Source organism: Enterobacter sp. KB-221C9 (assembly GCF_041320715.1).
Taxonomy (GTDB): domain Bacteria; phylum Pseudomonadota; class Gammaproteobacteria; order Enterobacterales; family Enterobacteriaceae; genus Enterobacter; species Enterobacter asburiae_D.
Genome location: NZ_JBGIWG010000007.1, coordinates 226,915 through 284,035, shown reverse-complemented (window position 1 = coordinate 284,035; position 57,121 = coordinate 226,915). Strand labels below are relative to the sequence as shown.

53 protein-coding genes (1 of these 53 cut by a window edge) are annotated in these 57,121 nt (G+C 56.0%); 27 read left to right on the top strand and 26 right to left on the bottom strand.

All coding sequences use genetic code 11. From position 1 onward, the window contains the following. Window positions 1-264 carry the 5' portion of an MFS transporter gene (locus AB8846_RS13255; protein WP_370732892.1) on the bottom strand. Its footprint begins 939 nt before the window's first position, so the window shows 264 of its 1,203 coding nt (coding positions 1-264); it begins with the start codon at window positions 262-264; its stop codon lies off the left edge, out of view. 238 nt (window positions 265-502) lie between these two features. Then, entirely contained in the window at window positions 503-1,201 is a 699-nt protein-coding gene (locus tag AB8846_RS13250) for an autotransporter domain-containing protein (RefSeq protein WP_063145375.1), read from the bottom strand. A gap of 153 nt (window positions 1,202-1,354) precedes the next feature. On the opposite strand from AB8846_RS13250, the gene tag reads away from it, so the two are divergent. Beyond that, window positions 1,355-1,936, top strand: coding sequence for a DNA-3-methyladenine glycosylase I (tag, locus tag AB8846_RS13245; protein ID WP_331413804.1), 582 nt, complete (start codon window positions 1,355-1,357; stop codon window positions 1,934-1,936). Next, a complete protein-coding gene (locus AB8846_RS13240; protein WP_370732891.1) occupies window positions 1,914-2,360 on the top strand; it encodes an N-acetyltransferase in 447 nt (148 codons plus the stop codon). The genes tag and AB8846_RS13240 overlap by 23 nt, the downstream gene beginning before the upstream one ends. Here the strand turns inward: AB8846_RS13240 and AB8846_RS13235 are convergent. Further along, entirely contained in the window at window positions 2,323-4,602 is a 2,280-nt protein-coding gene (locus AB8846_RS13235) for a molybdopterin guanine dinucleotide-containing S/N-oxide reductase (RefSeq protein ID WP_370732897.1), read from the bottom strand. The genes AB8846_RS13240 and AB8846_RS13235 overlap by 38 nt on opposite strands. A 212-nt stretch (window positions 4,603-4,814) precedes the next feature. On the opposite strand from AB8846_RS13235, the gene AB8846_RS13230 reads away from it, so the two are divergent. The 6 genes from AB8846_RS13230 (at window position 4,815) to ghrB (ending at window position 10,919) form a co-directional block, all read left to right on the top strand. Beyond that, complete coding sequence (locus tag AB8846_RS13230; protein ID WP_063145372.1) at window positions 4,815-5,477, top strand: OmpA family lipoprotein; 663 nt, start codon at window positions 4,815-4,817, stop codon at window positions 5,475-5,477. A 179-nt stretch (window positions 5,478-5,656) separates the two neighbouring features. Further along, window positions 5,657-6,673, top strand: a complete 1,017-nt coding sequence (locus tag AB8846_RS13225; RefSeq protein ID WP_039261180.1) for a LacI family DNA-binding transcriptional regulator — start codon at window positions 5,657-5,659, stop codon at window positions 6,671-6,673. A 103-nt stretch (window positions 6,674-6,776) separates the two neighbouring features. Further along, complete coding sequence (locus AB8846_RS13220; protein WP_370732890.1) at window positions 6,777-7,526, top strand: sugar phosphate isomerase/epimerase family protein; 750 nt, start codon at window positions 6,777-6,779, stop codon at window positions 7,524-7,526. Between the two features lie 3 nt (window positions 7,527-7,529). Beyond that, window positions 7,530-8,468, top strand: a complete 939-nt coding sequence (locus tag AB8846_RS13215) for a sugar kinase (protein ID WP_370732889.1) — start codon at window positions 7,530-7,532, stop codon at window positions 8,466-8,468. Window positions 8,469-8,637: 169 nt separating this feature from the next. Continuing rightward, window positions 8,638-9,918, top strand: a complete 1,281-nt coding sequence (locus AB8846_RS13210; protein WP_023334085.1) for an MFS transporter — start codon at window positions 8,638-8,640, stop codon at window positions 9,916-9,918. Window positions 9,919-9,944: 26 nt separating this feature from the next. Beyond that, window positions 9,945-10,919: a glyoxylate/hydroxypyruvate reductase GhrB gene (gene ghrB, locus AB8846_RS13205; RefSeq protein ID WP_370732888.1), complete on the top strand. Its 975-nt coding sequence runs from the start codon at window positions 9,945-9,947 to the stop codon at window positions 10,917-10,919. A 58-nt stretch (window positions 10,920-10,977) separates the two neighbouring features. Here ghrB and cspA read toward each other — a convergent pair whose 3' ends face one another. Both cspA and AB8846_RS13195 read right to left on the bottom strand, forming a co-directional pair. After that, window positions 10,978-11,190 (bottom strand): RNA chaperone/antiterminator CspA, encoded by a 213-nt coding sequence (gene cspA / locus AB8846_RS13200; RefSeq protein WP_003860775.1) that lies wholly within the window; start codon window positions 11,188-11,190, stop codon window positions 10,978-10,980. A 247-nt stretch (window positions 11,191-11,437) separates the two neighbouring features. Beyond that, complete coding sequence (locus AB8846_RS13195) at window positions 11,438-12,148, bottom strand: DUF3053 domain-containing protein (RefSeq protein WP_023334083.1); 711 nt, start codon at window positions 12,146-12,148, stop codon at window positions 11,438-11,440. A 331-nt stretch (window positions 12,149-12,479) separates the two neighbouring features. Between AB8846_RS13195 and AB8846_RS13190 the strand changes: the two genes are divergently transcribed. Then, window positions 12,480-12,767, top strand: coding sequence for an HTH-type transcriptional regulator (locus AB8846_RS13190; protein ID WP_063145367.1), 288 nt, complete (start codon window positions 12,480-12,482; stop codon window positions 12,765-12,767). Window positions 12,768-12,806: 39 nt separating this feature from the next. On the opposite strand, the gene AB8846_RS13185 is transcribed toward AB8846_RS13190, so the two are convergent. Beyond that, entirely contained in the window at window positions 12,807-14,426 is a 1,620-nt protein-coding gene (locus tag AB8846_RS13185; protein ID WP_370732887.1) for an ABC-F family ATP-binding cassette domain-containing protein, read from the bottom strand. A gap of 909 nt (window positions 14,427-15,335) precedes the next feature. On the opposite strand from AB8846_RS13185, the gene AB8846_RS13180 reads away from it, so the two are divergent. Next, a complete protein-coding gene (locus AB8846_RS13180; protein WP_370732886.1) occupies window positions 15,336-15,773 on the top strand; it encodes a hypothetical protein in 438 nt (145 codons plus the stop codon). Between the two features lie 93 nt (window positions 15,774-15,866). Here AB8846_RS13180 and glyS read toward each other — a convergent pair whose 3' ends face one another. The 3 genes from glyS to AB8846_RS13165 form a co-directional block, all read right to left on the bottom strand. Continuing rightward, window positions 15,867-17,936: a glycine--tRNA ligase subunit beta gene (gene glyS / locus AB8846_RS13175; protein ID WP_370732885.1), complete on the bottom strand. Its 2,070-nt coding sequence runs from the start codon at window positions 17,934-17,936 to the stop codon at window positions 15,867-15,869. A 9-nt stretch (window positions 17,937-17,945) separates the two neighbouring features. Further along, a complete protein-coding gene (gene glyQ / locus AB8846_RS13170; RefSeq protein ID WP_003860141.1) occupies window positions 17,946-18,857 on the bottom strand; it encodes a glycine--tRNA ligase subunit alpha in 912 nt (303 codons plus the stop codon). 160 nt (window positions 18,858-19,017) lie between these two features. Next, window positions 19,018-19,323, bottom strand: coding sequence for a YsaB family lipoprotein (locus AB8846_RS13165; RefSeq protein ID WP_047646683.1), 306 nt, complete (start codon window positions 19,321-19,323; stop codon window positions 19,018-19,020). Between the two features lie 183 nt (window positions 19,324-19,506). Here AB8846_RS13165 and AB8846_RS13160 point away from each other — a divergent pair, with 183 nt between their 5' ends. After that, a complete protein-coding gene (locus AB8846_RS13160) occupies window positions 19,507-20,502 on the top strand; it encodes an acyltransferase (protein ID WP_331413817.1) in 996 nt (331 codons plus the stop codon). Here the strand turns inward: AB8846_RS13160 and AB8846_RS13155 are convergent. The 4 genes from AB8846_RS13155 to xylA all read right to left on the bottom strand — a co-directional run bounded on the left by AB8846_RS13155 (window position 20,495) and on the right by xylA (window position 24,895). Continuing rightward, the gene (locus tag AB8846_RS13155) at window positions 20,495-21,415 is read right to left on the bottom strand and encodes a GlxA family transcriptional regulator (RefSeq protein WP_370732884.1); all 921 of its coding nucleotides are present in this window, start codon (window positions 21,413-21,415) and stop codon (window positions 20,495-20,497) included. The genes AB8846_RS13160 and AB8846_RS13155 overlap by 8 nt on opposite strands. Next, the gene (locus tag AB8846_RS13150) at window positions 21,415-21,954 is read right to left on the bottom strand and encodes an isochorismatase family protein (protein WP_370732883.1); all 540 of its coding nucleotides are present in this window, start codon (window positions 21,952-21,954) and stop codon (window positions 21,415-21,417) included. The genes AB8846_RS13155 and AB8846_RS13150 overlap by 1 nt, the downstream gene beginning before the upstream one ends. A gap of 103 nt (window positions 21,955-22,057) precedes the next feature. After that, window positions 22,058-23,512: a xylulokinase gene (gene xylB / locus AB8846_RS13145; RefSeq protein ID WP_370732882.1), complete on the bottom strand. Its 1,455-nt coding sequence runs from the start codon at window positions 23,510-23,512 to the stop codon at window positions 22,058-22,060. Between the two features lie 60 nt (window positions 23,513-23,572). Further along, window positions 23,573-24,895, bottom strand: a complete 1,323-nt coding sequence (gene xylA / locus AB8846_RS13140; protein ID WP_121426086.1) for a xylose isomerase — start codon at window positions 24,893-24,895, stop codon at window positions 23,573-23,575. A gap of 371 nt (window positions 24,896-25,266) precedes the next feature. On the opposite strand from xylA, the gene xylF reads away from it, so the two are divergent. The 4 genes from xylF to xylR all read left to right on the top strand — a co-directional run bounded on the left by xylF (window position 25,267) and on the right by xylR (window position 30,244). Continuing rightward, window positions 25,267-26,259 carry a D-xylose ABC transporter substrate-binding protein gene (xylF, locus tag AB8846_RS13135; protein WP_032650791.1) on the top strand — a complete coding sequence of 331 codons (993 nt, stop codon included), beginning with the start codon at window positions 25,267-25,269 and terminating at the stop codon, window positions 26,257-26,259. Between the two features lie 72 nt (window positions 26,260-26,331). Next, a complete protein-coding gene (locus tag AB8846_RS13130; protein WP_331413822.1) occupies window positions 26,332-27,873 on the top strand; it encodes a xylose ABC transporter ATP-binding protein in 1,542 nt (513 codons plus the stop codon). Then, complete coding sequence (gene xylH, locus AB8846_RS13125; protein ID WP_370732881.1) at window positions 27,851-29,032, top strand: xylose ABC transporter permease XylH; 1,182 nt, start codon at window positions 27,851-27,853, stop codon at window positions 29,030-29,032. Before AB8846_RS13130 ends, xylH begins: the two co-directional genes overlap by 23 nt. Window positions 29,033-29,065: 33 nt before the next feature. Continuing rightward, the gene (gene xylR, locus AB8846_RS13120; RefSeq protein WP_063145356.1) at window positions 29,066-30,244 is read left to right on the top strand and encodes a D-xylose utilization transcriptional activator XylR; all 1,179 of its coding nucleotides are present in this window, start codon (window positions 29,066-29,068) and stop codon (window positions 30,242-30,244) included. Window positions 30,245-30,283: 39 nt separating this feature from the next. Here xylR and AB8846_RS13115 read toward each other — a convergent pair whose 3' ends face one another. Continuing rightward, the gene (locus AB8846_RS13115; protein ID WP_059347330.1) at window positions 30,284-31,108 is read right to left on the bottom strand and encodes a protein bax; all 825 of its coding nucleotides are present in this window, start codon (window positions 31,106-31,108) and stop codon (window positions 30,284-30,286) included. Between the two features lie 314 nt (window positions 31,109-31,422). Between AB8846_RS13115 and AB8846_RS13110 the strand changes: the two genes are divergently transcribed. Together AB8846_RS13110 and avtA are read left to right on the top strand one after the other, a co-directional pair. Further along, window positions 31,423-33,453, top strand: a complete 2,031-nt coding sequence (locus AB8846_RS13110; RefSeq protein WP_370732880.1) for an alpha-amylase — start codon at window positions 31,423-31,425, stop codon at window positions 33,451-33,453. Between the two features lie 190 nt (window positions 33,454-33,643). Continuing rightward, complete coding sequence (avtA, locus tag AB8846_RS13105) at window positions 33,644-34,900, top strand: valine--pyruvate transaminase (protein ID WP_032643757.1); 1,257 nt, start codon at window positions 33,644-33,646, stop codon at window positions 34,898-34,900. A gap of 4 nt (window positions 34,901-34,904) precedes the next feature. On the opposite strand, the gene AB8846_RS13100 is transcribed toward avtA, so the two are convergent. After that, a complete protein-coding gene (locus tag AB8846_RS13100) occupies window positions 34,905-35,360 on the bottom strand; it encodes a 4Fe-4S dicluster domain-containing protein (protein WP_370732879.1) in 456 nt (151 codons plus the stop codon). A gap of 3 nt (window positions 35,361-35,363) precedes the next feature. Continuing rightward, window positions 35,364-36,182, bottom strand: coding sequence for an IclR family transcriptional regulator YiaJ (yiaJ, locus tag AB8846_RS13095; protein WP_021242452.1), 819 nt, complete (start codon window positions 36,180-36,182; stop codon window positions 35,364-35,366). A gap of 225 nt (window positions 36,183-36,407) precedes the next feature. Between yiaJ and yiaK the strand changes: the two genes are divergently transcribed. The 9 genes from yiaK (at window position 36,408) to AB8846_RS13050 (ending at window position 45,430) form a co-directional block, all read left to right on the top strand. Beyond that, window positions 36,408-37,406 (top strand): 3-dehydro-L-gulonate 2-dehydrogenase, encoded by a 999-nt coding sequence (yiaK, locus tag AB8846_RS13090; RefSeq protein WP_063145350.1) that lies wholly within the window; start codon window positions 36,408-36,410, stop codon window positions 37,404-37,406. Window positions 37,407-37,416: 10 nt separating this feature from the next. Continuing rightward, the gene (locus tag AB8846_RS13085; RefSeq protein WP_063145349.1) at window positions 37,417-37,884 is read left to right on the top strand and encodes a YhcH/YjgK/YiaL family protein; all 468 of its coding nucleotides are present in this window, start codon (window positions 37,417-37,419) and stop codon (window positions 37,882-37,884) included. 26 nt (window positions 37,885-37,910) lie between these two features. Continuing rightward, window positions 37,911-38,837 carry a DUF4862 family protein gene (locus tag AB8846_RS13080; RefSeq protein ID WP_063145348.1) on the top strand — a complete coding sequence of 309 codons (927 nt, stop codon included), beginning with the start codon at window positions 37,911-37,913 and terminating at the stop codon, window positions 38,835-38,837. Window positions 38,838-38,881: 44 nt separating this feature from the next. Continuing rightward, on the top strand, window positions 38,882-40,201 hold the full coding sequence (locus tag AB8846_RS13075; RefSeq protein WP_370732878.1) for an MFS transporter: 1,320 nt from the start codon (window positions 38,882-38,884) through the stop codon (window positions 40,199-40,201). A 99-nt stretch (window positions 40,202-40,300) separates the two neighbouring features. Continuing rightward, window positions 40,301-41,806 carry an FGGY-family carbohydrate kinase gene (locus AB8846_RS13070; RefSeq protein WP_370732877.1) on the top strand — a complete coding sequence of 502 codons (1,506 nt, stop codon included), beginning with the start codon at window positions 40,301-40,303 and terminating at the stop codon, window positions 41,804-41,806. Then, window positions 41,803-42,456: a 3-keto-L-gulonate-6-phosphate decarboxylase UlaD gene (gene ulaD, locus AB8846_RS13065; protein WP_370732876.1), complete on the top strand. Its 654-nt coding sequence runs from the start codon at window positions 41,803-41,805 to the stop codon at window positions 42,454-42,456. Before AB8846_RS13070 ends, ulaD begins: the two co-directional genes overlap by 4 nt. Window positions 42,457-42,458: 2 nt before the next feature. Then, the gene (locus tag AB8846_RS13060; RefSeq protein ID WP_370732875.1) at window positions 42,459-43,319 is read left to right on the top strand and encodes an L-ribulose-5-phosphate 3-epimerase; all 861 of its coding nucleotides are present in this window, start codon (window positions 42,459-42,461) and stop codon (window positions 43,317-43,319) included. Then, window positions 43,313-44,008: an L-ribulose-5-phosphate 4-epimerase gene (gene araD, locus AB8846_RS13055; RefSeq protein ID WP_370732874.1), complete on the top strand. Its 696-nt coding sequence runs from the start codon at window positions 43,313-43,315 to the stop codon at window positions 44,006-44,008. Before AB8846_RS13060 ends, araD begins: the two co-directional genes overlap by 7 nt. A 345-nt stretch (window positions 44,009-44,353) precedes the next feature. Then, the gene (locus AB8846_RS13050; protein WP_370732873.1) at window positions 44,354-45,430 is read left to right on the top strand and encodes a type I restriction endonuclease; all 1,077 of its coding nucleotides are present in this window, start codon (window positions 44,354-44,356) and stop codon (window positions 45,428-45,430) included. Window positions 45,431-45,433: 3 nt separating this feature from the next. Here the strand turns inward: AB8846_RS13050 and AB8846_RS13045 are convergent, their stop codons facing one another. The 3 genes from AB8846_RS13045 to AB8846_RS13035 form a co-directional block, all read right to left on the bottom strand. Beyond that, complete coding sequence (locus AB8846_RS13045) at window positions 45,434-45,841, bottom strand: type II toxin-antitoxin system HicB family antitoxin (RefSeq protein ID WP_370732872.1); 408 nt, start codon at window positions 45,839-45,841, stop codon at window positions 45,434-45,436. Between the two features lie 14 nt (window positions 45,842-45,855). Continuing rightward, window positions 45,856-46,041, bottom strand: a complete 186-nt coding sequence (locus AB8846_RS13040) for a type II toxin-antitoxin system HicA family toxin (protein WP_071993467.1) — start codon at window positions 46,039-46,041, stop codon at window positions 45,856-45,858. 209 nt (window positions 46,042-46,250) lie between these two features. Next, the gene (locus AB8846_RS13035) at window positions 46,251-46,991 is read right to left on the bottom strand and encodes a MipA/OmpV family protein (protein ID WP_063145484.1); all 741 of its coding nucleotides are present in this window, start codon (window positions 46,989-46,991) and stop codon (window positions 46,251-46,253) included. 117 nt (window positions 46,992-47,108) lie between these two features. Here AB8846_RS13035 and AB8846_RS13030 point away from each other — a divergent pair, with 117 nt between their 5' ends. Further along, entirely contained in the window at window positions 47,109-48,074 is a 966-nt protein-coding gene (locus AB8846_RS13030; RefSeq protein ID WP_370732871.1) for a LysR substrate-binding domain-containing protein, read from the top strand. Here AB8846_RS13030 and aldB read toward each other — a convergent pair. From aldB to AB8846_RS12995, 7 genes are all read right to left on the bottom strand, one after another. Further along, window positions 48,071-49,609 carry an aldehyde dehydrogenase AldB gene (aldB, locus tag AB8846_RS13025; RefSeq protein ID WP_023309928.1) on the bottom strand — a complete coding sequence of 513 codons (1,539 nt, stop codon included), beginning with the start codon at window positions 49,607-49,609 and terminating at the stop codon, window positions 48,071-48,073. The two genes, AB8846_RS13030 and aldB, sit on opposite strands and share 4 nt — an antisense overlap. 86 nt (window positions 49,610-49,695) lie before the next feature. Then, entirely contained in the window at window positions 49,696-50,847 is a 1,152-nt protein-coding gene (gene yiaY / locus AB8846_RS13020; protein WP_370732870.1) for an L-threonine dehydrogenase, read from the bottom strand. A 156-nt stretch (window positions 50,848-51,003) separates the two neighbouring features. Next, window positions 51,004-52,869 (bottom strand): selenocysteine-specific translation elongation factor, encoded by a 1,866-nt coding sequence (gene selB / locus AB8846_RS13015; RefSeq protein ID WP_370732869.1) that lies wholly within the window; start codon window positions 52,867-52,869, stop codon window positions 51,004-51,006. Next, complete coding sequence (selA, locus tag AB8846_RS13010; protein WP_370732868.1) at window positions 52,866-54,251, bottom strand: L-seryl-tRNA(Sec) selenium transferase; 1,386 nt, start codon at window positions 54,249-54,251, stop codon at window positions 52,866-52,868. The genes selB and selA overlap by 4 nt, the downstream gene beginning before the upstream one ends. Window positions 54,252-54,354: 103 nt before the next feature. Further along, entirely contained in the window at window positions 54,355-54,963 is a 609-nt protein-coding gene (locus tag AB8846_RS13005; protein ID WP_370732867.1) for a glutathione S-transferase, read from the bottom strand. A gap of 90 nt (window positions 54,964-55,053) precedes the next feature. After that, window positions 55,054-56,190 (bottom strand): HlyD family secretion protein, encoded by a 1,137-nt coding sequence (locus AB8846_RS13000; RefSeq protein WP_063145479.1) that lies wholly within the window; start codon window positions 56,188-56,190, stop codon window positions 55,054-55,056. Window positions 56,191-56,192: 2 nt separating this feature from the next. Continuing rightward, a complete protein-coding gene (locus tag AB8846_RS12995; protein WP_024906600.1) occupies window positions 56,193-56,549 on the bottom strand; it encodes a DUF3302 domain-containing protein in 357 nt (118 codons plus the stop codon). Between the last annotated feature and the right edge of the window lie 572 nt (window positions 56,550-57,121).

Genomic DNA, 57,121 nt, shown 5'->3' with positions numbered 1-57,121 from the left:
CAGCCCCAGCAGTATGCCGGACGCCATGGTCACACGCTTCACGCCAAAACGCTCCTGCAGCTTGCCCGCGACGGAAGACGAAATCGCCAGTCCCAGGCTCAGCAGACCAAAGGAGAACGCAACCTGGCTGACCGGTGCGCCGAGTTTGTCGGAAAGCGCGCTGTTAAACAGGCTCCAGGTATAGACCGACCCCAGAGCAAACTGGGTGACGATGGTGCCAAAGAGCGTGAGCCAGCGCGTGCGGTTATAAGTTGATGTGTTCATGGCAGTTGTCCTGCAAGAGAAATTAAGGAAGTTCGCTGAGGACAACGATAAACAAAACCTTAATACGCCTGGGGGAAAACGGCATGAAATGCAGGCGGAACGGAATGAAATGCCTGGAATCGGGAATGAATGGCCTGGCCCGGGAATAAAGCGACAGCGTGTTAGTATCTGCTATCGCTGTAAAGCCCGTGGCTGTTGTATTCGAGATGTTATCGTAACGTTTAAAAAAGTAACAACTCTAGAAATTCGCGCTGACGCCGAGGGTGTACAAAAACTCCTCACCGGTGGTGGTGTGCTCCCCCTGAGCCAGCGACGCGTAGGCCGCCATGTGCGTATTAAATGGAATATCCGTTCCCACGGTGACGTCCATCCAGCTACCGCTTTGGGCAGGGGCTGGCGTTTGCGGCATGCCAAACTGCGATTTCCACTGGTTTTCACCAAACTGCTGGTTATAGCTGATCTGCGCCCAGGGACGGAGATCGCCGTACTGGGTATTCACGCGCCAGCCCAGCGTGCTAACGCTGGCATGCCAGAGCGGGTCGGTGAGAGCCTGCGTCGACGCGCTATCACCAAACTCGTTGACCATCATGGGGGCCGTGCCGTCGTACCGCCACGCCACCACCGGGCCGGTGGTGACACGTGCTGAAACCGGAAAATTCCAGCCCACGCTCATCGCTCCCTCTGTCGTGCTGCCAGATGGTATATTCAGGGCAAGGCCTGGCGCATTTTGTGAAGACTGGATACGCTCGGCCAGAATATCCTCATAACGCGGTTGGTGATCCGCGTCCCATGTATAGCGTTCCGCCATATTATTTTGGGCGTCTGAAACGATATATTCCTGTTGCCAGGCAGACGCTGTATTACAAAAAAACAGGCAGGCTGAAATCCCCACCAGGCCAGAAGCAGCATGGCGACCACTGATTTTTTTTATCATCATCAACGCGACCCCAGAGAGAGCCGAATTCGGCGATATTTGTCGTTATTCAGGAAGAGCTTATAGCCCTGTATTAACTATTGTCTTTATAGTAAACACGTCAAGCCGGTCAGAAAGAAATTTTTGCGAAATCAGTATCAATAAGGGAGATGAGGGATGGAACGTTGCGGTTGGGTAAGCCAGGATCAGCTTTATATCGACTATCACGATCGGGAATGGGGCGTGCCGGAAACGGAGGGTAAAAAACTCTTTGAGATGATCTGCCTGGAGGGCCAGCAGGCGGGGTTATCGTGGATTACGGTACTGAAGAAACGCGAAAACTACCGCAACGCCTTCCACCAGTTCGATCCTGTCGCCGTCGCCGCGATGACCGATGAGGATGTGGAACGCCTGGTGCAGGATGCCGGCATCATCCGCCATCGCGGTAAAATCCAGGCCATCATCGGTAACGCACGCGCTTACCTGGCGATGGAACAAAACGGCGAATCGTTCTCAGATTTTGTCTGGTCGTTTGTGAACAACGATCCGCAGGTCACCCAGGCCGCCACGCTCGCGGAAATCCCGGCCTCTACCCCGGCCTCGGATGCCCTCTCGAAGGCCCTGAAAAAACGCGGCTTTAAGTTTGTCGGCTCCACCATCTGCTACGCCTTTATGCAGGCCTGTGGCCTGGTCAACGACCACGTTACCGGCTGCTTCTGTCATCCGGGAGGCCATCATGATCCGCAAATGGCAAAGTGAGAATACCGCGCCGCTTCTGAGCCTGTGGCTTGAAAGCACCACAGAAGCGCATCCGTTTATTGAGCCGGCTTACTGGAAAGAGAATGAAGCCATGGTGCGGGAAGTTTACCTGCCGTCGGCGGAAACCTGGGTCTGGGAACAGGACGGCGAACCTTGCGGGTTTATCAGCGTGATGCAGTCTCAGTTTGTCGGCGCGCTGTTTGTCGCGCCTAAGTGCATCGGGAAAGGCATCGGGCGCGCGCTGCTGAACCATGTTCAACAGCGCTTCCCGCACTTAACGCTGGAGGTGTACCAGAAAAATGTCCGGGCGGTGAATTTCTACCATGCTCAGGGCTTTCGCATTGAAGACAGCGCCTGGCAGGATGACACTCAGCACCCGACGTGGATCATGAGCTGGCAGGCGGATCAAACGCCGTTAAGGTAAGCTCGGGTCCCTGATATTTCTCGACCCAGGCCAGGGCCGTGTTCCCTGCGCAACCGTTCCCCAGCTTCGAGCTGGGGAGATCTTTGGTCAGCACGTTAACCGCCCCGTTTTTACAGATACCGCCTTCGGCGGGCTCAAGGTCGGGCCATGCGCCCTGATGAATGCAGATCACGCCCGGTTTAATCCCGTCGCTCAACACCGCCCCTGCCAGCACCTGCCCGCGCGAGTTCCAGACGCGCACCACGTCGCCGTCCGCGATCCCGCGGGCTTTCGCATCGAGGGTATTCAGCGTGACCGGCTCTCGCCCCGCGACCGCATACTGCTCGCGCAGGGACGTATAGTTAAGCTGGCTGTGCAGACGGTGCGCGGGATGCGCTGACAACACCTGCAGCTGCTCCGGCTGGGCGTTGCCGTGCCACTCGTCCGGCTCGAGCCACATAGGGTGTGGCGGGCAGTCGGCATAGCCAAAGCTGGCGATGCGCTCGCTGTGGATCACGATCTTTCCGCTTTCGGTTTTCAGCGGGTGGTTCTCCGGATCGCGGCGGAAATCGGCAAAACGGACAAACTTCGCGTTCTGTTCGCTCTCCGGCATCTCGACGATCTGGTTCGCCTCCCAGAACTCAGCAAAGGGCGGAAGCGTCACGCCCTGCGCCGCGCCGCGCTGTCCGGCAATCTGGTAGAAGGTCTCCAGCCATTCGAGGTCAGTTTTCCCTTCGGTAAAACGCTCGCGACCGCCCGCTTCCCACAGCTCGCTCAGTTCAGCAAACACGTCAAAATCATCACGCGCCTCATCGCGCGGGGCGACAACGCGCTTCATCGGGACCATATGCTGGTTGCTGTAGTCACCGGTCATGGTGAGATCGTTACGCTCAAACGAGGTGGTCGCCGGCAGCACAATATCTGCATGCTTAGCCGAGCCGGTCCAGAAGCACTCGGAAATGACCACCAGCTCCGGCTTTTGCCAGGCGCGGATCAGGCGGTTGGTATCCTGATGGTGCGTGAAGTTCGACCCACCCGCCCACCAGACAAATTTAATGTCCGGGAAGTGGCGGTCCAGGCCGTTGTGCTGATAAAAACCGCCGGGGTTTTCCAGAGCTTCAACGATCCGCGCCACCGGGATTTTATCCACGGCGTCCACGCCGCCCTGCACCGAGCCTTGCAGCGACGCCAGCACCGCCGCTTTACGCGTTGGGTTACCGCCGTTCGCAAAGTGATAGGAGAGACCAAAACCGCCGCCCGGCGTGCCGATCTGCCCAAGCATTGCGGCAAGCGTCACCAGCATCCAGTGTTTTTGCTCGCCAAACTGCTGACGCTGCATTCCCCAGCCGGACATTAACATCGTGGTGTTTTTATGGAACAACGCCGCCAGTTCGCGGATTTTCTGCGCAGGAACGCCGCAAATATCTGCCGCCCACTCTGCCGTTTTCGCGACCCCATCGGATTGGCCCGTCAGGTAGTCGGCGAATTTATCGAAGCCGGTGGTACAGCGCGTCAGGAATTCGACGTCGTGCCAGCCGTTTTCGACCAGCGTATGGGCGATACCCAGCATCATCGCCACGTCGGTGCCCATATGCGGGGCAATCCACTCGGCGCTGTCGCCGAAGAAATCCATGGTTTCAGAGCGCATTGGGTCAATGCAGATGATGCGCTTGCCGCTTTTGCGCAGCGCGTCGAAATAACCAATGCCCTGCTCGTCGCTGGCATTCCAGGCAATTTTCAATGTGTTAAGCGGGTTAGCGCTCCAGAGCACCACCACGTCGGTGTGCGCCAGCACCAGCGGCCAGCTGGTCTGCTGCTGATACACTTCGTTTCCCCCCACGACGTACGGCATGATCGCCTGCGCCGCGCCGGTGGAGTAATCACCCAGATGACCGGTGTAGCCTCCCGCCAGGCTCATATAGCGCTGCAGCAGCGTCGAGGCCTTATGCAGCACGCCGTTAGAACGCCAGCCGTACGACCCGGCGAAAATGGACGACGGCCCGTAACTGTCGCGAATGCGCCTGTGCTGGGCGTGGATCAGCGCCAGCGCGTCATCCCAGCTCACGCGAACAAACTCATCCTGACCGCGAATACCCTGAGGCTTGTCCGGCGAGGCCAGAAAACCTTTGCGCACCATCGGCCAGCGCACGCGCGTTTTGCTATGCACCTGATCGCGAACGACGGTCTGTAACGAGTTGGGATGTTGTGTTGGCAGTGCTCCGCGGGACGACAGAACATTTTCGCCATCGGTTTCGACCAGCATCGGCCCCCAGTGGGCGGCGGTCAGAATGGTTTTCGTTGAGGTGCTCAAGCGTGCGCTCCTGGTTGCGTGCAGGTTTTACGGCCTTCTAGGTGAGGCAGTTTATGGTTTGTCACAAATTTCAGAGTTATACCCGGAATTTTCTCCGTATCTGGACGTCATAATCAACTGCCACGCTCGCCGTGGCAAAGAATAAAAAGGATTAAGGAAAGAAGATGAAAAAACGCGTACTCGTTATTGCCGCTCTGGTGAGCGGTGCACTGGCTGTTTCTGGCTGCACAACCAACCCTTACTCCGGTGAGCGCGAAGCGGGTAAATCCGGCATTGGCGCGGGTATCGGCTCGCTGGTCGGTGCAGGCGTTGGGGCGCTCTCCTCCTCCAAGAAAGACCGCGGCAAGGGCGCGCTGATTGGCGCAGCGGCGGGCGCAGCACTGGGCGGCGGCGTCGGCTATTACATGGACGTGCAGGAAGCGAAGCTGCGCGACAAAATGAAGGGAACCGGCGTGAGCGTAACGCGCAGCGGCGATAACATCATCCTGAACATGCCGAACAACGTGACCTTCGACAGCAGCAGCGCGACGCTGAAACCTGCGGGTGCGAACACCCTGACCGGCGTGGCGATGGTGCTGAAAGAGTACAACAAGACCGCCGTGAACGTGATGGGCTACACCGACAGCACCGGCAGCCAGGATCTGAACATGCGTCTGTCCCAGCAGCGCGCCGACGCCGTGGCCAGCTCGCTGATTACCCAGGGCGTTGAAGCGAACCGCATCCGCACCAGCGGCATGGGTCCTGCCAACCCTATCGCCAGCAACAGCACGGCGGAAGGCAAGGCGCAGAACCGCCGCGTTGAGATTACGTTAAGTCCAATTCAGTAGGTAAAAGCAAAACGGCAACCCCGTTGCCGTTTTTAGTGTTTGCGCCCTCTCCCGTGGGAGAGGGTTGGGGTGCGGGCACCAAACCGCAACCTCCGGTAAGCGCAGCGCCACCGGGCAAATTACTTGATTCGCCAGATTTTCCCGCTAAGGTATTCTCACTAAATTCAGGGAAATCAGCGATGAGCAAACCAGCCCGGGCCACCATCAGCGACGTGGCGAAAGCCGCCAAAACCGGTAAAACCAGCATTTCGCGCTACCTTAACGGCGAGAAACACCTGTTGTCCGACGCATTGCTGGCGCGTATTGAACAAGCCATTGCCGATCTCGACTACCGTCCCAGCCTCATGGCGCGCGGGCTCAAGCGCGGTCGCACCCGCCTTATCGGGCTTATCATCGCCGATATCACCAACCCCTATTCCGTTAACGTGCTCAGCGGTATCGAAGCCGCCTGTCGCGAGAAAGGCTTCACGCCGCTGGTCTGTAATACCAACAACGAAGTCGACCAGGAACTGCATTACCTCGATCTGCTGCGCAGCTACCAGGTCGAAGGGATTGTGGTTAACGCGGTGGGCATGCGTGAAGAGGGTTTAAACCGCCTGCAGCAGTCCTCCCTGCCCATGGTCCTCATCGACCGTAAAATTCCGGAATTTGCCTGCGATGTGGTCGGGCTGGATAACACCCAGGCCGCCACGACCGCCACCGAGCACCTGATCGAACAGGGCTTCGAGGCGATTCTGTTTCTGAGCGAGCCGTTAGGGATGGTCAACACCCGCCGCGAGCGCCTGAGCGCATTTCGCGCCACGCTGGAGCGATATCCCGGCGTGATCGCCGAAAATGCCGAAACCCCGCTTCACGAAGCCGACCAGCTCGACAACACCCTGCGTCAGTTCCACACGCGCCATCGTGGGATGCGCAAAGCCGTTATCTCCGCCAACGGGGCGCTGACGCTTCAGGTCGCCCGCTCGCTCAAGCGCATTGGCCTGCACTGGGGCAGCGACATCGGTCTGCTGGGGTTTGATGAACTGGAGTGGGCGGAGCTGGCTGGCGTCGGCATAACGACACTCAAACAACCCACCTGGCAGATTGGCTATGCTGCTGTTGAACAAGTGGTTCGCCGCATTGAAGGCACCAGCGATGCCGTTCGCGAGCAGGTCTTCTCCGGCGAGCTGATCGTTCGCGGCTCCACCGCGCGTTAATTTTACCTTGTGATACCGATCATAAATTCGACATCCTGACCTTTTCTTTGGAACCGGTTCCACCTAGCGTAATAGTATTGATATGTTGCGATGGAGTCCGAAGATGGGCAGGAAAATTATGGTGGTCACCGCCGCGTACGGTGCGGAACAGGTGCGACAGGCGGGCGGTCAACGGGCAATGCTGCCCGTTATTGCAGGCTCGGGGGCAGACGGCGTGGAGATCCGCCGGGAGCTGTTCAGCAGTGAAGAGCTGCTGGCGCTGCCTGCGCTGGGAGAATCCATTGAGCTGCTGGGCCTGCTGGCGTGCTACTCCGCCCCCGCCGCCCTGTTTATGCCCGACGGCACCCTCAACCCGGACCTGACCCGCTATCTCTCTGAAGCTAACACCCTGAACGCCCTGTGGCTGAAGGTTTCCCTGGGCCATTTCCGCGACGCGCAGCCTCTCGACGCCCTGCGTAGCCTGCTGAACGCAAGCGGCATGGCGCTGGTCGTGGAGAACGATCAGACCGACTGTGGACAGCTCGCACTCATGCAGCGCTTCCAGGCCGCCTGCCGGGAAATGGCGCTCCCCGTCACGCTGACCTTCGACATGGGCAACTGGCTGTGGGTTGGCGATTCGCCTGAAGAGGCCGCACGTCATCTGGCCCCTGCGGTGAGCTATATCCACGTTAAAGCCGCCGTGCCGCATAAAGATAACTTCCGCGCCGTGCCACCGGACCACGCCGATGCGCGCTGGCTGGATCTGCTCGGCCAGCTGCCTGCCGATGCCCCGCGCGGTATCGAGTTCCCGCTGGAAGGGACGGATTTAACCGCCGTTACCCGCCATTACGTCAACCTGCTGCGCGAGGAGTAAATCATGCACAAGACGCTGGATGTCATCACGATCGGCGAAGCCATGGCGATGTTTGTCGCCACTGAAACGGGCGAACTGAGCGCGGTAGAGCACTTTATCAAACGCGTGGCAGGCGCAGAGCTAAACGTCGCGACCGGCCTGGCGCGTCTCGGCCTGAACGTCGGCTGGGTCAGCCGCGTAGGGGACGACAGCTTTGGCCATTTCGTCCTCGACTCGCTGAAAAAAGAGGGTATTGATGCCGCAGGCGTCACCCTTGATGGACGCTTCCCTACCGGCTTTCAGCTTAAATCTAAAGTCGAAAATGGAACCGATCCCATCGTGGAGTATTTCCGTAAGGGATCGGCCGCAAGCCACCTCTCCGTAGCGGATTTCCACGCCGACTATTTCGCCTCCGCGCGCCACCTGCACCTGAGCGGCGTGGCGGCTGCGCTGTCTGCCAGCTCGTATGAGCTACTGGATCATGCGGCAGCCACTCTCAAAGCCCAGGGAAAAACGATCTCTTTCGATCCGAACCTGCGCCCCGTGCTGTGGAAAAGCGAAGCGGAAATGGTCGAGAAGCTGAACCGTCTGGCGTTCAGGGCGGACTGGGTCCTGCCGGGCCTGAAAGAAGGGATGATCCTGACCGGCGAAAGCACGCCGGAAGGCATTGCCGATTTCTACCTGAATAAAGGCGTAAAAGCGGTGGTGCTGAAGACCGGCGCCGATGGCGCATGGTTTAAGACGGCCAACGGCGAACAGGGCGCGGTCGCGGCGGTGAAGGTTGAGAACGTTGTCGACACCGTCGGCGCGGGCGACGGTTTTGCCGTGGGCGTAATTAGCGCCCTGCTGGAAGGCAAAACGCTGCAGCAGGCCGTCACGCGGGGCAACAAGATTGGCTCGCTGGCCATTCAGGTGCAGGGCGACAGCGAAGGATTACCAACGCGAGCAGAGCTTAACGAATAAACATCCCCCTCACCCTAGCCCTCTCCCCAGAGGGGCGAGGGAATGACTTGCTCCCTCTCCCCTCTGGGGAGAGGGCCGGGGTGAGGGGCATAAATCGCACTCAACAAAACAAACCACCGTGTACCCTACAGACAACGGCGGTAACAACCTCAACAACAGAGGCAAGCCTATGAACAGTTCGACCAATGCAGTAAAACGCTGGTGGTACATCATGCCAATCGTGTTTATCACGTACAGCCTGGCGTACCTTGACCGTGCCAACTTCAGCTTCGCGTCCGCGGCGGGGATCACAGAGGACCTCGGCATCACCAAAGGTATCTCCTCCCTGCTGGGTGCCCTTTTCTTCCTGGGCTACTTCTTCTTCCAGATCCCCGGCGCGATTTACGCAGAACGCCGCAGCGTGCGTAAGCTGATCTTCGTCTGTCTGATCCTGTGGGGCGCCTGCGCGTCACTGACCGGCGTGGTGAACAATATTCCTGCCCTGGCCGCCATTCGCTTTATCCTCGGCGTCGTTGAGGCGGCGGTTATGCCGGCGATGCTGATCTACATCAGCAACTGGTTTACCAAATCTGAACGCTCGCGCGCGAATACCTTCCTGATCCTCGGTAACCCGGTGACGGTACTGTGGATGTCGGTGGTATCTGGCTACCTGATCCAGTCCTTCGGCTGGCGCGAAATGTTTATCATCGAAGGGGTCCCGGCTGTAATTTGGGCATTCTGCTGGTGGGTGCTGGTGAAGGATAAACCTGCCCAGGCGAAATGGCTTTCCGAAGATGAAAAAGCAGCGCTGCAGGCACAGCTGGATAAAGAACAGCAAGGTCTGAAGGCGGTTCGCAACTACGGTGAAGCCTTCCGCTCGCGCAACGTGATCCTGCTCTGCGCGCAGTATTTTACCTGGAGCATTGGCGTGTACGGCTTTGTGCTGTGGCTGCCGTCGATTATCCGCAGCGGCGGCGAGAACCTTGGCATGGTAGAAGTGGGCTGGCTCTCTTCCGTACCGTATCTGGCCGCGACCATCGCCATGATCGTCGCATCATGGGCATCGGATAAGCTGCAAAACCGTAAGCTGTTTGTCTGGCCGCTGCTGCTGATCGCTGCCTTTGCGTTCATTGGCTCCTGGGCCGTCGGCGCGAATCACTTCTGGGCCTCTTACGCCCTGCTGGTCATTGCCGGTGCAGCCATGTACGCCCCGTACGGCCCGTTCTTTGCCATCATCCCGGAAATGCTGCCGCGTAACGTGGCGGGCGGCGCGATGGCGCTGATTAACAGTATGGGTGCGCTGGGTTCGTTCTGCGGCTCCTGGTTCGTCGGTTACCTGAACGGTGCCACCGGCAGTCCGTCCGCATCGTACATTTTTATGGGGGTGGCGCTTTTCGCCTCCGTGTGGCTTACTTTGATTGTTAAGCCTGCTAATAATCAACAACACCCTGTCGGCGCTCGCCACGCCTGAATCCTTAAAAATCAACGGAGATTAGCATGAAGCCGTCCGTCATTTTGTATAAAGCACTGCCGGAAGATCTGCAGAAACGCCTTGAAGAACACTTCACCGTCACGCAGGTGAAGAACCTGAGCCCGGAAACCGTGGCACAGCACGCCGAAGCGTTCGCCAGCGCCGAAGGCCTGCTGGGTTCAAGCGAGAAAGTGGATGTCGCCCTGCTGGAGAAAATGCCGAAGCTCCGTGCTACCTCTACCGTTTCCGTGGGTTACGACAACTTCGATGTGGACGCCCTCAATGCCCGCAAGATCCTGCTGATGCATACGCCACATGCCCTGACGGAAACCGTGGCCGACACGCTGATGGCGCTGGTACTCACCACGGCGCGGCGCGTGGTGGAAGTCGCGGAGCGCGTGAAAGCGGGCGAATGGACAAAAAGCATTGGACCGGACTGGTTCGGCGTGGACGTTCACGGCAAAACGCTGGGTATTGTTGGCATGGGGCGTATCGGGCTGGCACTGGCGCAGCGCGCGCATTTTGGCTTTAACATGCCGATTCTGTATAACGCGCGTCGCCATCACAGTGAAGCCGAAGAACGCTTCAACGCCCGCTACTGCGAGCTGGATACCCTGCTACAGGAGGCCGATTTTGTCTGTCTGGTTCTGCCGCTGACGGACGAAACGCGTCATCTGATTGGCAAAGAGGCGTTTAAGAAAATGAAGCAGTCAGCCATTTTCATCAACGCGGGTCGTGGCCCGGTGGTGGATGAGAAGGCGCTGATTGAGGCCCTGCAAAACGGTGAGATCCATGCAGCAGGTCTGGACGTCTTTGAGCAGGAGCCGCTGCCGGTGGATTCCCCGCTGCTTTCACTGCCTAACGTGGTTGCGCTGCCGCACATCGGCTCAGCCACCCACGAGACGCGCTACAGCATGGCGGCCACCGCGGTCGATAATCTCATCGCCGCCCTTAGCGGAAAGGTGGAGATAAACTGCGTGAACCCGCAGGTGCAACGATAGAAACGAAAAAACCCGCCAGAAGGCGGGTTTTTGAATTTTGTGCTACTGGGTTGGAAGCTTACAGGCTTACAACGTTACCAGCTGCTGGGCCTTTAGCGCCGCTTTCGATGGTGAAGGAAACTTTCTGACCTTCATCCAGAGATTTGTAGCCATCGTTCTGGATAGCAGAGAAGTGTACGAACACGTCTTTTGAGCCATCGTCAGGAGTGATGAAGCCGAAACCTTTATCAGCGTTGAACCATTTTACCAGACCAGTCATTTTAGCAGACATAGAAATTACCTTATTAACAAATATATTGTGCCTTCCGGCTTGATGGATTGCGTTACAGATTTTTAAGCGATGAAGGAAGGGTCACAACGAAGGGTATCTATGGATAACAATCTGGACTGCTTTACTAAACTGCTTTAGGTCTGTGTAACAAACCGACGGGGATAGTTATACCGATGTGGTAGAAGAATGACAAGCGTTATTTTCGATATGCATAAAAAAACCCCGCCGGAAGCGGGGTTTTTTCGGTTCATTCTGTGGCAGTGACTGCTGCGCTCCAGGCCTGGCTAAAGGCCTGATGCTGGGAGGCCAGCGGCCCAATCAGCGTATTGTACTGGCTTGCCTGCTGCGAGGTCGGGAACTGAATGCCGTTAGCAACAAAGCTCACCTGAGCCTCCTGCTGGGCGATAAAGTCACCCACCTGAACCAGCTGCTGCGTGAAGATTTGCGCGGCCGGAATCAGCGGTTGCAGTGCTTCAGACGGTTTTGTCACCACTTTCTCATACACTTTGTCGAAGACCGGTTTGAGATCGTCGCCCTGCTTCAACGCAGAACGTGACGCGTCAGCCTGCATTTTCGCATTCTGCAACTGCTGGCTCAGCACGCCAAGCGCACCGTTGGACTGGCGAAGCGGTTCGCGCTGCGTCATATAATCTTGCGGAACGCGAATGGCGTTCACGCTATCCACCACGGGACGGATTCCGGAATCCATCGCCTGGCTCACCTGCTGTGAATAACCATAAAGAATGGCGTAATCGGACACGAAGGGGCCAAACTGTTTTTTCTGATCCGCAGTCAGCGTCGGTAACCGCTCACCGCTGCGCATCACTGTATTCTGTAGAAAATCGATAAACGCTTTGCGCTGATCGCCTTCTTTATCAAAACACCCACTCAGGCTAACAACCATCAACAACGCCGCAATAGGCGCAAACCAGCGAGAGCAGGACTTTCCTGTCGCCATTTTATTACTCCTTTCACCCAAAAAAGCGCACACCGGCACACGCGTGCCCGACGCTGACAAGGATAGTCCAGGTCAGCCTTGCAAGATACTCTTTTCATGCAAAACGGCTATTGCCGATTTATTTCTTACCATTTACAAAAAAATACCTGACGAAGCCGACATATGACTAATCAGGGAATTAGCATAACTATCCATATTGCTGAATCGGATAAAGCGATCGTTACCGCACGATTAATCACACCCGTGACGATCCTGGGTTGGTATTAGGGACTATTCTTAACTGGCTCTCTGATGTTCTTGATCACGATGTGAGATTTAAGAGGAGTCCTCAATGGAATATAAAGATCCTGAGTTTGAGCTGCTGAGCAGCCTGGAACAGATCATTTTTAAAGATGTACCGCAGACAATTACCCTGCAACAAAAATCCAATCCCTTTACAGAATATGAGCAATTGCGCAAAGGGACAGGACTGAAAACGGAAGAATTCGCCAGAGCGATGGGTGTCAGCGTGGCTATGGTGCAGGAGTGGGAGTCAAAACGTGAGAAACCCACCCCAACCGAGCTAAGGCTGATGCGCCTGATTCAGGCCAACCCTGCACTCAGCAAACATATAGCGTAGTGAAGTTTGAATGCCCCCGCCTTTGCGGGGGCTTGTGTTTTAAAGGCTATCACAACGCCAGCCCGCCTCTTCCCATACCCATTCATGCGTTAACGTTAAGCCTCTTAAAAAAGCCTCATCGTGTGATACCACCAGCAGAGCCCCGGGGAAACCGGCCAGCGCCGCTTCAATGGCCTGGACCGAGGCCAGATCCAGATGGTTGGTCGGTTCATCCAGCAGCAGAAGCTGCGTGGCCTCCGCGCGCCACAGCACGCAGGCCAGGGCGGCCTTAAGACGCTCGCCGCCGCTGAGCTCCGCCAGCGGGAGCGTAACTTTGTCGGCGCCCAGTTGAAGCTGCGCCAGGCGGGTTCGCAAAACCCCCTCTTCCAGAGGCGTATGACCCAGGTTGAGATGCGTCATGACCGACTGCGAAAGATCGAGCCGGGACAGATGCTGGTCGAGATAAGCACAGCTGACGGAAACCTTACAGGTACCCGAACGGGGGGCGATCTCGCCGAGGAGGATTTTTAACAGCGTTGATTTCCCGCAGCCGTTTGGTCCCTTTAACGCCACGCGCATTGGTCCGTCCATGCGCCAGGTGATAGGGGTAACAGGCACATGCGGCAGCACCAGATCTTCCAGCACCAGCACCTGCTTCCCCTCCGGGATCTGACTCCCCGGCAGGGTGAACATTACCGGGTTATCTTCCTCAACGCGTTCACGCGCCTTGTTTACCGCAGCGTTCAGGGCTTCATTTTGCCCGCTGTGCTGTTTTTTCCAGGAGCCGATCCGCTCCTTTGCCGCGCCTTTATATTTGACCCGCTCGAACGATGCGATATTCAGGGTATCGACGGTGCGCAATGTCTTTGCCGAACGCCGCTGGCTGTCATCATGCTCTTTTTGCATACGTACCCGGGTGCGTTTGCGCTCGGTTGCCGCATGTTCCAGCGCCGCACGGGCCGCCTGCTGTTCGGCATCGCGCTGGGTTTGATAATCCGCATAATTCCCGCCGTAGCTGCGCAGACCCGAGGCGCTTAGTTCAAGAATACGCGGCACCTGCTCCAGAAGCTCGCGGTCATGGGAGGCCACCAGCACGCCGCCCTGAAAACGGCTGAGCTGGTCGTAAAACCACGCCCGGCCTTGTCGATCCAGATGATTAGTGGGTTCGTCCAGCAGCATGAAATCCGCCTCAGCCGTAAACGCCCCGCACAGCAGGGCGCGGATGCGCTCGCCGCCGCTGAGTTCAGCGGCAGGCTTATCCGGATCAAACGGTGGCAGTTGGGCATTGATAAACGCCCCGCTCAGGCGCTCGGCTACATCCCAGTGGCCGTCGAGCAACTCCAGATCGTCAGGTTGGTAATCGCCGCTGTCGATGCGCTTACGCGCCGTAAAAATCGCGTCATACCCGAGCAGTTCAGCAAGCGTCGTCTGCGGGGAAATGACGTGCTGCTGCGCCACATAGACATGCGAGCCAAAGCGTTCAATATGACCGATAGCCGGTTCGTCCATCCCCGCTAGCAGACGCAGCAGACGCGTTTTCCCGCTGCCGTTACGGCCAACCAGCGCGCACAGGGAGGGTTCCAGCGTAAGATTCAGCGGACCAAAAAGGGTATCGCCCGTCGGAAACTGACAGGTGACCTGATGCAAAATAAAAGAAGGGGACTGCGCAAAATGAGCCATAAGCACTCCTGAATGAAATCAAAACATCCCCTGCCGACGCGGTGGCGTTTAGCAAGGATCGAAATTCATCAGTCGTGTTTGTTCATTTTTGGGGGGCGCTCCAGCGCGAGAAAGTTAACGGGATAAGGATAACGGTAATGTGTTGACCATTTCAAGGTTAAATTTTGGGCGACTTATACTCCCTCTCCCTTTGGGCTAAGGGATCCCCACAAATTAATGCGAGCAGTGAACAATCCCCTCGCCCCTTTGGGGAGAGGGTTAGGGTGAGGGGGAGCATACAGCTCTGGTGGTCATTCCGTTCACTTTATGTTCCTTGCTACTCTGTAACGACAATACCCGTGAACGTGCCAGGGTGGCTCAGTCGCCACCACCCTGGCTACCCGGGCTCCCGGCGGTAAATCGCCGCTACGCGGTACCTTCGCCTTATTCCTTCCGGCTTATCGGGGACGGGCGGAGGTAACATCCCTGTAAAGCCCGCCCTCTCGGCGCATCCATGCGCCTCGCCCCGGCCTACAGGAAACGCCTCAGCGATTTACAGCCGGACCATAGCGTCGCTGTAAGACCTCTGCCCGCAGTATGCTTTTCATTGCGGTAATTTTGCGAGTCTCTTTCCAGAAATGGTAATATCCTCAGTGGTATAGCTCAAATCTGTTGCCGCCTGTTTTGATGAGCAGTAAGTTCTCTTCGCACCTGCAAAATCAGGTGCCGGGATTGGAACCCTGAATCACTTCACTGGCGACACAGGCTCTGTGTCGTACGGCCTGTTGCATCTCAATGGCGGGCCGGACAGGGGCGCTGCAAAGCGCGCTGGTGTCAGTGAGGCCAGTCGTTCCAACCTTGTTCGGTTCCGCCACCAGCGAGCCTGGAACCTCCCGTGGCGGAAGATATACCACTCACTGAGGTTATTTTATGTCATTGATTAACTCTTTAATCACCCTGCCCTTCAACCACGCCACCGACTTCACCGAACTGGCGGATAACTGCGAACGTTTTACCGACGCACTGGTAGATTGCGAAGAACCCGCCCCAAAAATGGCGCTTTACGGCAGACTTTATGCCTGTCTGAATCTTCTGCAACCCACGCTTCTGGAACCTGTTCCGGACGCTTTAAAAGCCAGCCTGACCGTGAAGGAGCTCCCGTCACGCGTTCCGGCTTTCGAACCCGAATGCGATCAGCTGGGGCGCTACTGTCAGGAGCTTACGCAGATGCTGATGAACGGCTCACTGCCGCGACAATCTGAAATGGTGATGGAAGATTTGCTGTGCGAGCTGGTCAGCTACTTTGCTGATACGCTGAAGGCACCGCGCTGGCTGCAGACAGACGAAGGCACAATCGCGATTGGCTAAACCTGCCGGATGGCGCTGCGCTTATCCGGCCTACAAAAGACCCATAAAAAAACCCACCGAAGCGGGTTTTTAGCATTTGTAACAGCGGGCACATTACTGCAGCAGCGAAATATCCGCCACGCGCAGGAACAGCTCGCGCAGTTTCTCGAGCATGGAGAGACGGTTAACACGCAGCTCTTTATCTTCTACGTTCACCATCACTTTCTCGAAGAAGGCGTCGATAACGTCACGCAGCTCGGCCAGCTCCACCAGCGCTTCCTGGTAGCGGCCTTCCGCAAAGTACGGCTCGAGCTTGTCGCGCAGCACCACAACCTGCATCGCCAGAGCGATCTCTTCCGGCTCTTTCAGGGTTGCGGCGTTTACGCGCTCGTTCAGCGTCTCGTCGGATTTCGCCAGAATGTTGGATACACGCTTGTTGGCTGCGGCCAGGGCAGATGACGCTTCCAGGGTACGGAAGTGGGAAACCGCCTTCATACGCGCATCGAAATCAGCCGGACGGGTCGGACGTCGCGCCAGCACCGCCTGAATGGTGTCAACGGTGTAACCTTCGTCCTGATACCACGCGCGGAAACGACCGAGCATAAAGTCGATCACATCATCCACAACGTTCGCGTTGGTCAGCTTGTCGCCGTACAGACGCACCGCTTCTTCAGTCAGGGTCTGCAGATCCAGGTTGAGGTTCTTCTCAACGATGATACGCAGCACGCCCAGCGCAGCACGACGCAGCGCAAACGGGTCTTTGTCGCCTTTCGGATGCTGACCGATACCAAAGATACCCGCCAGGGTGTCCATCTTATCGGCAATCGCCACGGCACAGGCAACCGGGTTGGACGGCAGTTCGTCACCCGCAAAGCGCGGCTGATACTGCTCGTTCAGGGCCACGGCCACGTCTTCCGCTTCGCCATCGTGACGCGCGTAGTGCATGCCCATAACGCCCTGGGTGTCGGTAAATTCGAACACCATGTTGGTCATCAGGTCGCACTTGGACAGCAGGCCAGCACGCGTCGCGTGGTTCACATCTGCACCGATTTCGCGGGCAATCCAGCCGGACAGCTCAGCGATACGGTCGGTCTTGTCGCGCAGCGTGCCCAGCTGCTGCTGGAACAGCACGGTTTGCAGACGCGGCAGGTTATCTTCCAGACGCTTTTTGCGGTCGGTATTGAAGAAGAACTCCGCATCCGCCAGACGTGGGCGCACCACTTTCTCGTTACCGGAGATAATCTGGATCGGATCTTTCGATTCGATGTTTGCCACGAAGATAAAGTTTGGCAGCAGCTTGCCGTCGTTGGCGTAAACCGGGAAGTACTTCTGGTCACCCTTCATGGTGTACACCAGCGCTTCAGCCGGCACGGCCAGGAATTTCTCTTCAAACTTCGCGGTCAGCACAACCGGCCATTCAACCAGAGAGGTCACTTCTTCCAGCAGGCTTTCGCTCAGGTCGGCGTTACCGCCAATCTGGCGAGCCGCTTCTTCGGCGTCCGCTTTGATTTTGGCTTTACGCTGCTCGTAGTCGGCAATAACTTTACCGCGCTCCAGCAGGATCTGTGGATACTGGTCAGCATTGTCGATGGTGAACTCAGGCTCGCCCATGAAGCGGTGGCCGCGGATCACGCGATCGGACGCCACGCCCAGAATGGTCGCCGGGATAACGGTATCGCCCAGCAGCAGGGTCACGGTGTGAACCGGACGCACGAAGTGCACGTCGGACGCGCCCCAGCGCATCAGCTTAGGAATCGGCAGCTTCGCCAGAGAAGTGGCAATCATGTCCGGCAGCAGCGCTTCCGCGCTTTCGCCTTTCACATGCGCACGGTACAGCAGCCACTCGCCTTTATCCGTGGTCAGGCGCTCGGCCTGATCGACGGTGATGCCGCAGCCGCGCGCCCAGCCTTCAGCCGCTTTGCTCGGCTTGCCTTCCGCGTCAAACGCCTGGGCAATCGCCGGGCCACGTTTTTCGACTTCGCGATCCGGCTGAGACGCCACCAGATTTGCCACTTTCAGCGCCAGACGGCGCGGGGCGGCAAACCACTCAATTTTACCGTGTGCCAGGCCAGCGTTATCCAGCTCGGCAGTCACGTTCGCAGCGAAAGATTCAGCCAGGCTGCGCAGGGCTTTTGGTGGCAGCTCTTCGGTGCCGATTTCCACCAGGAAAGTTTTCTCAGACATGGCCGCCTCTTATTTGTTTCGGTTGCACATCGGGAAGCCAAGGGCTTCACGGGACGCATAGTAAGCTTCTGCAACGGCTTTGGTCAGGGTACGAATACGCAGAATGTAGCGCTGACGTTCAGTCACGGAGATGGCTTTGCGGGCGTCCAGCAGGTTGAAGCTGTGGGCGGCCTTCAGAATACGCTCGTAAGCAGGCAGCGGCAGCGGAGTCTCCAGCGCCAGCAGCTGCTGCGCTTCTTTCTCGTACTGCTCGAAGCAGGTGAACAGGAAGTCCACGTCCGCGTATTCGAAGTTATAGGTGGATTGCTCCACTTCGTTCTGATGGAACACGTCGCCGTAGGTGGTTTTACCCAGCGGGCCGTCGCTCCAGACCAGGTCGTAAACGCTGTCTACGCCCTGAATGTACATCGCCAGACGTTCCAGACCGTAGGTGATTTCACCGGTGATCGGCTTACATTCCAGACCACCCACCTGCTGGAAGTAGGTGAACTGGGTCACTTCCATGCCGTTCAGCCACACTTCCCAACCCAGACCCCAGGCACCCAGCGTTGGGTTTTCCCAGTTATCTTCCACGAAACGGATGTCGTGGATGGTGGGATCCATACCCAGCTCTTTCAGCGACCCGAGGTACAGTTCCTGAATGTTGTCTGGTGATGGCTTAATCACCACCTGGAACTGATAGTAATGCTGCAGACGGTTCGGGTTTTCACCGTAACGACCATCGGTCGGACGACGAGAAGGCTGCACATACGCGGTCGCCATTGGCTCTGGCCCCAACGCGCGCAGGCTGGTCATCGGGTGTGAAGTGCCGGCGCCGACTTCCATGTCCAAAGGTTGAACAATGGTACAGCCCTGACGAGCCCAGTAATCCTGTAAGGTCAGGATCAGGCCCTGGAAGGTCTTGGTATCAAACTTTTGCATAGTATTTCGTGCTGGATACGTGTGGTTTTAAATGGAAGGGACCAGTATACCCGCTGGCTGCAAGATATACAGTACGAAACGGGGTTGTTTAGGGAAAATTGGGAAATAAGCCTTGCGGCCAGAACGCTGACCGCGTCTGGCTGTTGATTATACCAGCAGGCTAGCGCATGGAGAGATGTAAAAACTGACCGTCCGCATCAAACGAGCAGACAAAGCCCTCTTTGCGCGACGTATGGCCCCGCAGCTCATAGCTTCCCTGAAAACGCTCAAACCCGGTGACATCAATTTTCTGCACGTCCGAGTTATAGCGGCGAGCGGCCCGATCCTTACAGAGCGCTTCCATATCCAGTGAGCGTTCCGGGCTCATTTTACCCTGCTGCGCTTTTTGCACAGGTGCTTCTTGCGGCGCACTGCATCCCGCCAGGCTCGCCAGCAGAAAGAGTGACGCCACACGCTTCATCATCATTTTTATTACCGCCCTGGTCAGTGGCTGTTATTTTTAGTATCAAAGCTTTTATAGATTACGGTCCGGCATTCTGCGAATCTCGCGGCCTCCCTACAAGCCTGGTGAATAAAACTCAGAATTTTCCAAACGAAGACTTTTGGACAACGGCAGTCACACTCAATTTACAGGGAATACGAGGAACTGATGCAGTCAAAAATTAACTGGATTGATAACCTGCGAGGAATAGCGTGTCTGATGGTGGTCATGATCCACACGACGACCTGGTACGTCACGAATGCCCACAGCATCAGCCCCGTTAACTGGGATATCGCCAATATTCTCAACTCTGCGTCACGCGTCAGCGTGCCGCTGTTCTTTATGATTTCCGGCTTTCTCTTTTTTGGCGAGCGCAGCGCGCAGCCGAGACACTTCATTCGCATCGCGGCCTGTCTGGGGTTCTACAGCGCCGTTGCCCTGCTCTATATCACCCTGTTCACCTCGATTAACGCCGGGCTTTCGCTGAAATACGTGCTGCAAAAACCGGTGTTCTATCACCTGTGGTTCTTCTTCGCCATTATCGTTATCTATCTGGTCTCCCCGCTCATCCAGGTAAAGAACGTCAGCGGTAAAATGCTGCTGGCCCTGATGGCGGTGGCTGGCATTATCGCCAACCCGAATACGCTTTCACAGAAAATCGACGGATTTGAGTGGCTGCCGGTCAATCTCTATATCAACGGCGACACTTTTTACTACGTGCTTTACGGCATGCTGGGGCGCGCCATCGGGATGATGGACACGCAAAAACGCGGTCTGAACTGGCTCTGCGGGGCGCTGTTTATCGCTGGCGTGGCGGTGATATCACGCGGGACGCTGCACGAGCTGCAGTGGCGCGGCAATTTTGCCGATACCTGGTATCTGTATTGCGGGCCGATGGTCTTTATCTGTGCCGTTTCGCTGCTCACTCTCGCCAAAAACACCCTGAACGCGCGTCCCCTGCCCGTGCTGAGTCTTATCTCTCGCCACTCTCTCGGGATTTACGGTTTTCACGCGCTGGTGATCCACGCGCTGCGCACGAGAGGCGTTGAGCTAAAAAGCTGGCCGGTGCTGGATATCGTCTGGATTTTTGCCGCCACGCTGGCGATCAGCCTGCTGCTGTCGATGCTGCTGCAAAAAATAGACGCTCGCCGCTTCGTCAGCTAATGCTTCGCTGCCGGGCGCGATGGTACTGGCGCGGGGAGGAAAACCCTGCCGCCAGTGAAGCCTGCTCCACGCCGCACCCCTGCAATAGCCACTGCTCCGCCACCGCCAGACGCAGCTGCTCCAGATAATCGCGAACGCTAATCCCTAAATGTGACTGGAAAAGCCGGGTGAGATGACGCGGGCTGACGTGCGCCAGGGCGGCAATGTCAGGCAAGCTCCACGTTTTTTGCGGCTCGGCGGTGAGCGCATCCTGCGCCCGATGAATCGCCGGATGAAGATGATTGCGGTAGCGTAGCCACGGGGATAGCTGGGGATCGTCACCGGAACGGCGGAACCAGACCACCATCTCACGCGCCACGGCCAGCGCCTTTTCGGGGCCGCACAGGCGGTTAATCATGTGCAGCGCCAGATCGATACCCGACGTGATCCCCGCACTGGTCCAGATGTTCTCATCCTGCACAAATATGCGATTTTCTTTAATCGTCGCCGTGGGGGCAGCGGTGCGTAAACGGCTAATAACATCATGATGGGTTGTGCACTGCCGGTTGTTCAGCAGGCCCGATTTCGCCGCCAGTAAGGCCCCTGAACAGACGCACATCACGGCGATCTCCTGGCGCTGGATCTGCGGCTGCAGGCGCATCAGCCAGTGCTGGATTTGCTGCGCCTGCGGGGTTGAGAACTGAAAGCGGGAGTCGCTCACCCCCGGCAGCACCAGCAGGCTGCCCGATGGCAGGCTTTCCGGCAGCGGCTGGATGCCGCTCATCGTCAGGCCTATCGACGTCGGAACCTCCGGCTGCGGGCCAATGTAATGCAGGCGAAACGCGTCGCCAGCCAGCACAAAGGTCTCCGCCGGGCCGGTCATGTCTAATGACAGCACCCCGGGCAACATCACGAACCAGACGTCGATGCTCATTACAGGGACTCCAGCGTCTCCGCTACCGTTTTAATCTCGGCAAAACGCCCGGACAGTACCGTCTCGGTACGATGGCGAATTTCCGCTGCGCTAAGGGTAATGCCCTTGTACGTCATGGGAAACGTCAGCGTTGCCTCACTGACAAAGGTCACAGCATAACCCAGATCGGATGCCACCCGGGCGGTGGTTTCGCAGCACTGTTCAGTGCGAATGCCGCAGATAATTACACTGTTGATATCACGTTCGCGCAGCCAGCGGTCAAGCCCGGTATCCGTGAAGGCATTATGGACGTGTTTCTGGAAGACCACATCCGGCTGATGACGCAAAAAGGCCATCGGTTTGACACAGCCGCTTTCCAGGGTGAAAGGACCGTCTTCATCTACGTGAAAAATATCAACGACCGGAATATTGCGCGCCTGGCAGCCTTCAATCAGCCCCAGCATCGCCTGCTGAAAGGCAGGGATCTCGCTTTCCTGCCAGTAATTGCGGTGGTGAAATGACTGCTGAGTATCGATGTTGATTAATGCAGTGCGTGACATGATGGATCTCCTCGCCAGTGGGTGTGACACCATACTGGCAAGGAAATGAAGGCACGCACAGACCAAAAAAGGACATCCTCGTGCCTCTCCCGGACAAGCATATTTACGACATCAGCGGCAGCAGCTGCTGGTAGATTTTGCGGAACACGTCGCGCCTTTCCGCGTACCGCGCATGGCGCGCCGCGTCAGGCACATGCGCCTGTTCAAGCGTAAGCTGCGGCAACAGCTGCGAAAGCGGCTGTTCCGGATGAATGGCTATCTGCGCCAGACGCGCGGCGCCGAGCGCGGGTCCGACATCCCCGCCGGTGCGGAAATCCAGCTGCAACCCGCTGATATCCGCCAGCATCTGTCGCCAGTAAGCGCTTCGCGCACCGCCGCCAATCAGGGTGACGCTCGTCGGTTTCAGGCCGCAGTCGTGCACCACGTCCATCCCGTCGGCCAGGGCATAGCCCACGCCTTCCAGAACCGCACGCGCCAGTTCTGCCGGGCCATGCTGATGGGTTAAGCCAAAGAACACCCCTTTTGCTTCCGGGTTGTTGTGCGGCGTACGCTCGCCGGAAAGATACGGTAAAAACCAGACGGTACCCGCCGCGTCATCCGCCTGCTGCGCCGCAGAAATAAGCGCCGGAACGTCGGCCATGCCGGTGAGTTTTGCCGCCCAGTCCAGGCAGGACGCCGCGCTGAGCATCACCGACATCAAATGCCATTTCCCGGGAAGGGCATGACAGAAGCTGTGCACAGCGCTTTCTGGATTACTGCGATACCCGTCGCTGACGGCAAAATAGACGCCAGACGTCCCCAGCGACAGCATCGCCTGGCCCGCCTCAACCATGCCAACACCGACAGCGCCCGCCGCGTTATCGCCGCCCCCAGCCACCACCGGTACGGCAGGCATATTCCAGCGCTCAGCAACAGCTGGCAGCAGTGCGCCCGTCACCTCACAGCCTTCGTACAGCGCGGGCATATGTTCCCGGGTCAGATGGCAGGCATCCAGCATCGCCTCGCTCCAGTCGCGCTTCGCCACGTCGAGCCACATCGTGCCGGCGGCATCAGACATGTCGGAAGCAAAATCGCCCGTCATGCGAAAGCGCAGATAGTCTTTCGGCAGCAGGACTTTCGCCACCTGACGGAAAATCTCCGGCTCGTGGCGCTGCACCCACAGTAATTTTGGCGCAGTAAAGCCCGGCATCATCAGGTTGCCGGTAATCTCGCGGGAGGCAGGTACGCGCGCCTCGAGAAGCGCACACTCTTCCGCGCAGCGGCCATCGTTCCAGAGGATCGCAGGACGCAGCACGCGATGCTGGCTATCGAGCAGCGTAGCGCCGTGCATTTGTCCGGCAATCCCCAGCGCTTTCACGTCGCGCAGGCTGTGCTGCTCACCTAAGGCTTTGATTGCGCGATCCGTCGCCTGCCACCACTGCTCCGGATCCTGTTCAGACCACAGCGGATGCGGACGTGAAACCTGCAGCGTTTCCGTCTGCGTTGCTAGCACGTCGCCCTGCTCGCTCAACAGGATGGCTTTCACACCCGATGTGCCAAGATCGATCCCGATATACATTGTGGTGACTCCTTTGACAGAAATGCCCGGTGGCGCTGCGCTTACCGGGCCTGGATGCTGTTATTTATCGAACAGGTAATGATTGACCAGGTTTTCCAGCAGTTCCTGGTGCCCGCTCTGGTGCTGCGGTGCCAGCTGATGTTGTTCAGCGTACTTCGCGATTTCCGCAAGCGATAACTGCCCTTTCAAAATTTGCTGGCCCAGCTCACTGTTCCAGCCGCTGTAACGCTTCGCTACGCGTTTATCAAGCTCGCCGTCTTCAATCATTCGAGCCGCCACTTTCAGCGCCAGCGCCATGGTGTCCATCGCGCCAATGTGGCCGTAGAACAGATCGTATTTGTCGGTGCTCTGGCGACGCACCTTGGCGTCAAAGTTCAGGCCGCCGGTGGTGAAACCGCCCGCTTTGACGATCTCGTACATCACCAGCGCATTCTCTTCCACGCTGTTCGGGAACTGGTCGGTGTCCCAGCCCAGCTGTGCATCGCCGCGGTTCGCATCAACAGAACCGAAGATGCCCAGCGCGATCGCAGACGCGATCTCGTGATGGAAAGAGTGCCCCGCCAGCGTAGCGTGGTTGGCTTCAATGTTCACTTTGATCTCTTTTTCCAGACCGAACTGCTTCAGGAAGCCATACACCGTCGCCACGTCGTAGTCATACTGATGCTTCGTCGGCTCCTGCGGTTTCGGCTCGATCAGCAGCGTGCCGCGGAAGCCAATTTTGTGCTTATGGTCGACAACCATCTGCATAAAGCGGCCAATCTGTTCGCGCTCCTGACGCAGGTCGGTGTTGAGCAGGGTTTCATAGCCTTCACGGCCCCCCCACAGGACATAGTTTTCACCGCCCAACTGATGCGTGGCGTTCATTGCCGTCACTACCTGCGTGGCCGCCCAGCTAAACACGTCCGGATCCGGGTTGGTTGCCGCGCCCGCGCCGTAGCGAGGGTTGGTAAAGCAGTTTGCCGTGCCCCACAGCAACTTCACGCCGCTCTGCTGCTGTTTCGCCGCCAGCACATCCACCATCTGCGCGAAGTTGTTCAGATACTCTTTCAGCGACGCGCCTTCCGGCGACACGTCCACGTCATGGAAGCAGTAGTACGGCACGTTCAGCTTGTGGAAGAACTCAAACGCGACATCGGCTTTGCGTTTTGCCAGCTCGATGGCCTCACCCGGCTGCTGCCACGGGCGGTCAAAGGAACCCACGCCGAACATATCGGCGCCGTTCCAGCAGAAGGTATGCCAGTAACAGGCGGCAAAGCGCAGATGATCTTCCATGCGCTTACCCAGCACCAGCTCATCCGGGTTGTAGTGACGAAATGCTAAAGGATTGGTCGTTTTTGGTCCTTCGTAACGAACACGATCGAGTTGGTCGAAATAAGCTTGCATATTGAGCTCCATAATCAGGGTATGCGGCGAGTCGTTGATACAGGAGTAATAGTGAATAGACATTTTGGGTTGCTCAATTACGTTATTTCACACTGCTATTGAGAGAATGCACAACTGTGCGCTGGCTCGCAAAATAATGCGCAGGCAAACTATTTTTCGGCGCATATTCCAGAATCAAATGTAATTAAGACGTTACGTATTTTAAAATCCGATCGCGGTCATAAATTCAGAAATAAACCAAATATCATAATGAGAAGATAAAAATCTGTAATTGCCAGCCCGCCTTTCCGCGTTAAAAATTTGCTGCGTCTCAGCAGTGAATGTTTCTTTTATCTCAGCAACACATACCCCTACAAAAAGGCCTAATAATTATGAAGATAAAGAACCTGACTCTAACGCTTTGCACTACGCTCCTCCTTGCAAGCTTTGCAGGACATGCCAAAGAGGTCAAAATTGGCATGGCGATTGACGACCTGCGCCTGGAGCGCTGGCAAAAAGATCGCGATATTTTTGTTAAAAAAGCAGAATCCCTCGGCGCCAGCGTGTTTGTTCAGTCGGCTAACGGCAACGAAGAAACACAAATGTCGCAGATCGAGAATATGATCAACCGTGGCGTCGATGTTCTGGTCATTATCCCCTATAACGGCCAGGTATTAAGTAACGTGGTGAAAGAAGCCAAACAGGAAGGCATAAAAGTCCTGGCCTATGACCGCATGATTAATAATGCGGACATTGATTATTATATTTCGTTCGACAATGAAAAAGTCGGGGAATTACAGGCGCAAAGCCTGATCGACAAAGTGCCTCAGGGCAATTATTTCCTGATGGGCGGCTCTCCGGTGGATAACAACGCCAAACTGTTCCGCGAAGGGCAAATGAAAGTCCTTAAGCCGTACATCGACAACGGGAAAATTAAAGTGGTTGGCGACCAGTGGGCCGACGGCTGGCTGCCAGAAAACGCGCTGAAGATTATGGAAAACGCGCTGACGGCCAACAACAACAAAATTGACGCGGTTGTGGCCTCCAACGATGCCACCGCAGGCGGCGCTATCCAGGCCCTGAGCGCCCAGGGGCTGGCCGGTAAAGTCGCCATTTCAGGACAGGATGCCGATCTGGCTGGCGTAAAACGCATTATCGCAGGCACCCAAACCATGACGGTCTACAAACCGATTACCCAGCTGGCCAATACGGCGGCGGAAATCGCCGTAGAGCTGGGCAATGGCAAACAACCTAAAGCAGACGCGACCCTGAATAACGGGCTGAAAGACGTTCCGGCTCGCCTGCTCACACCGATTGAAGTCAACAAAGAGAACATTGACGCCACCGTGGTTAAAGACGGTTTCCACAAGAAGAGCGAACTGTAATCCGGCGCGGCCCCTGCTCTGCGGGGGCGCATCACGTTGTACTGTTCTTCCCTCGGGTTATGTGGAGCGGTTATGCCTTATTTACTTGAAATGAAAAGCATCACCAAACGCTTCGGCACGGTGAAAGCCGTCGACAACGTCAGCCTCCGGTTGAACCCCGGCGAAGTGGTTTCGCTGTGCGGTGAGAACGGTTCGGGCAAGTCGACGCTGATGAAAGTGCTGTGCGGGATCTACCCACACGGCAGCTACGAAGGCGAAATCGTCTTTGCCGGTGAAGTTATCCAGGCGACACACATCCGCGATACCGAACGCAAAGGCATCGCCATCATCCACCAGGAGCTGGCGCTGGTGAAGCATCTCACCGTGCTGGAGAACATTTTCCTCGGGGCCGAAATTTCCCGCCACGGCGTGCTGGATTACGACACCATGACGCTCCGCTGCGAAAAGCTGCTGGCGCAGGTGAGCCTCAACATTTCCCCGGATACCCGCGTGGGGGATCTGGGCCTCGGGCAACAGCAGCTGGTCGAAATAGCGAAAGCGCTAAATAAACAGGTCAGGCTGCTGATCCTTGATGAGCCGACGGCCTCGCTCACCGAACAGGAAACCGCGGTTCTGCTCAATATCATCCGCGATCTGCAAAACCACGGTATCGCCTGTATCTACATTTCGCACAAGCTGAACGAGGTCAAAGCTATTTCGGACACCATCTGCGTGATCCGCGACGGGCAACACATCGGCACGCGTGAAGCCGCCGGGATGAGCGAAGATGACATCATCACCATGATGGTGGGCCGCGAGCTCACGGCACTCTACCCAAATGAACCCCACGCAACAGGCGATGAAGTGCTGCGCGTGGAAAACCTGACCGCGTGGCACCCCGTTAACCGCCACATCAAGCGCGTCAATAACGTCTCGTTTTCCCTTCACAGCGGAGAAATTCTTGGGATTGCGGGCCTCGTCGGTGCCGGGCGCACGGAGGCCGTACAGTGTCTGTTTGGCGTGTGGCCGGGACGCTGGGAGGGCACGATTTATATCGACGGCCAGCCGGTGAAAATCGACAGCTGCCAGCAGGCGATTGCCCGCGGCATTGCCATGGTCCCGGAAGATCGCAAAAAAGACGGCATCGTGCCGGTCATGGCGGTGGGTAAAAATATTACGCTTGCGGCACTCGATCGGTTCTCCGGGGCGCTGAGCAGCCTGGACGACGCCGCCGAGCAGCAGTGCATCCTCCAGTCGCTTGCCCGGCTGAAGGTCAAAACCTCCTCACCGGAGCTGGCGATTGGCCGCCTGAGCGGGGGAAACCAGCAGAAGGCGATTCTGGCGCGCTGCCTGCTTCTCAATCCACGCATTTTAATCCTTGATGAGCCCACGCGCGGGATTGATATCGGTGCCAAATATGAAATCTACAAACTGATTAATCAGCTTGTACAGCAAGGGATTGCCGTCATTGTCATTTCGTCTGAGTTACCCGAAGTGCTCGGCCTGAGCGACCGCGTGCTGGTTATGCACGAGGGAAAACTGAAAGCCAACCTGATTAACCAGAACCTGACGCAGGAGCAGGTGATGGAAGCCGCTTTAAGGAGCGAACGTCATGTCGAAAAGCAATCCGTCTGATATCAAAGTCGCTGTTCCGACGCCCGGTGCGTTTGCGGGGCTAAAAGCGCTTAACCTGCAGGTTTTCGTGATGATCGCGGCGATTATCGTCATCATGCTGTTCTTTACCTGGATGACCGATGGCTCGTACTTAAGCGCGCGTAACGTCTCCAACCTGCTCCGCCAGACCGCCATCACCGGCATTCTGGCCGTGGGCATGGTGTTCGTGATTATTTCCGCGGAAATCGACCTGTCGGTCGGTTCGATGATGGGGCTCCTCGGGGGCGTAGCGGCGATTTTTGACGTCTGGCTCGGCTGGCCGCTGCCGCTGACCGTGGCGGTCACGCTGGTGCTTGGTCTGGTTCTGGGAGCCTGGAACGGCTGGTGGGTTGCCTACCGTAAGGTGCCATCGTTCATTGTCACCCTGGCAGGGATGCTGGCCTTCCGCGGGATCTTAATCGGCATCACTAACGGTACCACCGTCTCCCCGACCAGCGCGGCCATGTCGCAGATTGGCCAAAGCTACCTCTCAGATAGCGTGGGCTTTACCCTCGGTGTGATTGGGTTACTGGCCTTTATCGCGTGGCAGTGGCGTGGACGTATGCGCCGTCAGGCGCTGGGGCTGGCTTCTCCGGCGTCAACCTCGGTGGTGGGGCGTCAGGCGCTCACGGCGGTCATTGTGCTGGGCGCCATCTGGCTTCTTAACGACTATCGCGGCGTTCCGACCCCCGTCCTGCTGCTGGCGCTTTTACTGCTGGGCTGCATGTTTATGGCCACGCGCACCGCGTTTGGCCGCCGTATTTATGCCATTGGCGGCAACCTTGAAGCTGCCCGCCTCTCGGGTATCAATGTCGAGCGTACCAAGCTGGCGGTCTTCGCCATAAACGGCCTGATGGTCGCTATCGCCGGGCTGATCCTCAGCTCGCGTCTCGGAGCCGGCTCTCCCTCCGCCGGTAACATCGCCGAGCTGGATGCTATCGCCGCCTGCGTCATTGGCGGCACCAGCCTCGCAGGGGGTATTGGTAGCGTGGCGGGCGCGGTCATGGGGGCATTTATCATGGCATCGTTGGATAACGGGATGAGTATGATGGACGTCCCGACGTTTTGGCAGTATATCGTCAAGGGGGCCATTCTTTTACTGGCAGTCTGGATGGACTCAGCCACCAAGCGACGGGCCTGATAACCGTATTGTGACTTAATTGGGAAGTGAGCCATGTTTGAAAAGCGTCACCGCATTACGTTGTTATTCAATGCCAATAAAGCCTACGACCGTCAGGTGGTGGAAGGTGTTGGTGAATATTTGCAGGCGTCGCAATCCGAATGGGATATTTTTATTGAAGAAGATTTTCGCACCCGTCTGGAGAACATCAAAGAGTGGCTGGGAGACGGCGTCATCGCGGACTATGACGATCCCGTCATCGAACAGCTGCTGACCGACGTCGACGTCCCGATTGTGGGCGTCGGCGGCTCCTACCATTCGCCCGAACACTATCCGCCGGTCCACTATATTGCCACCGATAACCATGCCCTGGTCGAGGCCGCCTTTCTTCATTTAAAAGAAAAAGGCGTCCATCGCTTCGCGTTTTATGGGTTACCGGCCACCAGCGGCAAGCGCTGGGCCGTTGAGCGCGAACACGCGTTTTGCCAGCTGGTCGCGAAGGAAAAGTATCGCGGCGTGGTGTACCAGGGGCTGGAGACCGCGCCGGAAAACTGGCAGCACGCGCAAAACCGCCTGGCGGACTGGCTGCAAACGCTGCCGCCGCAAACCGGTATTATTGCCGTGACGGACGCCCGCGCGCGGCACGTGCTGCAGGTCTGCGAACACTTACACATTCCGGTGCCCGAAAAGCTGTGCGTGATTGGCATTGATAACGAAGAACTGACCCGCTATCTGTCTCGCGTGGCGCTCTCCTCCGTTGCACAGGGCACGCGTCAGATGGGTTATCAGGCGGCGAAGCTGCTGCATCGTCTGCTGGATAAAGAATCTCTGCCGCTTCAGCGCCTGCTCGTGCCTCCTGTCCGCGTCGTAGAACGTCGCTCAACCGATTATCGCTCCTTAAGCGACCCGGCCGTCATTCAGGCCATGCACTATATTCGCAACCACGCCTGCAAAGGGATAAAGGTCGATCAGGTGCTGGATTCGGTAGGCATTTCGCGTTCGAATCTGGAGAAGCGTTTTAAAGAAGAGGTAGGCGAAACCATTCATGCCGTCATCCATGCGGAAAAGCTGGAGAAAGCCCGCAGCCTGCTCATTTCCACGTCGCTGTCGATCAACGAAATCTCGCAGATGTGCGGTTACCCGTCCCTGCAATATTTCTATTCGGTGTTCCGCAAAGAGTATGACACCACGCCGAAGGAGTATCGGGATCGCCACAGTGAGGTGCTGATCTAGAAAAGAAAACGCCTTCCGGTGGAAGGCGTTTTTTTGAGATTACATATGGGCGGCGATTAAGCGCTGGTTATCCTGGTACATGGCGAACAGATAGTTGTTATAGCTCTGTCCCTTTGTCGAATAACCTTTCAGCTTGTGGATCATCGTACTGGCCGTCACTTCCTGGTCCGCCTTACGCAGCTGAGCGCGTGATTTACGGAACGAAGAGTAGGCCGGGTGCGTGTTCAGATTCACCACGTAGGCGCTGACGGAATCTTTCACAGATTCAAACTGCGAATAGCCTTTCACCTTGCCAGGGGCATTATTACAACGACCTTTCACACATTTCATGCCGAAAAGGTTGTTGTTGCTACGCGCAAGCTTAGACGTCCCCCAGCCGCTTTCGGCAGCAGCCATGGTCGCAACCATGCTGCCCGGGATGATATCCACACGCTCAAGGAGAGCATTCCACGGCACACGGCGGGTGTTACCGTTCCAGCTCAGCTTGTAGCGCTTCGTGATATCTTTCAGACGCGCGCGCTCTGACGGCGACCAGCGGCTATCGTACTGTTTGGAAATCAGCCAGTTACGATCCGCAGTAATCGCGGCATTTTGACTCGTGATGTAAGGCATTACCGTCCGGAGAAACGCTTTTTTCCTTGGTGTTCCGGAAGGGTATTTTCGCAAATCAGGAAGTGAACTACTCTTTGCACTATTGCGAGAATACTCTTGTTTACTGCTAACCTTACTACTTGTCGTCTGTATTACGTGGGCTTTCTTACTCGTTGTATCCGTGTGCGTCTTCGCAAGCACCTCACCCGAAAATGCCGTGGTGAGTAACATGAGTATCGCAGCCCCATATCGTCGAATGGGAGTCGATATCATTAGGTCTCCTGGTCGGATGTAATCATCCCAACACCTTATTTTTTTCACAAATTTGAGAGCGGAATCTCAAATCATATCAAAAATAGACTTCAAGAGCACGTATAGAAATAGTCCAATTCCGAAACTATGTCACCTGAAACTTGCTCATAAAAACATCATTCCACGAAAACTGTGTGCGCTATCGCAGATAACTGCCTAATTTTGCGCGAGATCACTCATCCTCACGCATCCTCCTGGCAGAAAGCGACGGGGGATGAGTTTTTGCCCACAGCCTGATGGCACACTGGTCAAAAATGCCGCGACAGGAAAAAGGAATGAAACGTACCGCATTAGCCTTTCTGATGTTACCCGCACTGGCGCATGCCGACTGGTCATCGCCGGGGTTTAGCGCCTTTAGCGCTGAAGGCACAGGGGTCTTTACCAGCCAGGCAAAGCTTGCGAAGGGTACGCGTCCTCTGACGCTGAGTTTTGACAAGACGTGCTGGCAGCCTGCGGACGCGATAAAACTCAACGAGATGCTGTCGCTCAAGCCCTGTGACGGCACGCCGCCGCAGTGGCGCCTTTTCCGCGACGGTGACTACCAGATGCGGATTGATACCCGCTCCGGCACGCCCACCCTGCTGCTGACGATTCAGAATGCCGCAGAACAGCCGGTTGCAAACGTCATCCGCCAGTGTCCGAAGTGGGACGGCAAACCGCTGACGCTGGACGTCAGCAATACCTTCCCGGAAGGCTCCGTCGTGCGCGACTACTACAGTAAACAAACGGCGACGGTGCAGAATGGAAAAATAACCCTGCAGCCAGCCGCCAACAGTAACGGCCTGCTGCTGCTTGAGCGTGCGGAAACCGACAAGCCTGCGCCGTTTAGCTGGCAAAACGCCACCGTCTATTTTGTGCTGACCGACCGTTATGTGAATGGTGACCCGAGTAACGACAACAGCTACGGTCGCCATAAAGACGGCATGCAGGAGATTGGCACCTTCCACGGCGGCGACCTCAAGGGACTCGCCGGCAAGCTCGATTATTTACAGCAGTTGGGGGTGAACGCGCTCTGGATAAGCTCCCCGCTTGAGCAGATCCACGGCTGGGTAGGCGGCGGCACCAAAGGAGATTTCCCTCACTACGCCTATCACGGCTACTACACCCAGGACTGGACAAAGCTCGACGCCAATATGGGCACTGAGGATGACCTGCGCCAGCTTGTCGACGAAGCGCACAAGCGCGGGATCCGCGTTCTGCTTGATATCGTCATGAACCACGTTGGTTATGCCACGCTGGCAGACATGCAGGAGTATCAGTTTGGTGCCCTGTACCTGCAGGGTGATGAGCTGAAAAAGACGCTAGGAGAACGCTGGACGGACTGGAAGCCGGGCGCGGGCCAAAGCTGGCACAGCTTTAACGACTACATCAACTTTAGCGACAAAGCCGCATGGGAAAAATGGTGGGGTAAAAAGTGGATCCGCACCGATATCGGCGATTACGACAACCCTGGCTTTGATGATTTGACCATGTCGCTGGCATTTCTGCCGGATCTGAAAACGGAATCCACGACGCCTTCCGGATTGCCAAACTTTTACCAACACAAGCCCGACACCCATGCGAAGGCCATCACGGGATATACCCCGCGCGATTATCTGACCCACTGGCTCAGCCAGTGGGTCCGTGACTACGGCATCGACGGTTTCCGGGTGGATACGGCAAAACACGTTGAGCTTGCGGCCTGGCAACAGCTGAAAGACCAGGCAAGCCAGGCGCTGGCCGCCTGGAAAGGAGCGAACCCGGACAAAAAGCTCGACAACGCACCGTTCTGGATGACAGGGGAATCCTGGGGCCACGGGGTGATGCAAAGCGATTATTACCGCCACGGTTTTGATGCGATGATCAACTTTGATTATCAGGAGCAGGCGGCAAAAGCGGTGGATTGCCTGGCCGATATGGATCTCACCTGGCAGCAGATGGCGGAGAAGCTGCAAAGCTTCAACGTGTTGAGCTATCTCTCATCACACGATACGCGTCTGTTCCGTGAAGGGGGCCAACGCGCGGCGGAGCTGCTTCTGCTGGCGCCGGGCAGCGTGCAAATATATTACGGGGATGAATCCGAGCGTCCGTTCGGCCCCACAGGCTCCGACCCGCTGCAGGGCACCCGTTCGGATATGAACTGGCAGGACGTCACGGGCAAGCAGGCCCTAACCGTCGCCCACTGGCAAACGCTGGGCCAGTTCCGCGCCCGCCATCCGGCGATCGGTGAAGGCAAGCAAACCACGCTGTCGCTGAAAGAGGGATACGGCTTCGTGCGCGAGCACAAGGGCGATAAGGTGATGGTGGTATGGGCAGGTAATCAGTAACGGCACACGCCAGTTCCCTCTCCCTGTGGGAGAGGGTTAGGGTGAGGGGAATCCCACCAGAACTATTCACTACACAAATCAAAATCCACCATACAAAACAACAAATCCGACCACATCACCCGATTTGCACCAGCACGGTGCTAGCGTTATGGTTACCCACTTTCAAAATAAGCTCGACAGATCACCTGCTATGACGTTTTCACTTTTCGGCGACAAATTTACCCGCCATTCAGGCATTACTCGCCTGATGGAGGACCTCAACGACGGGCTGCGCACACCGGGCGCAATCATGCTCGGCGGCGGAAACCCGGCTCAAATCCCGGAGATGACGACCTATTTCCAGACGCTGCTCGCTCAGATGCTGGAAAGCGGCAAAGCAACCGATGCGCTTTGCAATTACGACGGCCCGCAGGGTAAAACCGAGCTGCTGGCACTCCTCGCCGAAATGCTGCGTGACGAGCTGGGTTGGGATATCGAACCACAGAATATTGCACTGACAAACGGCAGCCAGAGCGCGTTTTTCTACTTGTTTAACCTGTTCGCAGGGCGTCGCGCCGACGGCACCACCAAAAAAGTGCTGTTCCCGCTGGCACCGGAGTATATCGGCTACGCTGATTCGGGCCTGGAAGAGGATCTGTTCGTCTCCGCGCGCCCGAATATTGAGCTGCTGCCGGAAGGCCAGTTCAAATATCACGTCGATTTTGAACACCTGCATATTGGTGAAGAGACGGGCATGATCTGCGTATCGCGTCCGACTAACCCAACGGGCAACGTGATCACCGACGACGAACTGATGAAGCTGGATGCGCTCGCGAATCAGCACGGCATTCCGCTGGTGATCGATAACGCCTACGGCGTGCCGTTCCCGGGCATTATCTTCAGCGAAGCACGTCCGCTGTGGAACCCGAACATCGTCCTGTGCATGAGCCTCTCTAAGCTCGGTCTGCCCGGCAGCCGCTGCGGCATCATCATTGCTAATGAGAAAATCATCACCGCCATTACCAATATGAACGGCATTATCAGCCTTTCACCGGGCGGCATTGGCCCGGCAATGATGTGCGAAATGATTAAACGCAACGACCTGCTGCGTCTGTCCAATGACGTGATCAAACCGTTCTATTACCAGCGCGTTCAGGAGACGATTGCGACAATTCGCCGCTATTTGCCGGAAGAACGCTGCCTGATCCACAAGCCTGAAGGGGCGATTTTCCTGTGGCTGTGGTTTAAAGATTTGCCTATCACCACCGAACTGCTCTACCAGCGCCTGAAAAAGCGCGGCGTGCTGATGGTACCGGGCGATTATTTCTTCCCAGGGCTTGATAAGCCGTGGCCGCATACGCACCAGTGCATGCGTATGAACTATGTGCCCGACCCGGAAAAAATCGAAGCGGGGGTTAAGATCCTCGCCGAAGAAATCGAAAAAGCCTGGCGCGAAGACGGTCAGTAAGTTCTTACGCCAGATTATGCAGCCGTTCAGCGCGTAATCTGGCGGGATCGACACAGCTTAACGCGTGGGTCAGGCAGGCCTCCACGCAGGCCGGTCCGCCTTCGCGATGCACACATAAATCACATTTCAGCGCCTGCGGCTTATTTCCCTCCAGACGAACCTGCATCGCGCCAAACGGACACGCCACCACACAGCTTTTGCACCCAATGCAGCGCGTCTGCTCAACGAGCCAGGCTCCCGCCGTACGGCTGATGGCATGGGTTGGACAGACGTTAGCACAGGGCGCATCCTCGCACTGATGGCAACCCACTGCCGTAGTGTAAGCGCCCCCCTTAACCACCCGAAGACGGGGCGTAAAGGCATGAGCGGAGACAGCGCCCTGATGCGACACCGCGCAGGCCACTTCGCAGGTGCGACACCCAATGCATTTTTCCGCATCCGCCATGATAAATCGGTTCATCTGTTACGCCTCGCGCACGTTAAAACCCAGCTCTTTTGAAATAGCCTCTGCCGTTTCGCGCAGCGGCTTGAGTAAGTTCTTCTCACCCACCTGCTTCATGCGCGACGTTGATAGCGAAATGGAGATCGCATACGGGACGCGGCCGTGGATATCAAATACCGGCACGGCAATGCAGGAAACCCCCAGCTCGTTCTCTTCTTTGTCCATCGCCATGCTGCGATCGCGAATTTCCGCCAGCTCATCATACATGGCGCTCAGCTCAGTGATGGTGTTGCGCGTCAAAGGTTGGATCTGTTCCTGATGGCTTTCCCAGTAGCTCGCCACGTAATCCTGATGACCAAACGCCATGTAGATCTTGCCCATTGCGGAGCAGTAGAGCGGCATATGCTGACCGATATAGGCGCGCGTGCGCAGCATACCGGTTGTCGGTTCGAGCTTGTAAATCAGGATCGCGTGGTCGTCTTCCCGGCTGGAGAAGTTCACCGTCTCGCCGGTCGCGATGTTCAGCGCTTCGAGGTGCGGAGCGGCCACGTGAATGATATTCAGCGACGACAGCGCCTTTTGCCCGACGGCGATAAATTTGGTGGTCAGGCGATAGCTGCCCGCCGCGGGTGCCGGGGTCACGTACCCGCACGACTGTAGCCCCTGCAGCAAGCGGTGCACCGTGCTCTTATTCAGCCCCGCCAGTTCCGATAAATGCGCAAGCGGACATCCGTTCGGATAGTTGCTGAGGATCTCAATCAGCATCAGGCCGCGAAACAAGCTCTGGCTGCCTGCTGGCCTCTCTTTTTCTTGCGTCATTTCGCTCTCTTTCATGCTCATTAAATGGCTCCTTTTTGTCGCGCCCTGATGGTAGCGCAAAGTGTGGTTCAGTTCACGATCTCAACATAAAAAACACAACCATTTGATTTTAATCGATTTTGAAAAACATGAATGTCGTTGATCTGACAAAATTTGATCGCTATATTTGAAATCAGATTTCGCATAGTGAAATTTAGCGATAAAAAAGCACTCGCACTTGCCCCTTAAAAGAACAGGAGAACAGGGATGAAAGTGACCTTTGAAGAGTTGAAAGCGGCGTTCAATCGGGTCCTGCTCGATCGCGGCGTGAAAGCGGAAACCGCAGACGCCTGCGCCGAGATGTTTGCCCGCACCACGGAATCCGGCGTTTATTCGCACGGCGTTAACCGTTTTCCACGCTTTATTCAGCAGCTTGATGCAGGCGATATCATTCCCGACGCCCAGCCAAAACGGGTGATGACATTAGGGGCTATCGAACAGTGGGATGCCCAGCGCTCCATCGGCAACCTGACGGCGAAAAAGATGATGGATCGCGCCACCGAGCTGGCGTCCGACCACGGTATTGGTCTGGTGGCGCTGCGTAACGCCAACCACTGGATGCGCGGCGGCAGCTACGGCTGGCAGGCGGCGGAGAAGGGCTATATTGGCATTTGCTGGACTAACTCCATTGCCGTGATGCCCGCATGGGGATCAAAAGAGTGCTGCATCGGCACCAACCCGCTGATCGTGGCTATTCCCTCTAACCCGATCACTATGGTCGACATGTCGATGTCGATGTTCTCCTACGGCATGCTGGAAGTGAATCGCCTGGCCGGGCGCGAGCTGCCGGTCGATGGCGGCTTCGACGACGAGGGCAATCTCACCCGAGAGCCGGGCGTGATTGAGAAAAACCGCCGTATTCTGCCGATGGGCTACTGGAAAGGTTCAGGCTTATCCATCGTGCTCGATATGATCGCCACCCTCCTCTCCAACGGATCCTCCGTCGCGGAAGTGACCCAGGACAACAGCGATGAGTATGGCGTCTCGCAGATCTTTATCGCCATCGAGGTTGATCGCCTGATCGACGGCCCAACCCGAGATGCCAAACTTCAGCGCATCATGGACTTCGTCACCACCGCCGAACGCGCTGATGAAAACGTCGCCGTCCGTCTGCCGGGGCATGAATTCACGCGCCTGCTGGAAGAGAACCGCCGCGACGGCATCACGGTTGACGACAGCGTGTGGGCGAAAATCCAGTCTCTGTAAGGAGTGGACCATGATATTCGGACATATTTCACAGCCAAATCCGTGTCGCCTGCCGCAGGCGATTGAAAAAGCACTTAATTTTCTACGCACCACTGATTTCACCGCCCTGGCGCCAGGCGTGGTGGAAATTGAAGGCCGCACTATTTTTGCCCAGGTTCTCGACCTGACGACAAAGGAACCGCACGAGAACCGTCCGGAAGTGCACCGCCGCTATCTGGATATTCAGTTTTTGGCCTGGGGTGAAGAGAAAATCGGTATCGCTATTGATACCGGCAATAACGAAATAAGCGAATCATTACTAGAACAGCGAGATATTATTTTTTATCGCGACAGTGAAAATGAATCGTTTATCGAAATGATACCCGGCAGCTATGCCATATTTTTCCCGCAGGATGTACACCGTCCTGCCTGTATTAAAAACAAGGAAGCCACAATTCGTAAAATTGTGGTGAAAGTGGCAATCAGCGAATTAGATTAATTTTCTGATAAATACAGGAACGCGAAATGACCAACACCGGTTTTATTATTGGTGCGTACCCCTGCGCACCCTCGTTTCACCAGAGAGGGGAACAAGAAGAACAAACCTTCTGGCGGGAACTTTCCGACACACCGCATATCCGCGGGCTGGAACAGCCTTGCCTTGAAAATCTGCATCCTCTCGGCGACGAATGGCTGTTCCGCCATACGCCGGGTGAATGGCAAATTGTGGTCACGGCAGTGATGGAAACCATGCGTCGTCGCGGCATCAACGCCGCGTTTGGCCTGGCCTCAGCCGACGAAACGCAGCGTAAAGCGTGCGTAGACTTTTACCGGCATCTGCACCAGAAAGTTAACGCCGTGAACGCCCGTTATCCGGGCAAAGTGATTGCCCTGGAAATGCAGGCAGCCCCGCAGGCGGGCAATGCTTCCGTCGAACAGGCCACCGAAGCGTTTTCCCGCTCGATTCGGGAAATCGCCGGCTGGGACTGGGACTGCGATCTGGTGCTGGAACACTGCGATGCCATGAACGGCCCGGCACCGCGCAAGGGCTTCCTGCCCTTAGAGCAGGTGCTGGAGGTGGTGAAAGAGACGGATATCAGCGTCTGCATCAACTGGGCGCGTTCGGCCATTGAAGGCCGCAGCACGACCCTTCCGCTTGACCATGTTCAGGCCGCGCTCAACGCCGGGAAACTGGGTGCATTGATGTTTTCAGGCACGACCACCCACGGGGAGTACGGAGAATGGCAGGATCTGCACGCGCCGTTTTCTTCATTCTGCGCCGACAGTTTGATGTCCACTGAACATGCAAAATCACTCTTTACTGCGGCGAGCGCCGCAACGTTGAAATTCTCCGGTATTAAATTACTGGAAATAAATGCTAATGCTGACGTCAGCCATCGCATCGCCATTTTGCGCGACGGTATTAGCGAAATGAATAAAGCAACGCAATAACAATAATAAAAGTTTATTCCGGTTACATTACTGAGAGATTAACTATGAATATTTCTACTCATGCTCTACATGCGGACATTCCGCGCCAGCGCTGGCTAAGAATCATTCCTCCCATTCTTATCGCCTGCATTATTTCATATATGGACCGCGTGAATATCGCGTTTGCGATGCCGGGTGGTATGGATGAAGAATTAGGTATTACCGCAACGATGGCGGGCCTGGCGGGCGGGATCTTCTTTATCGGCTATCTGTTCCTGCAGGTTCCCGGCGGCAAGATTGCCGTGCACGGCAGCGGCAAGAAGTTTATCGGCTGGTCGCTGGTTGCCTGGGCGGTGATCTCGGTGCTCACGGGCCTCGTAACGAATCAGTATCAGCTTCTGGTGCTGCGCTTCTTACTCGGCGTGGCGGAAGGCGGGATGCTGCCCGTTGTGCTCACCATGATCAGCAACTGGTTCCCGGACGCCGAGCGCGGTCGCGCCAACGCGATTGTGATCATGTTCGTGCCCATCGCCGGGATTATCACCGCCCCGCTGTCGGGCTGGATTATTACCGCACTCGACTGGCGCTGGCTGTTCATCATTGAAGGTCTGATGTCCGTCGTTGTGCTGGTGCTGTGGGCGTTCACCGTATACGACCGTCCGCAGGAAGCCCGCTGGATCTCAGAGGCGGAGAAAAACTATCTGGTGCAAACGCTGGCGGCGGAGCAGCAGGCCATCGCCGGAAAAGAGGTAAAAAATGCCTCGCTCAGCGCGGTGCTGTCCGACAAAACCATGTGGCAGCTGATCGCCCTGAACTTCTTCTACCAGACCGGGATTTACGGTTACACGCTCTGGCTGCCGACCATCCTGAAAGAGCTGACGCACACCAGCATTGGTCAGGTGGGTATGCTCGCCATCCTGCCCTACATCGGGGCCATTGCGGGCATGTTCCTGTTCTCTACGCTTTCTGACCGCACCGGCAAGCGCAAGCTGTTTGTCTCCCTGCCGTTGATTGGCTTTGCGCTCTGCATGTTCCTCTCCGTGGCGCTGAAAGCAAACACCTGGCTGGCGTATTCCGCCCTGGTGGGCTGCGGGTTCTTCCTGCAATCCGCCGCGGGCGTGTTCTGGACCATTCCGGCGCGACTGTTCAGCGCAGAGATGGCGGGCGGCGCGCGCGGCGTGATCAACGCCCTGGGCAACCTTGGTGGTTTCTGTGGCCCGTATGCGGTTGGCGTGCTGATCACCTTGTACAGCAAAGACGCGGGCGTTTACTGCCTGGCGGTGTCTCTGGCGCTGGCGTCGCTGCTGGCCCTGCTGTTACCGGCGAAATGCGATGCTGGCGCAGAGCCTAATCCCACGGTGAATCCGCACAAGCGTGCGGCCTGATGCCCTCACCCCACCCCACCCCTCTCCCACGGGAGAGGGAGAAAACCGAACCGTAGGCCGGGTAAGCGAAGCGCCACCCGGCGAATAAGTGAGATGAAGATGAGTGAAAAAGAGCCCTTCTGGCTGGGTATCGATTGTGGCGGTACTTATCTGAAAGCCGGTTTATACAACAGCCAGGGTAAGGAAGTCTGTATCGAACGTCGCTCGGTTGCCACGCTCAGCCCGCGCGCAGGCTATGCGGAGCGGAATATGCCCCAGCTCTGGCAGCACTGCCACGCAACCATCGCCGCGTTGCTTAAGAATTCAGGCGTAAACGGCAACCAGATTAAAGGGGTCGGCATTTCTGCACAGGGCAAGGGACTGTTTCTGCTCGATAAACAGGACCAGCCGCTGGGCAACGCCATACTCTCCTCTGACCGCCGGGCGCTGGACATTGTGCAGCGCTGGCAGCAGGACGGCATTCCCGAAAAACTCTACCCGCATACGCGCCAGACGCTGTGGACCGGGCACCCGGCCTCGCTCCTGCGCTGGGTGAAAGAAAACGAGCCGCAGAGGTACCAGCAGATTGGCAGCGTGATGATGGCGCACGACTATCTGCGCTGGTGTCTGACCGGCGTGAAGGGCTGCGAGGAGAGCAATATCTCCGAGTCCAATCTCTACAACATGAATACCGGGAAATACGACCCACAGCTTACGCGCTGGCTCGGTATCAGCGAAATTGACGGCGCCCTGCCGCCAATTGTCGGTTCAGCAGAAATTTGCGGGGAAATCACCGCTCAGGCAGCCGCCCTTACCGGTCTCGCGGCGGGTACACCCGTCGTGGGTGGACTGTTTGATGTGGTTTCCACCGCAGTCTGCGCCGGGCTGCAAGACCAACACACGCTAAATGCCGTGATGGGCACCTGGGCCGTCACCAGCGGGATCGCCAGTGCGCTTCGCGACAACGAACCTTTCCCGTACGTCTATGGCCGTTACGTGCACCCGCAGCAGTACATCGTTCACGAAGCCAGCCCCACCTCGTCCGGCAACCTTGAGTGGCTCACCGCACAGTGGGGCGATATGTCATTCGATGAGATCAACCAGGCTGTTTCCAGCCTGCCGAAAGCGGAAAGCGATCTGTTCTTCCTGCCGTTCCTCTACGGCAGCAACGCCGGGCTGGAGATGACCAGCGGTTTCTACGGCATGCAGGCGCTACACACCCGCGCGCACCTGCTGCAGGCGGTTTACGAAGGCGTGGTGTTCAGCCACATGACCCACCTCAACCGCATGCTCGAACGCTTTACCCAGGTGCAGGCACTGCGCGTGACGGGTGGTCCAACCCATTCGGACGAGTGGATGCAAATGCTCGCCGACGTCAGCGGGCTGGCCATTGAACTGCCGCAGGTGGAAGAGACCGGCTGTTCCGGCGCGGCGCTGGCGGCGATGGTGGGTACCGGTGTGTTCACCGACTTCCACTCAGCGCAGCGCGCGCTCAAACATGACATCCGGGTGATTGAGCCGGACATGCGCGCCCATGCGGCCTACCAGCGCAAATATCACCGTTACCAGCTACTGATTTCAGCACTACAGGGCTATCACGCCCGTGTTAAGGAGTACGACCTATGAGCCGACCATTACTGCAGCTGGCGCTCGACCACACTTCACTGCAGGCCGCGCAGCGCGACGTCGCCACGCTTGCAGATCACGTCGATATCGTCGAAGCGGGCACCATTTTGTGCCTGACCGAAGGGCTGAACGCCGTGCGCGCCCTGCGCGAGCAGTGCCCGGATAAGATCGTCGTTGCGGACTGGAAAGTGGCCGACGCCGGAGAAACGCTGGCAGAACAGGCGTTTGGCGCGGGCGCGAACTGGATGACCATCATCTGCGCCGCGCCGCTGGCCACCGTTGAACGAGGCCACGAGGTGGCACTGCGCTGCGGGGGAGAAATCCAGATAGAACTCTTTGGTAACTGGACGCTGGACGACGCGCGCGCATGGCATCGCGTCGGCGTGAAGCAGGCAATCTACCACCGCGGGCGCGACGCGCAGGCGAGCGGTCAGCAGTGGGGCGAAGCAGATCTCGCGAAAATGAAAGCGCTCTCCGACATCGGTTTACAGCTTTCAATTACCGGCGGCATCACCCCCGCCGATCTGCCGCTCTTTAAGCAGATCAACGTTAAAGCCTTTATTGCCGGGCGCGCGCTGGCAGGCGCCGCTAATCCGCCGCAGGTGGCGCAGGCATTCCATTCGCAAATTCGCGACATCTGGGGAGCGTAACCATGCGTCAACATCCGTTAGGGATTTACGAAAAAGCGCTGCCGAAAGATCTCTCCTGGCCGGAACGCCTGGTACTGGCGAAAAGCTGCGGGTTCGATTTTGTAGAGATGTCGGTTGATGAAACCGACGAGCGATTATCACGCCTCGACTGGAGCACCACGCAGCGTGCCTCTCTGGTTGAAGCGATGCTGGAAACCGGTGTGGCAATCCCGTCCATGTGCTTGTCTGCCCACCGTCGCTTCCCGTTTGGCAGCCGCGATGAAACCGTGCGCGAACGCGCCCGCGAGATCATGACCAAAGCCATCAGGCTGGCGCGTGACTTGGGCATTCGCACCATCCAGCTTGCCGGGTATGACGTCTATTACGAAGAGCACGATGAAGGGACGCAGCAGCGTTTTGCCGACGGGCTGGCGTGGGCGGTAGAGCGGGCCGCCGCCGCGCAGGTGATGCTGGCGGTGGAGATCATGGACACCGCGTTTATGAACTCCATCAGCAAATGGAAAAAGTGGGACTATATGCTCGCCTCGCCGTGGTTCAGCGTTTACCCGGACGTTGGCAACCTGAGCGCGTGGGGCAACGACGTCACCGCCGAGCTGACGCTGGGCATTGACCGCATTGCGGCTATACACCTGAAAGATACCCAACCCGTCACCGCGCAAAGTCCCGGGCAGTTCCGCGACGTGCCGTTTGGTGAGGGCTGCGTCGATTTTGTCGGCGTGTTTAACACGCTGAATAAGCTGAACTATCGCGGCGCGTTTCTGATTGAAATGTGGACTGAAAAAGCAAAAGAGCCGGTGCTGGAAATCATCCAGGCGCGCCGCTGGATTGAAGCCCGAATGCAGGAAGGAGGCATGACATGTTAGAACAACTCAAAGCCGAGGTGCTGGCAGCAAACCTGGCGCTGCCCGCCCACCAGCTGGTGACCTTTACCTGGGGCAACGTCAGCGCGGTTGACCGCGAAAGCGGCATGATGGTGATCAAGCCCTCCGGCGTGGAGTACGACGTGATGACGGCGGAGGATATGGTGGTGGTGAATATCGCCACGGGTCAGGTTGTCGAGGGTAATAAAAAACCCTCTTCAGACACGCCCACCCATCTTGCGCTGTACCGTCGCTACCCGGAGATTGGCGGCATCGTGCATACCCATTCTCGCCACGCCACCATCTGGTCGCAGGCGGGGCAGGATTTACCCGCCTGGGGCACAACGCACGCGGACTATTTCTACGGAACCATTCCCTGCACGCGCCTGATGACCACGGCAGAGATTGCCGGGGAATATGAATACCAGACGGGTGAAGTGATCATCAAAACCTTCGAGGAGCGCGATCTCAGCCCGATGCAGATCCCGGCTGTGCTGGTCCACTCCCACGGCCCGTTCGCCTGGGGTAAAGACGCTGCCGATGCGGTCCACAATGCCGTCGTGCTGGAAGAGTGCGCGTACATGGGCCTGTTCTCACGCCAGCTCGCACCGCAGTTACCGGTTATGCAGCAGGAGCTGCTCGACAAGCATTATCTGCGCAAGCACGGGGCGAATGCCTATTACGGCCAGTGATCGGCCGGAATTGATATGCTCTTTACAGTACCGCCGTTTCCAGACGGCGGGTGTTAGCCACGTTTGTTTGAAAAGGCCTATCGGGGTTGGGTAAATCGTGGAGAAAAGGAAATACGGACTTGATGGAAATAAAGCATAAACAAAGGAAATAAAACATAACGATATATATAATATACTTAATAAACTCGATAGCATCGCGCTTATTTATCTGTTTTCAGTTTAACGAGTCTGTGATCTAAACCTCGGAAATATTTTTTTGCTGCTAATTACTTCTGGCTAGCATTGAATGACATGCATTTTAATGCTATTCCATCAAGACACACAGTAGAAAAATAAGGGTATCCAATGGAATTTACAGAAAGATTAAATGCATTATCTACTAAAATCAGACAACAAATTGAAGTAATCAATACCGAAGAAGCAACAAAAACTGCATTTGTGATGCCTTTTATTCATAATGTTTTAGGTTACGATGTTTTTGATCCCTCTGAAGTCACACCCGAATTTGTATGTGATATAGGCACTAAAAAGGGCGAGAAAATTGACTATGCAATAATGAAAAATAATGATGTACAGATACTTATTGAATGTAAAAAAATTGGTGAGCCGTTAAATATAAACCATGCATCGCAGCTTTTTAGATACTTTCACGTTACAAATGCACGGATATCAATCTTAACAAACGGGCAAATATATAGATTTTATACCGATCTTGATGCACCTAATAAGATGGATGAGAAACCATTTTTGGAAGTCGACCTACTTGATATTGATGAAAATGTTGTCCCTGAACTAAAAAAATTGACAAAATCATCATTTGATCTTGAATCAATTATTAATGCTGCTGGAGAATTGAAATACGTCAGTCAGATTAAAAGAATACTACATTCACAACTTAACAATCCTGAGGACGACTTCGTTAAATTCTTTGCATCCAGAGTATATGACGGGATGCTAACCCAAAAAGTAAGAGAATCTTTTCTAAATCTTACGAAAAAGGCCGCAAGCCAGTACATAAATGATCAAGTTAATGAGAGACTTAAATCAGCTATTACTGGTATTACTCCAACCCCCATCGAACCTCCAATAGAAACACAGCCTCTCGAAGAAGATGATCATAAAGATGAAAATGATATCGTTACAACTTTAGAAGAGTTAGAAGGTTTTCATATTGTAAAAGCAATTACTCGGACGGTACTGGAGGCTCCTCGCATAACCCATAGAGACACAAAGAGTTATTGTGGAATCCTTGTAGACGATAACAACCGCAAACCTCTTTGCCGATTGCATTTTAATCGCTCACAAAAATACATCGGTCTTTTCGATATAGAAAAAAACGAAACGCGCCACCCCATAGCCACAGTAGATGATATTTATTCCTTTGCCGATATTCTGAAAGCAACCGCAGCTCTCTATAGTTAATCTTTACCTAGGCAGCACGCGACGTGCTGCCTCAGCCAGAAATGCGCTTCGATTACCAAACTGAGGATGCTCGCTGACAAAAGAATCAATTTTTACCAGCAAACGTCGAGGCATCGTGATGTTGATACGCTCGGCCCTGCCGTCGAACTGTTTCATATTAATATCTACCAACAGCCATTGCCCGCCTGTGAAATCCTCAGGACGACTTTCCAGATGCGCTTCCACATTACCCGGAAGAGGCAGTGCATCATCCATTTCAAATAGCGCTTCGAAGTGCGCTGTGAGCGCATCACGTGCATCCTGAAAAGCGTCGTCCAGGGAATCACCTGCAAAAAAACAGCCTGGAACATCAGGGAAAAAGCCGCTGGCGCTACCGTCGGAGTCAGAATGAATGTAAGCCGGATAAAACATAACTACTCCTAATATCAGTGTTTAATTCCCGCCTGTCGCCAGATCTGGGCGAGAGTGCCCGGTTTAATATCCTTCTTAGGATGTGGGACAGTAACCAGCCCTTTCTGTTCGGGATGGCGAAACTGATGATGGCTTCCTTTCGTTCTGACACATTTCCAGCCATGGCTGATCAGAACAGTAATGACATCCGCACTTTTCACATCCCAATCCTTCCATGATTATACACATGATACACACCTTTGCTATCGGGTCGAATCACATTAGCGTATAAGGAACATCAGTGCAGCCGTGTTTTGGCGGAACAGGAAGAAGCATCGAGAAATGAAAAAGGAATACGTTGTATTGCAGATAAAAATGCAGGCACGATCGTAGGCCGGGTAAGGCGAAGCCGCCACCCGGCTTTACCGCATCAGAAACGCCAGGTCAGGCCGGTCATCAGCGCGAAGCTGTCGTCACGGTCGATCATCGGGCTGTTCTTCACGTCGTCAGGCAACACGGTGTAGACCGCGCTGGCGTTGAGGTACAGCTTCTGGGTTAACTGATATTTAGCCGCCAGGCCGACGTATGGCGACCAGCTGTCACCGGCGGTGTATTGATCCAGTCCTGAACGGCGAGACTCGCTGCCGGATACGCCGTAGTAGTAGTCGTTATAGCTTTCGTCGCTGTAGAACACACCAACAGAAGGCGTCAGGGTCAGGCGCTCCATTCTGATCGGACGGAAGTACGATACCTCGCCCACCACGCCACCGCTTTCATCCGTGGCATCACCCGAGACCGCCACTTTCAGCGAACCCCAGCTTTCATGGCGGTAGTACGCGCCGCCGAGGAAGGCTGACGCTTTACGCTCATCAAGCTGCTTCATCTGATGGTCATCGTTGTCATCAGGATCGAAATGCAGCGGCATCCACGACGCGGTCAGGCTGAATTCATTTTTTGCGTCTTTCCACAGGATCCACCCGCCGGTGGTCTGGCGAACGTAAAAGCGATCGCCTTCGTAGCTAATTAACGGTACTGCGGTCGTATTTTCGTTATAGCCTTTGTAAGGAGACTCATTAAATACAGCCCCCGCTCCAAGTGAAAAGTCTCCGGCCATTGCTGAGGATGTTGCAAATAACGCGGCAGCGATGAGTAAATTGTATTTAATAGTCATTACATGTAATCCATTAAAATGCCAAACAAGCGAGGCGCATAATAATGGTTACAAATTTGCCAATGCAACGCTGCGGTTTATATAATATTATATATAAAATCATATAGATGGGTGCGCATGATGAATAAATTACAGCTAAAGCCTCGCGAATTAAAAATTATATCCGTCATCGCAGCCACCCACAGCATTGGTGATGCCGCCGCCCTGCTGGGCATGGCGCAGGCCAACGTCAGTAAATATCTGTCTGATTTTGAAACGCGGGTTGGACTAAAGGTTTTTGAACGCACCACGCGGCAACTGGCCCTTACCCAGTTTGGTGAAGCGTTACTCCCTTACGTTAATGCCACGCTGGATAAGAACAGTCAACTCGTTAATTTCATTGCTGATTATAAGCATGAAAAGCGCGGAAGGGTCACAATCTATGCCCCCACAGGTATCGTGACTTATCTCGCGCGCCACGTGATTCATCAGATAGAAGATATCGGTGACATTCGCATCTCCATGAAAACCTACAACCTGGACCGGAATGAGTTTTCAGAAGGCGTTTCCTTTCCCGATGACTGCGATATTTTAATTACTTATGCGCAACCGAAAGACGAAAGCCTGGTCGCCAGCGTGTTGACAAAATATTCCGTAACGGCGTTCGCAACCGTTGAGTATTTAAATAAAAATCCCTTAACGGGACCTGAAGATTTAATTAACCACTCCTGCATTCTCATTGACTCCATGCTGGTCGATGATGCAAACATCTGGCGTTTCCGCGTGCACGGCAGTGATGATGTGCATGACTACCGTGTGACCGGTAATTATATTTGCGACAATACGCAGACGGCCCTGGAGCTGGCAAGAAATAATCTTGGGATTGTTTTTGCACCCAAAGAGAGTCTAAAGAAAGAATTAACAAACGGGATGCTGGTCCCCTGCTTCCCGCATCAGGAAGAGTGGTGGCTCGATCTGACGGCTATCTTCCGCAAACGCGAATACCAGCCCTGGCGGGTACAATACGTTCTGGATGGCGTTCTGAACTGCCTGCGCCAGCAAATTGCTCAGGCCGTCCATGGACGGCCTGAGATGGGTGATTAGAACAGCCCCAGCGGTTTATCGGAGTAGCTGACCAGCAGACATTTGGTCTGCTGGTAATGCTCCAGCATCATCTTGTGGGTTTCACGCCCGATGCCCGACTGCTTATAACCGCCAAATGCCGCGTGCGCCGGATAGGCGTGGTAGCAGTTGGTCCAGACGCGCCCGGCCTGAATGCCTCTGCCCATTTTATAGGCCAGATTACCGTTGCGGCTCCAGACGCCTGCTCCCAGGCCATACGGCGTGTCGTTAGCAATCTCCAGCGCCTCCTCCATGGTTTTGAAGGTGGTCACGGCCAGCACCGGTCCGAAAATTTCCTCCTGGAAGACGCGCATGTTGTTCTGACCGAACAGGATCGTCGGCTCAAGGTAATACCCTTCCTGCAGATCCCCTCCCAGCACTTTACGACGACCGCCGGTCAGAATATCCGCCCCTTCTTTCTTGCCGATATCAATGTAGTTGAGGATGGTTTCCAGCTGGCCGTGCGAGACCTGCGCGCCCATCTGCGTAACGTTATCGAGCGGGTTACCGCTGCGGATAGACTCAACGCGGCGAATGGCCCGCTCCATAAAGCGCTCATAGATGGACTCCTGCACCAGCGCGCGGCTTGGGCAGGTGCAGACTTCCCCCTGGTTAAACGCAAACAGCGCAAACCCTTCCAGGGCTTTATCGAAGAAGGCATCCTCTTCCTCCATCACGTCCGCGAAGAAGATGTTCGGGGATTTCCCGCCCAGCTCCAGGGTCACCGGAATAATGTTCTGCGTGGCGTACTGCATGATCTGCTGGCCCACTTCCGTCGACCCGGTAAACGCCACTTTGGCGATCCGTTTCGAGGTAGCAAGATATTCTCCTATCTCACCGCCCGCACCGTTGACCACGTTAATCACGCCCGGCGGCAGAAGATCGCCAACGATTTCCATCAGCAGCAGCACCGAGAGCGGGGTCAGACGCGCCGGTTTCAGCACAATGCAGTTCCCGGCCGCCAGCGCGGGCGCCATTTTCCAGCTCGCCATCAGCAGCGGGAAGTTCCACGGAATGATTTGCCCGACGACGCCCAGCGGTTCGTGGAAGTGATACGCCACGGTGTCGCTGTCTACCTCGCTTATTCCGCCCTCCTGGGCGCGAATACAGGAGGCAAAATAGCGGAAATGGTCGATGGCCAGCGGCACGTCTGCCGCCATCGTTTCCCGGATCGGCTTGCCGTTATCCCAGGTTTCCGCCGTCGCCAGCAGCTCCAGATTCTGCTCCATCCGGTCGGCGATTTTGAACAAAATGGCCGCGCGGTCCTGAACGGAGGTATGGCCCCATTTATCTTTCGCTTTGTGCGCCGCATCCAGGGCCAGATCGATATCGCGCTTGCCGGAGCTGGCTATCTCGCACAGCGGCTGGCCGGTAACGGGGGTCAGGTTGGAATAGTATTCGCCGTCGACGGGAGCAACCCAGTCGCCGCCAATGAAGTTGTCATAACGAGGCTTCAGCTTGAGGGGAAAACCATACTCGCCGGGCTGGATACGCGATGAGGGAGGATTGTTTGTCATGACCGTCTCCTTGCTGTTGGTGTACAACAAGGGTAGTTCCGGCTGGCGATTTTCTCGCCAACCGGTAACTGCGTTTACGACGGGGGTCACATCGCGGCGTGGTAAATCGCCATGATCTCATCATGAGTTGCCTGAACAGGGTTTGTGAACCCGCAGGCATCTTTCAGTGCGTTAGTGGCAAGTACCGGAATATCTTCCTCTTTGACGTTCAAGTCGCGAAGACCTGCCGGGATATTCACCTTACGTGCCAGCGCGCGGATCTCAACGATACAGGCCTGTGCGCCCTGCTCTTCGGTCATTTTGCTCACGTCAACGCCCATGGCTTTTGCGCAGTCGCGCAGACGGGCTGCCGCCACTTTACTGTTAAACACCTGAACGTGCGGCAGCAGTACCGCATTACATACGCCGTGTGGAAGGTCGTAAAAACCACCTAGCTGATGCGCCATCGCGTGTACGTAGCCTAAGGAAGCGTTGTTAAACGCCATGCCAGCGAGGAATTGTGCATAGGCCATCGCCTCGCGTGCCCGCGCATTACTGCCTTCTTCAACAGCATGCACCAGATTTTCGCTGATCATCGTCACTGCTTTAAGGGCACAGGCATCCGTAATCGGTGTAGCTGCCACGGAAACATAGGCTTCAATCGCGTGGGTCAGGGCATCCATGCCGGTTGCCGCCGTTAGCGATGCAGGCATCCCTGCCATTAGAGAAGAATCGTTGACGGACAGAACCGGTGTGACATGTTTATCCACAATAGCCATTTTAATATGGCGCGCCTCATCGGTAATAATACAGAAGCGTGTCATTTCAGAGGCTGTACCGGCGGTAGTATTAATGGCAATCATTGGCAATTGCGGTTTTGCCGAGCGATCAACACCCTCATAGTCACGGATATCGCCGCCATTAGCGGCCACCAGTGCAATACCTTTTGCACAGTCATGTGGCGACCCGCCGCCCAGTGATATAACGCAGTCACAGTGGTTGCTCTTTAATATTTCCAGACCAGCAGCAACGTTTGCCGTTGTTGGATTCGGATGTGTGCCATCGTAGACCACACTGGAAATATCGCGCTCCTTAAGCGCGTTTTGGATATCAGTAACCATACCCAGTTTGCTCAGCATCGCGTCGGTGACAATCAGCGCGCGGCGCCATCCGTAGTCGCGCATGGTATCCATCGCGGAGGATAATGAATCAGAACCAATAATATTCACGGAAGGAATATAAAATACGGATGCAGCCATAATAAATCCTCAAAGAGATATAAACTATCGGCAGCATACGGAAAATATTATTTTAAAAATATGATCAAAAACCTGTTTTTGCGTACACTCTCGCAGGTTTAAAAAATTAAATCTGCGAAAGTGTTAATTAATATATAAATCTATTCCAATCGATTCTTATTCTGTATCAATCCCGGTTTTCGTTTCAGGAAATAATAATGAATCGCGCAATAAATGATCGTTACCGCGACGGCGGGTAAATCCAATCCGATTAAAATATTCCAGAATTTGAATCGCCAGCTTGCGGCCCACGTTCAGCCGGTCGCGGAAATCGGCTGCGCAGGTTGAGCCCCTTTCCTGATCCAGCTCGCGGATCAGGTTGGCAAACGCCACAATGCGATCGTTACGGTAATAACGATCTTTCACGATCGCGACTATTAGCCCCTGCTGCGCCGCATGGCGCAATACCTGACGCATTTCCTGCTCGTCGGTGCTCGTTTCGCGGGCCAGATCGCGAACCCACCACGGCTCATCGCCAAACAGCGAGGCCACTTTTTGCCATACTGCTTCTTGCTCTGCGGTGAACCCGGCCTTGTGATCCGGCAGATGCAGCCAGCCGTGGTGGCTTTTGATCGCCCCGCTTTCGCGCATGTTTTCAATCAGCAGCAGCACCAGCGCATCGTCTTCCATCGGCAGCGCCATGCGTCGCAGGCGCTCGCGGCCCGGGCCTGGCTCATCCTGATGCTGCTCATGGTACGTCGCCAGCGTGTTCAGTATCTTACGCTGCCAGCGTGCAGCAACCGGAGCATTAAGCAGGCTATTTCCAGCCTGAATAAAGCCCGGCTGATGGGTCAGCTGGCGTAAGCCTTCCTCGCTCAGCTGGCGTGCCCATGCAAAATTACTCAGGCTCACCGCACCGCGATCGAGATGCACCCGCAGCGCGGCGTTATCATCGCTGGCCTGCGCCAGCGCTGCCAGCCACTGCAGATATTCAGGTTTACGCTTGCCGCGTCGCGGTGGATTCAGCGCGACGACCCGAGCCCCGGCCAGCGTTTCCCGCGCGGAAATATCACGCAGTACCAGACGATCGTTGTCTGCAAGCCAGAGCGGTGAATCGAATACCAGTTCAGCAAGGTCGTTTTCCAGCAGCGACACGCGCCCGGTGATATGGCTGGCCGCATGGTGAATATGCAGCGGCTGCCATTGGGTCAGGGGCACGTTTGTCCGCAGGGAGACAATGACGCGTTCAGACGGTTCTGGTGGGGCATCGGCCAGCAGCCAGTCGCCGCGGTTAAGCTGCTCTTTTTCCGCATCCCCGGCAATGTTCAGCGCGATCCGCTGCCCGGCATGAGCATGCTCTGCGGGCTGGTTTTGCGCATGTAAGCCGCGCACGCGCATCGGTTTGTTAACGCCCGTCAGCCACAGGCTATCCCCCACTTTTACTTCACCGCTCAGCGCCGTACCGGTAACCACCAGACCCGCGCCTTTGACGGTAAACGCCCGGTCAATTGCCAGACGGAAGCGGTGATGGCTGGCGTGGTCACGCGACGAAAGTTGCCGTAAGTGGTGGCGAAGTTCATCGATACCACGCCCTTCTGTCGCCACGGTGACAAAAAGCGGAGCATCATCAAAACCATATTCCCGCAAGGTCGCCTGTACCGTTTCGCGCACCTCGCTGACGCGTGCGTCATCCACGCGATCGGCTTTGGTCAGCGCCACGGTCAGCTGCGGGTTGCCGGTCAGCTGCAGGATCGCCAGGTGCTCACGGGTTTGTGCCATAACGCCATCATCGCAGGCCACCACCAGCAGGGCATGATCGATGCCCCCCACGCCCGCCAGCATATTAGACAGAAACTTTTCATGCCCCGGAACATCTATAAAACCCAGTACGCGGCCATCAGGCTGGGGCCAGTAGGCATAGCCCAGATCGATGGTCATGCCGCGCTTTTTCTCTTCCGGCAGGCGGTCGGCGTTTATACCGGTAATCGCCTGCAGTAACGTGGTTTTTCCGTGGTCGACATGACCGGCGGTGGCAATAATCATTTCAACAACATCTCCAGAAATCGCTCTTCATCTTCAAGGCAGCGCAGATCCAGCCACATTCGGCCATCGTAAATCCGCCCGATAACCGGCGCAGGCAGGCCACGCCAGCGCGACGACAGAGCTTCGAGGTGGCTGCCGCGCCCGTCACGCGAGGTGAACGTGAGCGCTTCACTCGGCAGCCTGTCCGCCGGCAGCGAACCGCTGCCAATCTGCGACTGGCAGGGTTCAATGCGAACGTCAAAATCGGGGTAGTGTGGGGCAATGCGCGGCAGCAGTAATTCGGCCTGGGCGCGAATCGAGGCGGCATCGCGGCTTAACAAACGCAGCGTGGGCAGGCGGTCGGCCAGTTTCTCCGGGTGGAGAAAGAGCCGCAGCGTCGCGTCCAGCGCGGCAAGCGTCATTTTATCGGCTCGCAGGGCGCGCTTGAGCGGATGCTGCTGCAGCTTCGCAATCAGCTCGCGCTTGCCGACGATAATCCCGGCCTGCGGCCCGCCCAGCAGCTTGTCGCCGGAAAAGCTGACCAGGCTAACGCCCGCGGCAATCATCTCTTGCGGCATTGGCTCTTTCGGCAGCCCGTACAGGCTCAGATCCACCAGCGAACCGCTGCCGAGATCGGCAATCACCGGTATATTCAGCTCGCGGCCCATCGCCGCCAGCTCCGCCTCTTCAACAGTTTTGGTAAAGCCTTCAATATGGTAATTGCTGGTGTGGACCTTCATCAGCAAGGCGGTATTTTCATTCACCGCCGCGCGATAATCTTTCGCATGGGTACGGTTGGTGGTGCCCACTTCATGTAGCGTGCAGCCCGCCTGGCGCATCACGTCCGGAATGCGAAACGCCCCGCCAATCTCCACCAGCTCGCCGCGGGACACCACCACCTCTTTGCCGCTGGCGGTGGCCGCCAGCATCAGCAGTACCGCTGCGGCGTTGTTATTCACAATGCAGGCATCTTCCGCGCCGGTCAGCTGGCACAGCAGGTCCGCCAGCGCCCGGTCACGATGCCCGCGTCCGGCGTCGTCCAGATCGTACTCCAGCGTCACGGGCGCTCGCATGGCCTGTGCGACCGCCGCAATAGCCTCTTCCGCCTGCTGCGCGCGGCCCAGATTGGTATGCAGTACGGTACCGGTCAGGTTAATCACCGGGCGTAATGCGCTTTGCGCTTTCTCGTCCAGCCGGTATTCAACTTCCTGCTCCCACGCCGTGCACCAGTCGGGCAAGGCGTTTTCTGACTGAATAGCGCATCGGGCTTCGTCCTGAAGCAGGCGTAACATCTCCACCGTCGCGGTATGGCCGAAGCGCTCAACAACAGCATGCATGCGGGGCTCGCGAAGGAGACGGTCGGTAGCGGGGATCTGGCTGTACAGCGAATGATGAGTAGTCATGAAAGCGCCTGGCGAGTAAATATCTTCCCCCCTCCCGACGGGAGAGGGAGTTAACATGTGGAGGGATTGTACCGCCTCCGACGCCGAAGTGTTATAACCCGCGTCAAGCCTTTGGCGGTTCGGTCCGGGCAAAGCTCTCGCGGCTAAAAAGCGTGTCTGCCAGTTTCACCAGCAGCGGACGGTCGACGCACCAGCCAGGGGAAACGCGGCGGAAGTTGAGATAGCCGATGGCGCAGGCGATGGCGATGGTTGCCAGGTTCAGGCTGTCGGCTTGAATCTTTCCCTCCTGGATTAGCTGTTCGCACCTGTCCAGGCTGCGGCTGATTTTTTCCCGCTGGCGTAACAGCTCCGTTTCCGACTGCTGGGCGGCGGGCCTTGCCTGTTCACGCACGGAGGTTAACGCCGCATCCATAATGCCATCGGCCAGGGCTTCGATTTGCTTCACTGCCAGCGCCGCTTTTGGGTCAGCCGGCAGCATTGCCGGGGCAACGCCCAGCAGCTCGATATACTCCGCAATAATCGGGGAATCGAACCAGTATTCGCCCTCGTCCGTCACCAGCGCCGGAACTTTCCCCAGCGGGTTGTACTGCGCGACGCCGTTTTCAGCGTTGTAGGGCTGTTCATTGATGAATTCAAACTCAATCCCTTTCTCCAGCAGGAGAATCGAGATCTTTCGCACGAAGGGACTGGTGTAGCTACCGATGAGTTTCATTGCCTGATCCTTGATGCCGGAAAAAGGTCAGTATGGATCAAGCGATGAAAAAAGGGCAGGTATGCGTGTCGCATTCCTGCCCTGGAAGGATTAGTGATCGAGGTAGAGGTAGTGCATCCAGCTGGTCATACGGAGCAGCACTTTACGCATCACCGAGACGTGGGCGAAATGGTCCGAGTAGACCGCCACCTGGGCATAGATACCGTCTGGCAGCGCTTCGACTTCCGCATTCGGATCCAGTTCGATAGTGCCCAACACGCCATCCGTTCCGGGCACGACCGTCAGCGACTGCAGCGCACCCTGCGCCTGATAGGTTCCCCCCGGCACCACCGGCAGGATCGCGGTGAGCTTCCCGGAGAACACCTGGCCCGGCAGCGCGTTAAACACCACTTCCGCTTCATCACCCGGCTTCAGACGCAGCAGCGAGTTCTGACGGAACTGAGCCACGATCAGACGCTTCTGTTCAGGAATAAAGACCATCACCGGGCGCAGAGGCAGCGCGGCGGCATACGTTCCCGGACGGATCAGCACCTGGGTGATGTAACCATCGCTTGGCGCACGTACCACGGTCTGATCCAGGTTGTATTTGGCTTCGGCAAGCTGAGCGCGTAAGGAGGCAATCTGCGACTGCTCGCCGTTCACCATGCTGTCCAACTGGCTTTGAATCTGCGTCTGTTCAGCAACGGAGCCTTTTACCAGCGCATCCTGCGCGAGATAGTTCTGCCGCGCGTTGTCAATATCGCTTTCAGAGAACGGGTTCACCTTCGCCTGGCTGCCTTTCAGGTAGCGCTGATAATCTTTATACAGGCGGTCACGCTCTGCGGAGACGCGCGTCGTATTGGCGACGGCCTCCACCAGCTGCGCTTTCAGATTGTCGATATTGTGCGTCGCGGTCACCAGGTCTGCCTGGAGTCTGTCGACGCGCGCCTGGTAGCGGCCTGGATCAAGTTTAAATAACACTTCGCCTTTTTTAATAAGCTGGTTATTTTTATCGGTCACTTCACTGACCACCCCGGTAACCTGCGGCGTAATCGGAATAGAAATAACCGCTTTTTGCGCCGTAAAAGTATACGGGTGGTTATAATTCATTAACAGAATAAGACCGGCAACAATAAACACCCCACCTAATGTCGCGGTGGCAAGCGTCCACTGGTTTACCGGAATACGGAATATTTTAAAAATCACCCAGGCAAATGCCACATAGGTCAAAATAATTAACAGATCCATGATTAGCGCTCCAGCGTGTTCTTATCAGCAGCTGGCTTAACCGCGGCCAGCTTTTGTTCGAGTTCCGCCACGCGTTTGGCGAGCGCATCCATGCCCGGGACCTCATCAGGCTTTGTGATGTGGTTCTGCATACCCCAGCCGCGATCTTCACGGTACAGCGTGGCCCAAATCCACAGGAACGGCCAGATGGCATGGAGCGTAAACAGGCTAATCCAGCCTGCCGTATGAATCGCATCGGCATGGGGATGGTTACGCTTTTTGGCCATATTATAAGGGATATCATGAATGGCGATGATTCCGTAAAAGAGAACCAGAAATACAAAAATCAATACGCCCAGCGCAAAATAGTTGAGAAACATATTCTCCTCACTTAAACAACGTCAACTCATTAAATTAATATAACGGTATGCAACCTAATTAATTTTTATAAGCACGGGGTTGTGCTTACTATTTCCGAGCCGGGGAGTATGGGTTTTTATAATATCTCCATGCAAGTTTATAAGCGTGTCAAAATATATCCTGAATAATAATAGACTTAACCTTACAATATGAGCGTAATCCACCTTTTAACTTTTCGCCATACCACACATAAAAAGTGGTTTTTTAGCTTAACGTGTCGTGCTAGGTCATCCTGACGCCGAATTGCCAGGCAGAGTTTGCCGCCGATCGCAGCAGGAGAAATCTGCATAAAAATATTTTGTGAAATCAGTCACAATCCGGAAACAAACACACAAAATCAAAACGTGAACACCATCACAGAAAAGGGTGGTTTTTGCTTTATTTCTCGCCATCGTATTTTTTTTGTCCATCCGTTTTGTGATTCAGATCACCTCATTGATATCCACACCCCCTACATTTACGTGATGCGCGTCACACAAATTTCCACTGTCTGGACAGTTGAACGATTCAGTGCCAGATTTCACAGCATCAG

What these genes read in the sequence shown, in the direction of transcription:
- AB8846_RS13250 (WP_063145375.1), bottom strand. Translation starts at nt 1,201, where the DNA reads ATGATGATAAAAAAAATCAGTGGTCGCCATGCTGCTTCTGGCCTGGTG.
- tag (WP_331413804.1), top strand. Translation starts at nt 1,355, where the DNA reads ATGGAACGTTGCGGTTGGGTAAGCCAGGATCAGCTTTATATCGACTAT.
- AB8846_RS13240 (WP_370732891.1), top strand. Translation starts at nt 1,914, where the DNA reads ATGATCCGCAAATGGCAAAGTGAGAATACCGCGCCGCTTCTGAGCCTG.
- AB8846_RS13235 (WP_370732897.1), bottom strand. Translation starts at nt 4,602, where the DNA reads ATGCTGGTCGAAACCGATGGCGAAAATGTTCTGTCGTCCCGCGGAGCA.
- AB8846_RS13230 (WP_063145372.1), top strand. Translation starts at nt 4,815, where the DNA reads ATGAAAAAACGCGTACTCGTTATTGCCGCTCTGGTGAGCGGTGCACTG.
- AB8846_RS13225 (WP_039261180.1), top strand. Translation starts at nt 5,657, where the DNA reads ATGAGCAAACCAGCCCGGGCCACCATCAGCGACGTGGCGAAAGCCGCC.
- AB8846_RS13220 (WP_370732890.1), top strand. Translation starts at nt 6,777, where the DNA reads ATGGGCAGGAAAATTATGGTGGTCACCGCCGCGTACGGTGCGGAACAG.
- AB8846_RS13215 (WP_370732889.1), top strand. Translation starts at nt 7,530, where the DNA reads ATGCACAAGACGCTGGATGTCATCACGATCGGCGAAGCCATGGCGATG.
- AB8846_RS13210 (WP_023334085.1), top strand. Translation starts at nt 8,638, where the DNA reads ATGAACAGTTCGACCAATGCAGTAAAACGCTGGTGGTACATCATGCCA.
- ghrB (WP_370732888.1), top strand. Translation starts at nt 9,945, where the DNA reads ATGAAGCCGTCCGTCATTTTGTATAAAGCACTGCCGGAAGATCTGCAG.
- cspA (WP_003860775.1), bottom strand. Translation starts at nt 11,190, where the DNA reads ATGTCTGCTAAAATGACTGGTCTGGTAAAATGGTTCAACGCTGATAAA.
- AB8846_RS13195 (WP_023334083.1), bottom strand. Translation starts at nt 12,148, where the DNA reads ATGGCGACAGGAAAGTCCTGCTCTCGCTGGTTTGCGCCTATTGCGGCG.
- AB8846_RS13190 (WP_063145367.1), top strand. Translation starts at nt 12,480, where the DNA reads ATGGAATATAAAGATCCTGAGTTTGAGCTGCTGAGCAGCCTGGAACAG.
- AB8846_RS13185 (WP_370732887.1), bottom strand. Translation starts at nt 14,426, where the DNA reads ATGGCTCATTTTGCGCAGTCCCCTTCTTTTATTTTGCATCAGGTCACC.
- AB8846_RS13180 (WP_370732886.1), top strand. Translation starts at nt 15,336, where the DNA reads ATGTCATTGATTAACTCTTTAATCACCCTGCCCTTCAACCACGCCACC.
- glyS (WP_370732885.1), bottom strand. Translation starts at nt 17,936, where the DNA reads ATGTCTGAGAAAACTTTCCTGGTGGAAATCGGCACCGAAGAGCTGCCA.
- glyQ (WP_003860141.1), bottom strand. Translation starts at nt 18,857, where the DNA reads ATGCAAAAGTTTGATACCAAGACCTTCCAGGGCCTGATCCTGACCTTA.
- AB8846_RS13165 (WP_047646683.1), bottom strand. Translation starts at nt 19,323, where the DNA reads ATGATGATGAAGCGTGTGGCGTCACTCTTTCTGCTGGCGAGCCTGGCG.
- AB8846_RS13160 (WP_331413817.1), top strand. Translation starts at nt 19,507, where the DNA reads ATGCAGTCAAAAATTAACTGGATTGATAACCTGCGAGGAATAGCGTGT.
- AB8846_RS13155 (WP_370732884.1), bottom strand. Translation starts at nt 21,415, where the DNA reads ATGAGCATCGACGTCTGGTTCGTGATGTTGCCCGGGGTGCTGTCATTA.
- AB8846_RS13150 (WP_370732883.1), bottom strand. Translation starts at nt 21,954, where the DNA reads ATGTCACGCACTGCATTAATCAACATCGATACTCAGCAGTCATTTCAC.
- xylB (WP_370732882.1), bottom strand. Translation starts at nt 23,512, where the DNA reads ATGTATATCGGGATCGATCTTGGCACATCGGGTGTGAAAGCCATCCTG.
- xylA (WP_121426086.1), bottom strand. Translation starts at nt 24,895, where the DNA reads ATGCAAGCTTATTTCGACCAACTCGATCGTGTTCGTTACGAAGGACCA.
- xylF (WP_032650791.1), top strand. Translation starts at nt 25,267, where the DNA reads ATGAAGATAAAGAACCTGACTCTAACGCTTTGCACTACGCTCCTCCTT.
- AB8846_RS13130 (WP_331413822.1), top strand. Translation starts at nt 26,332, where the DNA reads ATGCCTTATTTACTTGAAATGAAAAGCATCACCAAACGCTTCGGCACG.
- xylH (WP_370732881.1), top strand. Translation starts at nt 27,851, where the DNA reads ATGTCGAAAAGCAATCCGTCTGATATCAAAGTCGCTGTTCCGACGCCC.
- xylR (WP_063145356.1), top strand. Translation starts at nt 29,066, where the DNA reads ATGTTTGAAAAGCGTCACCGCATTACGTTGTTATTCAATGCCAATAAA.
- AB8846_RS13115 (WP_059347330.1), bottom strand. Translation starts at nt 31,108, where the DNA reads ATGATATCGACTCCCATTCGACGATATGGGGCTGCGATACTCATGTTA.
- AB8846_RS13110 (WP_370732880.1), top strand. Translation starts at nt 31,423, where the DNA reads ATGAAACGTACCGCATTAGCCTTTCTGATGTTACCCGCACTGGCGCAT.
- avtA (WP_032643757.1), top strand. Translation starts at nt 33,644, where the DNA reads ATGACGTTTTCACTTTTCGGCGACAAATTTACCCGCCATTCAGGCATT.
- AB8846_RS13100 (WP_370732879.1), bottom strand. Translation starts at nt 35,360, where the DNA reads ATGAACCGATTTATCATGGCGGATGCGGAAAAATGCATTGGGTGTCGC.
- yiaJ (WP_021242452.1), bottom strand. Translation starts at nt 36,182, where the DNA reads ATGAGCATGAAAGAGAGCGAAATGACGCAAGAAAAAGAGAGGCCAGCA.
- yiaK (WP_063145350.1), top strand. Translation starts at nt 36,408, where the DNA reads ATGAAAGTGACCTTTGAAGAGTTGAAAGCGGCGTTCAATCGGGTCCTG.
- AB8846_RS13085 (WP_063145349.1), top strand. Translation starts at nt 37,417, where the DNA reads ATGATATTCGGACATATTTCACAGCCAAATCCGTGTCGCCTGCCGCAG.
- AB8846_RS13080 (WP_063145348.1), top strand. Translation starts at nt 37,911, where the DNA reads ATGACCAACACCGGTTTTATTATTGGTGCGTACCCCTGCGCACCCTCG.
- AB8846_RS13075 (WP_370732878.1), top strand. Translation starts at nt 38,882, where the DNA reads ATGAATATTTCTACTCATGCTCTACATGCGGACATTCCGCGCCAGCGC.
- AB8846_RS13070 (WP_370732877.1), top strand. Translation starts at nt 40,301, where the DNA reads ATGAGTGAAAAAGAGCCCTTCTGGCTGGGTATCGATTGTGGCGGTACT.
- ulaD (WP_370732876.1), top strand. Translation starts at nt 41,803, where the DNA reads ATGAGCCGACCATTACTGCAGCTGGCGCTCGACCACACTTCACTGCAG.
- AB8846_RS13060 (WP_370732875.1), top strand. Translation starts at nt 42,459, where the DNA reads ATGCGTCAACATCCGTTAGGGATTTACGAAAAAGCGCTGCCGAAAGAT.
- araD (WP_370732874.1), top strand. Translation starts at nt 43,313, where the DNA reads ATGTTAGAACAACTCAAAGCCGAGGTGCTGGCAGCAAACCTGGCGCTG.
- AB8846_RS13050 (WP_370732873.1), top strand. Translation starts at nt 44,354, where the DNA reads ATGGAATTTACAGAAAGATTAAATGCATTATCTACTAAAATCAGACAA.
- AB8846_RS13045 (WP_370732872.1), bottom strand. Translation starts at nt 45,841, where the DNA reads ATGTTTTATCCGGCTTACATTCATTCTGACTCCGACGGTAGCGCCAGC.
- AB8846_RS13035 (WP_063145484.1), bottom strand. Translation starts at nt 46,991, where the DNA reads ATGACTATTAAATACAATTTACTCATCGCTGCCGCGTTATTTGCAACA.
- AB8846_RS13030 (WP_370732871.1), top strand. Translation starts at nt 47,109, where the DNA reads ATGATGAATAAATTACAGCTAAAGCCTCGCGAATTAAAAATTATATCC.
- aldB (WP_023309928.1), bottom strand. Translation starts at nt 49,609, where the DNA reads ATGACAAACAATCCTCCCTCATCGCGTATCCAGCCCGGCGAGTATGGT.
- yiaY (WP_370732870.1), bottom strand. Translation starts at nt 50,847, where the DNA reads ATGGCTGCATCCGTATTTTATATTCCTTCCGTGAATATTATTGGTTCT.
- selB (WP_370732869.1), bottom strand. Translation starts at nt 52,869, where the DNA reads ATGATTATTGCCACCGCCGGTCATGTCGACCACGGAAAAACCACGTTA.
- selA (WP_370732868.1), bottom strand. Translation starts at nt 54,251, where the DNA reads ATGACTACTCATCATTCGCTGTACAGCCAGATCCCCGCTACCGACCGT.
- AB8846_RS13005 (WP_370732867.1), bottom strand. Translation starts at nt 54,963, where the DNA reads ATGAAACTCATCGGTAGCTACACCAGTCCCTTCGTGCGAAAGATCTCG.
- AB8846_RS13000 (WP_063145479.1), bottom strand. Translation starts at nt 56,190, where the DNA reads ATGGATCTGTTAATTATTTTGACCTATGTGGCATTTGCCTGGGTGATT.
- AB8846_RS12995 (WP_024906600.1), bottom strand. Translation starts at nt 56,549, where the DNA reads ATGTTTCTCAACTATTTTGCGCTGGGCGTATTGATTTTTGTATTTCTG.